Here is a 57671-nt window from a genome sequence, read left to right on the forward strand (position 1 = left end):
TCGCGCAGCTGGTTTTTATCGATATCACCGTATTCCGCCAGACGCGCGCGGAACTGGTCCAGCGTGTAGCCTTCTTCAGCACCCGGCAGCCCGGCAATGATGTTGCGGGTCAGCTTTTCAATATCCGCTTCACTTGCTGCGTGGAACCACGCGAGCGCCTGCTGCTGCTCTTCTGCGGTGTAATCCGCTTCAGCACCCGGACGCTTCAGAATGTGCAGTTCAAACGCCGCAAACGCGATCTGGTCGAAACGCAGCGCTTTTGAACCATCCGCCATCTGGTATTCAAGATCGGTACGCGTCCAGTCCAGGATAGGCATAAAGTTATAGCAGACCGTATCAATGCCGCAGGCCGCCAGATTACGGATACTCTGCTGATAGTTGGCAATCCAGGTCTGGTATTCACCCGAATGGGTTTTGATATCCTCGTGGACCGGAATACTTTCCACGACTGACCAGGTTAACCCCTTCTCCGCCAGCAACGCCTGACGCTTTTGAATTTCCTCAACCGGCCACACTTGCCCGTTAGGAATATGATGCAGTGCCGTGACAACGCCTGTCGCGCCGGCCTGACGCACATCATCAAGAGAAACCGGATCGTTCGGCCCGTACCAACGCCAGGTTTGTTCCATTGCCTCACCCTCTCAAGTTGTTATACCAATATGGTTTACTGCAATGACGACTACCATACATGTTTACCGCGAAGGGTCAACACAGCGCCACACATTGATTGATCAAACTCACAGAACAGGGATATTTACGGCTTACCAATTCAATTTGCTGTCATATAACTTTACACTGCCATTGTTAATTAATGGTTAATCAGGTGTGTATTTCATGAAGACAATTGCTTCCACCTCGCTTCCTGCCCGCGTGCAGCAGCCTCGCTACGATCGCCAGCAATTACGCTCGCGCATTGTCCATTTTGGCTTCGGCGCATTTCACCGCGCGCATCAGGCGTTGTTAACAAACCGGGTGCTGAATGAGAAAGGAGGCGACTGGGGCATTTGTGAAATTAGCCTCTTCAGCGGTGATGTGCTGATGAGCCAGCTGCGCGCGCAGGACCATCTCTTTACCGTTCTGGAAAAAGGTGCGGAGGGGAACCAGGCTATTGTTGTCGGCGCGGTACATGAATGTCTGAATGCCAAACTCGATTCGCTGGCGGCCATTATTGAGAAATTTTGCGAACCGCAGGTTGCGATTGTCTCCCTCACCATCACGGAAAAAGGCTATTGCATCGATCCGGCGACCGGCAAGCTGGATATGCACAATACCCGCATCCTGCACGATCTGGAAAACCCGACCGAGCCGCATTCCGCGCCGGGGATCCTGGTCGAAGCCCTTCACCGCCGTCGCGAACGCGGCCTGCCGCCGTTTACCGTTCTCTCCTGCGACAATATCCCGGACAACGGTCACGTCGTAAAAAACGCCGTGCTCGGGATGGCGCAAAAACGTTCCGCTGAGCTGGCCGGGTGGATTGATGCTCACGTGAGTTTCCCGGGCACGATGGTCGACAGAATTGTCCCCGCCGCAACGGAGACCTCGCTTGCGGAAATCACGCAGGAACTTGGCGTTGAAGATCCCTGCGCCATCAGCTGCGAGCCGTTTATTCAGTGGGTGGTCGAAGATAACTTTGTCGCCGGACGCCCTGAGTGGGAAGCTGCAGGCGTGCAGATGGTGAAGGATGTTCTACCGTGGGAACAAATGAAGTTGCGGATGCTCAACGGTAGCCACTCGTTTCTGGCTTATCTGGGATACCTCGCCGGATACGCGCATATCAATGAATGCATGGAGGACGCGAGCTTCCGCGAAGCCGCCCGCCGCGTAATGCTGAACGAGCAGGCTCCCACTTTGCGCATCACAGACGTGGATCTCACGGCCTATGCCGACAGCCTGATCGACCGTTTTGCGAATCCCGCATTGCAGCATCGAACCTGGCAAATCGCGATGGACGGCAGCCAGAAGCTGCCTCAGCGCATGCTGGATGGGATCCGTGTCCATCTCGAACGTAAAAGCGCGTGGCCGCTGCTGGCGCTGGGGGTTGCAGGCTGGATCCGCTACGTCAGCGGCACGGATGAGCGCGGAGACGCGATTGATGTTCGCGACCCGCTTAGTGATAAAATCCAGTCACTCGTCAAGGCCAGCAGTGAAGCGGAGCGCGTGAACGCCCTGCTGACGCTGAGCGAAGTCTTTGGACAGGATCTGCCTCATAACAGCGTCTTTGTAGATGCGGTAAACGAAGCCTATCAGCGCCTCACCCGCTACGGTGCGCGTCAGGCTGTTATTGAAACGTTAAAAATTTAACCATTCTTGCCCTTAAGGCGAACGGAAAACCTCTCCGTTCGCCCTTCCCCCTTCTCATGACGCTTTTTTTTCGCCAGGATGATGGCTAATTGTTATAGCATCACAGTAAGTCATGGGAGCGCATGTGACCAAAACCAACCTCATTACCGGTTTTCTCGGCAGCGGAAAAACCACCTCAATTTTGCACCTGCTCGCGAATAAAGATCCGGCAGAAAAGTGGGCCGTACTGGTCAACGAATTTGGCGAAGTGGGCATCGATGGCGCATTGCTGTCTGACAGCGGGGCAATGATCAAAGAGATCCCGGGCGGCTGTATGTGTTGCGTGAATGGTTTACCCATGCAGGTCGGGCTGAACACGCTGCTGCGCCAGGGTAAACCGGACCGTCTGCTGATAGAACCGACCGGGCTGGGCCACCCTAAGCAGATCCTCGATTTGCTGACCGCACCGGTTTACGAGCCGTGGATCGACCTGCGCGCCACGCTGTGTCTTCTGGATCCGCGCCTGCTTCTGGACGAGAAGGCCGTGGCCAATGAAAACTTCCGCGATCAGCTCGCCGCGGCAGATATCATCGTGGCGAATAAAGAGGATCGCGCAACGGCTGAAAGCCAGGCCGCGTTCGATATCTGGTGGCAACATTTCGGCGGCGATCGTCAACGGGTTCACACCACTCAGGGCAAAATTGACAAGGCCCTGCTCGATCTCCCCCGTCTGAACCTGGCGGAACTGCCCGTCAGCGCGGAACACGCGCATAGCCACGCGGTGAAGCAGGGTCTGGCTGCCCTGAGCCTGCCGGAACATCAGCGCTGGCGTCGTAATCTCAACAGCGGTCAGGGCTACCAGGCTTGCGGATGGATCTTCGATGCCGATACGGTTTTCGACACCATCGGGATTCTGGAATGGGCCAGACTTGCTCCGGTCGATCGCGTCAAAGGCATTATGCGAACCCCGGACGGGCTGGTACGCATCAATCGCCAGGGCGCAGATTTCTTTATCGAAACGCAAAATGTTGCCCCCCCGGACAGCCGGATAGAGTTAATTAGTGCGGTTAACGCCGACTGGAACGCGCTGCAGACCAACCTGTTGAAGCTTCGTTTAAGTTCCGACGGCTAACGTTGCCCCAGATTTCAAACGATGCTGAACGTTATGACGACTCGATTTCCCTTAATACTGCTGCTGAATGCTGCCGGTCTGGCACTCTTTTTATCCTGGTATCTGCCGGTGAACCATGGTTTCTGGTTCCCGCTGGATTCCGGTATTTTCCACTTCTTCAACCAGGCGCTGGTGAAGAGTGAAACCTTCCTGTGGCTGGTCGCGATTACCAACAATCGCGCCTTCGACGGCTGTTCACTGCTGGCCATGGGCTGCCTGATGCTCTCTTTCTGGCTGAAAGAAGATAAAACAGGACGTCGCCGCATTGTGATCACAGGCCTGGTCATGCTGCTGACTGCGGTAGTGATTAACCAGCTGGCGCAACATTTGATGCCGGTAAAACGCGCAAGTCCTTCGCTCTATTTCCCGGATATTCACCGCGTCAGCGAATTACTGCATATCCCGACTAAAGATGCGTCTAAGGACAGTTTCCCCGGCGATCACGGTATGATGTTGCTTATTTTTTCAGCATTCATGTTGCGCTATTTTGGTAAAAAAGCCTTTGCGACGGCGCTGGTAATTGTGGTGGTGTTTGCTTTCCCGCGCGTCATGATCGGCGCTCACTGGCTGACGGATATTGTTGTGGGTTCGCTCTCTGCGGTGCTGATTGGTTTGCCATGGGTGCTGATGACGCCGTTAAGCGATCGATTAATAGCCATTTTTAATCGTTACCTGCCCGGCGATAAGTAACAAGTTCCAAACAAACAACCCATCGTAATTAACACAAACTATCGGGGATCATTTCGTTCCCTGATAGTCCCCTCTCTTCAATTGCCCCGCGCCGTCATATTCTTGTCATCTCATTCATGTTGAAAATGAAGCAATTGCCTGAGTTGGAGCCGCTTCTGACGGCATTTTGGGGCATTTACGTTTTTTTACTCTCGGTATCACAATTTCTTATAAAAAATCGGACTTTTTTGCTCGCAATGCCCCTTGCAATCGGTTAATCTCGAACTCGTTTTGCCCCACTGGGATAATTATTATCATGGTGAATAAATTTGTGCACTGCGCCACAAATCTGACCAGAAAGAATTGTCTCAATGTGAACAGCTAATTAGTCTCGTCACGTTTGGCATTTTTATAACGATATTTATCGTTAAGGACTTCAAGGGAAAATAAACAAAATGGTCAAATCTCAACCGATTTTGAGATATTTCATGCGGGGGATCCCGGCGATAGCAGTAGCGGTTCTGCTTTCGGCATGTAGTACATCGAACACCGCTAAGAATATGCATCCTGAGACGCGTGTTGTGGGAACAGAAGATTCCTCGTCACTGCAAGCCTCTCAGGATGAATTTGAGAATATGGTGCGTAATCTGGACGTGAAGTCCCGTATTATGGACCAGTATGCTGACTGGAAAGGCGTGCGTTATCGTCTTGGCGGCAGCACGAAAAAAGGCATTGATTGTTCCAGTTTCGTACAACGAACCTTCCGCGAACAATTTGGGTTAGATCTTCCGCGTTCAACTTATGAACAGCAGGAGACGGGCAAGTCGATTTCACGTTCCAAACTGCGTACCGGTGATTTAGTGCTGTTCCGTGCGGGTTCTACGGGTCGACATGTTGGCATCTACATTGGCAACGATCAGTTCGTTCATGCATCCACCAGCAGCGGTGTGACCATTTCCAGCATGAATGAACCGTACTGGAAGAAGCGCTACAACGAAGCGCGCCGTGTATTGACCCGCAGTTAATATGATGATTGTATCGTTGGTTATCCCTTGGCTGGCGATATAATAAAAAAAAGCACTGCTTCGGCGGTGTTTTTTTTTGCCCGTTACACTGAATACATTCAGCGGCTACTCAGGAATCACGATCTCTATGTTCACCCGCTACTTTTCCAGCCATCGCAAGATACTGTTTCTCAGTATTGTCACAGGGCTGTTTGTCGCCCTGCTCCTGGGCTCATTGCAGTTTTTCTGGAGTTACCACAAGCGGGAAGTCAGATTCGATACCCTGATTGAAGATGTGAGCATCTACATGGAGAGCTACTTCGGAGAGCTAAAAGAGTCTGTCGATCTCCTCCAGCCGCTTACGCTGAACAATTGCCATGAGGTTAACGCTGAACTGACTTCACGCGCTGCCTTCAGTATTAATGTGCGCGCCTTCCTGCTGGTCAGAGACAAAATAGCGTTCTGCTCTTCCGCCACAGGGCCAATGAATTCCCCGATGGAAGCGCTTATACCCGAGCTGCACATCAACAAACCGATCGATATTGCCCTGTTGTCCGGCACGCCCATGCTGCCGAATAAACCGGCCATTGCCATCTGGTACCGTAATCCGTTGGTTAAGGACGGCGGCGTCTTTACCTCGGTGAATCTCAATCTGACACCGTACCTGCTCTATGCCGCGCGTCAGGACGAGTTCGCGGGTATTGCCATCATCATTGGCGACAACGCGTTGTCGACAATGTCCAGCACGCTGGTTAAGGCGGAAGATCTCCATGAACACGCCGCCCGCACCGCCACGCTGAAAGACATTCCTCTGACCATCAAGATCTATGCCGAAGCCTGGACCAGCGAGGAAATCCTCTTCGCCCTCTTCTTCGGACTGGTGTGCGGCATAGCCGCCGGAACGCTCAATTTTTATATCCTGACCATACGTCTGAATCCAGGTAAGGAAATTTTAAGCGCGATTAAGCACAATCAGTTCTATGTGGTGTATCAGCCCGTGGTCGATGCTAAAGAGCTGAAAATGCGCGGTGTGGAAGTGCTGATGCGCTGGAAGCACCCGACGATGGGCGAAATCCCACCGGATGCGTTTATTAACTTTGCTGAAGCGCAAAAGCTGATTGTTCCTCTGACGCTGCATCTTTTTGATCTCATTATTCGTGACGCACCGGTATTACAAAGCGTATTGCCTGCGGGAGCCAAGCTGGGGATAAACATTGCGCCAGGGCATTTGCATGCGGAGAGTTTTAAAGAAGATATGCAAAGCTTCAACGCCTCGCTGCCGCCCGATCATTTCCAGACGGTGCTGGAAATCACCGAGCGCGACATGATTAATCAGCGCGAGGCCAACCAGCTTTTTGAATGGCTGCACAATGAAGGCTTTGAAATCGCGATTGATGATTTCGGGACCGGCCACAGCGCCCTGATTTATCTCGAGCATTTCACAATGGACTACATCAAAATCGACCGGGGTTTTGTCAATGCCATTGGAACCGAAACCGTTACATCGCCCGTACTTGATGCCGTATTGACCCTCGCAAGGCGACTGAACATGTCCACCGTCGCCGAAGGGGTGGAAACGCCTGAGCAGGCAGCATGGCTGCGCGAGCATGGCGTTAACTTCCTGCAGGGATACTGGATCAGCCGCCCTATGCCGCTGGCGCAGTTTCGCACATGGCAACCCGATATGATGTCCGGTGAATAATTTCACATTGGCGGCGACGTCACTTATTATTCAGTTTTAATGTGAACGAAGGATCCGCCACGAGATGTTTATGCGCGTCGTAGTGATGTTAATGGCAGTGGTGAGCCTGTCCAGCCAGGCGCAAACCATCAAAGAGAGCACGGCATTCGCGGTGATTGGCGAACCTAAATACGCGGTTAATTTTACCCACTACGATTACGTCAACCCCGCCGCGCCTAAAGGCGGAAACGTGACGCTCTCGGCAACGGGCACCTTCGATAACTTTAACCGCTTTGCCCTGCGTGGCGTGGCGGCGGCGCGTACGGAGTCCCTCTATGACACCCTGTTTGTGACGTCAGACGATGAGCCGGGCAGCTACTACCCGCTGGTGGCGGAAAACGTACGTTATGCGGATAACTTCGCGTGGGCCGAAATTTCACTCAACCCGCAGGCGCGTTTTCATGACGGCACGCCGGTTAGCGCCCGCGACGTGGCCTTCACGTTTCACAAGTTTATGACCGAAGGGGTCCCGCAGTTCCGTCTGGTGTACAAAGGCACCACCGTGAAAGCTATCGCCCCGCTGACCGTGCGTATCGAACTAAGCGAACCAAACAAAGAGAATATGCTAAGCCTGTTCTCCTTGCCCGTCATGCCTGAGTCCTTCTGGAAAAACCACAAGCTGAGCGACCCGCTCTCCACGCCGCCGCTGGCGGGTGGCCCGTATCGCATTACCGACTGGCGAATGGGGCAGTATGTGGTCTATTCCCGGGTCAAAGATTACTGGGCTGCAAACCTTCCGGTAAACCGCGGCCGCTGGAATTTTGACACCCTTCGCTATGATTATTACCTTGACGATAACGTGGCGTTTGAGGCGTTCAAGGCGGGTGCGTTTGATTTGCGCGTGGAGAGCAGTGCCAAAAACTGGGCTACGCGCTATATCGGGAAAAACTTTGCCAACGGTTACATTGTTAAAGACGAGCATAAAAATGAATCAGCCCAGGATACCCGCTGGCTGGCGTTTAATATCCAGCGCCCGGTATTCAGCGACCGTCGGGTGCGCGAGGCGATTACCCTGGCGTTCGATTTCGAGTGGATGAACAAGGCGCTGTTTTACGGTGCCTACAGCCGCGCTAACAGCTATTTCCAGAACACTGAATATGCCGCTCGCGACTATCCTGATGCCGATGAGCTGGTCTTGCTGGCGCCGCTGAAGGCGGAACTCCCGCCAGAGGTCTTTACGAGCGTGTTTGAACCGCCTAAATCCGACGGTAAGGGCTTTGACCGTGACAACCTTCTGAAAGCCAGCGCGCTGCTGGATGAGGCGGGATGGCACCTGAAAAATCAAAAACGGGTGAACGTGCAAACGGGCAAACCGCTGAGTTTCGAGCTCCTGCTCGCTTCAGGGGCAAATGACCAGTGGGTACTGCCGTTTAAGCAGAATCTCGCCCGACTGGGGATTACTCTGAATATCCGCCAGGTGGATATCGCTCAGCTCACCAACCGCAAGCGCAGCCGGGATTACGATATGATGCAGAGCCTGTGGGCCGCGCAGCCGTGGCCCAGCGGCGATTTGCAAATTTCATGGGCCTCCAGCTATATCAACTCCTCCTACAATGCCCCCGGCGTTAAGAGTCCGGCTATCGATGCGCTGATTGAGAAAATCGTGGCCGCGCAGGGCGATAAAGAAAAATTGCTTCCGCTTGGCCGCGCGCTCGACAGGGTGTTAACCTGGAACTACTACATGCTGCCAATGTGGTACATGGGCGAAGATCGCCTTGCCCGTTGGGACAAATTCTCGCTGCCCTCTGTACGCCCTGTCTATACGCTGGGTTTCGATACCTGGTGGTATGACGTGAACAAAGCCGCCAAACTGCCCGCAGAGCGGCGTTAAGGAATAACAATGGGTGCTTATCTGATCCGCCGCTTGCTGCTGGTTATCCCGACGCTGTGGGCCATCATCACGATTAACTTTTTCATCGTCCAGATTGCCCCTGGCGGGCCGGTGGATCAGGCTATCGCCGCCGTGGAATTTGGCCACAGCGGGGGAATGCCCGGTGGCGGCGGTGAAGGGATGGGTGCGAGTCACGCAAGGACCGGCGTGGGCAATATCAGCGAAAGCCACTACCGCGGCGGGCGCGGGTTGGATCCAGAGGTGATCGCCGAGATCACCCATCGCTACGGCTTTGATAAACCGCTGCATGAGCGTTATTTCAAGATGCTCTGGGATTACGTGCGCTTTGATTTTGGCGATAGCCTGTTTCGCAGCGCATCCGTGCTGACGTTAATTAAGCAAAGCCTGCCGGTTTCCGTCACCCTTGGTCTGTGGGGAACATTGATTATCTATCTGGTCTCCATTCCGTTGGGCATTCGAAAAGCGGTCTACAATGGCAGCCGCTTTGATATCTGGAGCAGCACCTTCATCATCATCGGCTATGCGATTCCGGCGTTTCTGTTTGCGGTTCTGCTTATCGTCTTTTTCGCCGGGGGGAGTTATTTCGATATTTTCCCGCTCCGGGGATTGGTGTCAGCTGATTTCAGCACCCTGCCGTGGTATCAAAAAATCACCGATTATTTCTGGCACATCACACTGCCGGTCCTCGCGACGGTCATTGGCGGTTTTGCAGCGCTGACGATGCTGACCAAAAACGCCTTCCTTGATGAAATCCGTAAACAGTATGTTGTCACCGCGCGCGCAAAGGGCGTGGGTGAAAAACAGATCATGTGGAAGCATGTTTTCCGCAACGCGATGCTGCTGGTGATTGCCGGATTCCCGGCCACCTTCATCAGTATGTTTTTTACCGGCTCGCTGCTGATAGAGGTGATGTTCTCCCTGAACGGTCTGGGACTGCTGGGCTATGAGGCCACCGTCTCGCGCGATTACCCGGTCATGTTTGGCACACTCTATATTTTCACCCTGATTGGCCTGCTGCTGAATATCATCAGTGATATCAGCTATACGCTGGTCGATCCCCGAATCGATTTTGAGGGCCGCTGATGCCGCGTTTAAGCCCCGTCAACCAGGCCCGCTGGGCACGCTTTCGCCACAACCGCCGCGGCTACTGGTCGCTGTGGATCTTCGCCGTGCTGTTTATCTTAAGCATGTGCGCCGAGCTGATTGCGAACGATAAGCCGCTGCTGGTGCATTTTAACGACCGCTGGTATGTGCCAGTGTTGAACAACTACAGCGAGAGTGATTTTGGCGGCCCGTTTGCGACCCCGGCTGAATATCAGGATCCGTGGCTTCGCGATCAAATCGACAGGCACGGCTGGGCGCTCTGGGCCCCCATTCGCTTTGGCGCAAACAGCATAAACTTTGCTACCTCAACCCCCTTCCCTTCGCCTCCCTCCGCGCAGAACTGGCTGGGAACCGACGCGAACGGCGGTGACGTGCTGGCACGCATTCTCTACGGCACGCGGATCTCCCTGCTCTTCGGGCTGATGCTGACGCTCTTTTCCAGCGTCATGGGCGTCGTCGCGGGTGCCGTTCAGGGCTATTACGGCGGAAAGCTCGATCTCTGGGGGCAACGCATCATTGAAGTCTGGTCGGGAATGCCAACGCTGTTTCTGATCATCCTGCTGTCCAGCGTAGTGCAGCCTGGCTTCTGGTGGCTGCTGGGGATCACCGTTCTGTTTGGCTGGATGGCGCTGGTGGGCGTGGTGCGCGCGGAATTTCTGCGGACGCGGAATTTTGACTATATCCGTGCCGCACAGGCGCTGGGGGTCAGCGATCGGGCGATTATTTTCCGCCATATGCTCCCCAACGCCGTGGTCGCAACCCTGACCTTTCTGCCCTTTATTTTGTGCAGTTCCATCACCACCCTCACCTCGCTTGATTTCCTTGGTTTTGGGCTGCCGCTCGGCTCGCCATCGCTCGGCGAACTGTTGCTGCAAGGCAAGAACAATCTTCAGGCGCCGTGGCTTGGCATCACTGCATTTCTCTCAGTGGCCGTGCTGCTTTCGCTGCTGATCTTTATTGGCGAAGCCGTGCGCGATGCCTTTGATCCCGACAAGGCGGTATAGATGACGCAACCTCTTCTCAGCATTGAAAACCTGTCTATAGCCTTTTCGAAGCAGGGCGAGACCCGCACGGTGGTGAATGACCTGTCACTGCAGATCCAGCGCGGCGAAACGCTGGCGCTGGTGGGGGAATCGGGTTCCGGTAAGAGCGTCTCGGCCCTCTCCATCCTGCGTCTGCTCCCTTCCCCGCCGGTTAGCTATCCGCAGGGTGACATTCTGTTCCATGGCAGTTCGCTGCTGCATGCGGATGAGCAAACCCTGCGCGGGATCCGCGGCAATAAGATTGCCATGATATTTCAGGAGCCGATGGTCTCGCTCAACCCGCTGCATACGCTGGAAAAACAGCTCTACGAAGTGCTGTCACTCCACCGGGGCATGCGCAAAGAGGCGGCGCGGGGTGAAATTCTCGATTGCCTTGAGCGCACGGGCATTCGCAATGCCGCCAAACGGCTGACTGATTTTCCGCACCAGCTCTCCGGCGGAGAACGTCAGCGCGTGATGATCGCCATGGCGCTGCTGACGCGTCCTGAACTGCTGATCGCCGATGAACCGACGACGGCACTGGACGTGACGGTTCAGGCGCAGATATTGACGCTGCTGCGGGAACTGCGTGACGAGCTGAACATGAGCCTGCTGTTTATTACGCACAACCTGAGCATCGTAAGAAAGCTGGCTGACAGCGTAGCGGTGATGCAAAACGGACGATGTGTTGAGCAAAATACGGCAGCCTCGCTGCTGACGGCACCTCAACACCCCTATACGCAGCGCCTGCTCAACAGCGAACCCTCCGGCGATCCCGTTCCCCTGGATGCCGACAGCGAGCCGCTGCTGCGCGTTGAGGGACTGGGCGTTTCATTTCCCGTTCGTAAAGGCATTTTACGGCGCGTTGTCGATCGGAACCCGGTTCTGAAAGATATCCGCTTCTCTCTGCGCACCGGTGAATCGCTGGGGCTGGTTGGTGAGTCGGGTTCTGGCAAGAGCACCACCGGTCTGGCGCTGCTGCGCTTAATCGCCTCGCAGGGTGAGATCCTCTTTGACGGCATGCCACTGCACACCCGGAACCGTCGTCAGATGTTGCCCGTGCGTCCACGCATGCAGGTTGTTTTTCAGGATCCCAACTCCTCGCTTAACCCAAGACTGAGTATTTTGCAGATTGTTGAAGAGGGTTTACGCGTTCATCGTCCCACGCTGAGCGCTCAGCAACGTGAAGAAGAGGTCATGCTTGTTATGGCTGAAGTGGGATTAGACCCCGCCACGCGCCACCGCTATCCTGCGGAATTTTCCGGCGGTCAGCGCCAGCGCATCGCGATTGCCCGCGCGCTGATCCTGAAACCTGAGTTGATCATTCTTGATGAACCCACCTCTTCACTGGACAGAACCGTACAGGCGCAGATCCTGACGCTGTTAAAAGGGTTACAGGAGAAGCATCGGCTGGCCTATATCTTCATCAGCCACGATTTACAGGTGGTGCGGGCGTTGTGCCATCAGGTGATTGTGTTGCGGCAGGGAGAAGTCGTCGAACAGGGAGAGTGCCAGCGCGTATTCACTGCGCCAACGCAGAGCTACACGCGCCAGCTACTGTCAGCAGACTAGCGCTCAGAAAGGATATTGACCAGAGAAAGGCTCGGCAATCGCCACGCCGAAGTTTTTCAGACGGCAGGTGGCAGCGAATTCATCCTGGCTGTTCACAAACAGGCAAGGCTCGCCTTCGCATTCCAGCACGGAGCTATCCACTTCGATATCCGTCAGCGCCTGACTGAGGCGCTCCATGACCGGCCATGCATTTTCGTCGCTCGGACTCAGCAGTTTGAGCGCAACCAGACAATTCTCGCACCCTGCGCCGCTTTGCGGAATCGGTTCAACTTTCGAACCTGCAAAACCCGCCGACCAGCGATAGCTCTGGGGCAAGCGATGTACAATGGAGAGTTGTAATGTATTCACGTTCGTTCCCCGGAAGCAAAAATTACTTCACAATTTATTTACATTTATAGTATCACATGATTGCAAACCTGCACTATTTAGCGGTTTTTATAGGCATTGCAGGCTCGCGTGGGCGCTATATGTACCCGTTTCTGCGATCTAACTCAACCTTTTTAAATACAATGATGTGACTTTTTACATAAATAGATTTTACATAAAAGAAACAAACACAGGGTAAACGAACAGCGCTTTGGTTGATATGCATCAACAAAAAGGCCCGAATCGGGCCTTCAGTGTGCTTTAGTGAGCGGCTTTACGCGGCCGACTGGCATAAAGATAGAAGAGAATGGAGCTGGTTGCGCAGAAAGCGATTGCCCACAACATCGGCCATGCGGTGTTAAACGTGGCCATCGAGAGCAGCGCCCCAACGACAGCGCCAATCCCAAAGCGGAACGTCCCCGCCAGTGACGACGCCGTGCCTGCCATATGCGGGAATTCGTCAAGGATAACCGCCATCGCGTTGGAAGAGATCATCGACACGCAGCCGACAAACGCGGCCACGCCCACCACCAGCGCCCAGAAGCCAATCCCCAGGAACGCGCTCACCACCATCCAGATAGCCATAACGAACTGGATCCACAGCCCGGCGCGGAACATATTGATCGCCCCTACCCGCCGTACAAAGCGGCTGTTGATGATGGTCATAACAAACAGGAACACGATGTTCAGCGCAAAGTAGTAGCCAAAGTGCTGCGGCGAAACGTGGTTCAGTTCGATATAAACAAACGGCCCGGCGCTCAGGAAGGAGAACATCCCGGCAAAGCTGAAGCCGCTCGCCAGCATGTAGCTCAGCACGCGCTTATGGCGAAACAGCGAGGCGAAATTCCCCATTGTGGTACGAATGTGGAACTTCTGCCGACGCTCAACGGGCAGCGTTTCATCAATAAAGAAGAAAATCATCGCCGAGGCCAGCAGCGCGGCAAGCGCCAGGATCCAGAAGATGGCGTGCCAGCTGAACCATACCAGCACGGCACCACCGACCATCGGGGCCACCAGCGGCGCAATGGTGGTAACCAGCATGACGAACGACATCATGCGGGAGAACTCTTCTTTCGGGTAGACATCGCGCATCAGGGCGTTGATCACCACGCTCGCGGCGGCGGCGGCCAGACCGTGGAAAAAGCGCATGATAATCAGCTGATCGATACTCTGCGCCAGCGCACAGGCAACGGCTGCGCCCGCAAAGACCAGCGTTCCGCCCAGGATAACAGGCTTGCGCCCAAGGCTATCCGCCATCGGCCCATACAGAAGCTGACCGATAGCAAAACCGAGAATATAGGTACTGAGCGTCATCTGCGCGCTGCCCGCCGGTACGCCAAACTGCGCGGAAATCACCGGCAACGCGGGCAGATACATATCGATGGAGAGCGGCATCAGCATCGCCAGCAGGCCAAGGATGAAAACGATCTTGAAAGACGAGTGTGGCCTGGTGGTCACAGAGTTCTCCTGAAATTTAGCGTGAAGGCAGACCGACGCTGGCGATCTCTTCTTCCGTTAACGGGCGGTATTCGCCTGGCTCGAGTTCCGGGTCAAGCTCAATCGCACCAATACGTTCACGATGCAGACCCACAACGTGGTTGCCCACTGCGGCGAACATCCGTTTCACCTGGTGATAGCGACCTTCGCTGATGGTCAGACGCACTTCCGTCGGGGTGATGACTTCAAGCACCGCCGGTTTGGTCAGATCTTTTTCATTATGCAGCTGAACGCCTTTGGTGAATTGCTCTGCCGTGTCATCAGATACCGGCGACTCCAGCGTGACCAGATAGGTTTTCTCGCAGTGATGGCGCGGAGAGGTGATGCGGTGAGACCACTGACCGTCATCGGTCATCAGCACCAGACCGGTAGTATCGATATCCAGACGACCCGCGGCATGCAGCTTGTGCGCCACTGGCTCATCGAGGAAATAGAGCACCGTCGGGTGATCCGGATCGTCCGTTGAACAGACGTAGCCTTCCGGTTTGTTGAGCATGAAATAGCGCGGACCGTGCTGCTGGGTCAGCGGATTGCCGTCATACTCCACCTGATGTTCAGGCTGGAGTTTGAAAGCGGTGTCTTTCACAATGTCGCCATCCACGGTAACGCGGCTGGCGCGAATCTCGCGCCCGGCAATAGCGCGGCTTACGCCGAGTTGCTGAGCGATAAACTTATCAAGTCGCATGAAATCTTTTTAGCCTTAATGGTGCTGGAAGTCGGACAACGCGCCCGAAAAAGAAGCAGTCAAGAACGGTTCAGTATAATGGTCTGGTTGCGCCACTCAAGGGAAAAAGTTTCGTGGCATACTATCTATACCCTAAATAATTCGAGTTGCATGCAGGCGGCAAAGGAGTGAATCCCCGGGAGCTTACATAAGTAAGTGACCGGGGTGAACGAGTGCAGCCAACGCACAGGCAACTTGAAGTATGACGGGTATATGTGCGGAATAACGAAACCGAGACCCTATGACTTTTACACTTCGCCCCTATCAGCAAGAAGCCGTCGACGCCACCCTCGCCTGGTTCCGTAAACATCGGGAACCGGCAGCCATCGTGCTCCCGACAGGTGCAGGCAAAAGCCTTGTCATCGCCGAGCTGGCGCGTCTGGCACGCGGGCGCGTGCTGGTGCTGGCGCACGTTAAAGAGCTGGTGGCGCAAAACCATGCCAAGTATTGTGCGCTTGGACTTGAGGCCGATATTTTCGCCGCCGGGCTGAAGCGCAAAGAGAGTCACGGCAAAGTGGTGTTTGGCAGCGTGCAGTCGGTTGCCCGTAACCTGGATCTTTTTCGCAGCGAGTTTTCACTGCTGATTGTCGACGAGTGCCACCGCATCAGCGATGACGACGACAGCCAGTATCAGCAAATCCTGACTCATCTGAAGGAAGTGAACCCTCACATTCGCCTTCTCGGCCTGACGGCCACGCCGTTTCGTCTGGGGAAAGGCTGGATTTATCACTTCCATTATCACGGCATGGTGCGCGGGGATGCGAAAGCCCTGTTCAGCGACTGCATTTATGAGCTTCCGCTACGCTACATGATTAAACATGGCTATCTGACGCCGCCGGAGCGGCTGGATATGCCGGTGGTGCAGTACGACTTCAGCCGCCTGCAGGCGCAAAGCAACGGGTTGTTCAGCGAAGCGGATCTTAACCAGGAGCTGAAAAAACAAAAGCGCATTACCCCTCACATCATCAGCCAGATTGAAGAGTTTGCGCAGACGCGCAAAGGGGTAATGATCTTTGCGGCCACCGTTGAGCATGCCCGCGAAATTACCGGGTTACTGCCCGCTGACGACGCGGCGCTGATCACCGGCGAAACACCCGGTCCGGAGCGCGACAGCCTGATCGAGGCCTTCAAAGCGCAGCGGTTTCGCTATCTGGTCAACGTGTCGGTGTTAACCACCGGGTTTGATGCGCCGCACGTTGACCTGATTGCTATTTTACGCCCGACCGAATCGGTGAGTCTCTATCAGCAGATTGTGGGCCGCGGCCTGCGCCTCTCGCCGGGCAAAACAGACTGCCTGATTCTGGATTACGCCGGGAATCCGCACGATCTGTACTCCCCTGAGGTCGGCACACCGAAAGGCAAAAGTGACAACGTGCCGGTCCAGGTGTTTTGTCCCGCCTGCGGGTTTGCCAATACCTTTTGGGGAAAAACCACCGCTGACGGTACGCTGATCGAACACTTTGGCCGCCGCTGTCAGGGCTGGTTTGAAGACGATGAAGGCCATCGCGAGCAGTGCGATTTTCGTTTCCGCTTTAAAAACTGTCCGCAGTGCAATGCCGAAAACGATATTGCCGCCCGTCGCTGCCGGGAGTGTGACACGATCCTGGTCGACCCTGATGACATGCTTAAGGCTGCGCTGAAGCTGAAAGATGCCCTGGTGCTGCGTTGTTCCGGCATGGCGCTGCAGCCCGGTGCGGATGAAAAAGGCGAGTGGCTGAAAATCACCTACTACGATGAGGATGGCGCAGACGTCAGCGAGCGTTTCCGGGTGCATACACCGGCGCAGAGAACGGCTTTCGAGCAGCTCTTTATCCGCCCGCACACCCGCACGCCGGGGGTGCCCCTGCGCTGGATAACCGTTGCCGATATCGTTCATCAGCAGGCGCTGCTGCGCCACCCGGATTTTGTTGTCGCCCGCAGGAAAGGCCAGTTCTGGCAGGTGCGTGAGAAGGTCTTCGACTACGAAGGACGCTTCCGCCGGGCAAATGAATTGCGCGGTTAACGGGACTTTTCGTTGATGTGGGGGGCATTTGAGTATAAAATGCCGCCCGCTTCACATCCGTGAGGCAGAACACTCACCTGCTGCTGGGTCGCCTGTAGTAGGGTTTTAAATACAGAGAGAAATCAATGTTCACTATCGAAGCAGAAGTACGTAACGTGCAGGGTAAGGGTGCGAGCCGCCGCCTGCGTAACGCCAACAAGTTCCCAGCTATCGTTTACGGTGGCGAAGCTGCTCCAGTTGCAATCGAACTGGACCACGACAAAGTATGGAACCTGCAGACCAAAGCTGAATTCTACAGCGAAGTTCTGACCATCGTTGTTGGCGGTAAAGAAGAAAAAGTGAAGGTTCAGGCTGTACAGCGTCACCCGTTCAAGCCAAAACTGTCTCACATCGACTTCGTTCGCGCGTAATCGCAAACTCGTCGAATAAAAACCCCGCTTCTGCGGGGTTTTTTTATGGCTGCTATTTACCGCCAGAGGTGCGTCGCTGCAGCTGATCGCGCAGGTTCGGCGGCGTGCCTTTGATGGTCAGCGTGTCGGTGGCCGGATCCCAGAAGATGCGTTCCCCCAACAGCATGGCGTCAAAGTTGATGGTTAATCCACCGCCGCTACCGGCAAATTTGGTGAGCTGACGCAGCGTACTGCGGTCCGCCGGGAAGCTCTCTTCCAGTTCATAGCCTTTTTCAGCCGTAAATTCCTGGAAGCTGACTTCACTCACACCTGCCAGCTCTTTTGACAGGGATTCCAGCTCAATCTCTTCGCCTGCCTGCAGCTGCTCGTTGCAGTAGCTGTAAACCTGCTGACGCACGGTCTGACGCTCGGATTTATCGAGCTGCGCTTCCGCCGTAAAATCATCAACCGCCTGCAGCAGACCTTTGTTCTGCGCTTTGGCGTTCAGACCTTCGCTGGCGCCGAGGAAGTCCATAAAGAAATCGGCGACTTTGCGCCCCACGCGCCCTTTCAGGAAAGTCAGATAGCGGGTCGATTCCGGATTGGTTTCCCACTCGGTCAAATCGATACGCGCCACGATATCCGCATGGTTGATATCCAGATAGTGCGTCGAGCTAATGTCCAGCTGCTCATTCACGCGCATGCTGCTTAAGTTGTTCAGCACGGTCACCAGCAGGTATTCCACCGCCAGGTAACGGTAATGGCAGAACAGGACGATACCGCCATCGGCGAACGGATATTTTGCCAGCTCGTCACGCAGACGCCCGGTTGCGGCACGGCTGAATGCCAGGAAATCTTCTTCGCCCTGACGCTGAAGACGCAGGCTATCCGCCAGTTCGCTCTCTTCGCTGAACAGACCATAGGCTTTATTTTTAGCACTGTAGACGCGGTGCAACTCCGCCATCATTTCCACAACGGTCGCCGTGGGTTCAAGTAACGAATCGCGCAGCACCACTTCAAGGGTTTGCTCATCACGCTTGATAAGCTGGTGCAAGGCAATCTGGTTGATTTCCAGACTCATGATAAACTCTCCTTTTAGACCGGGCGGTATTCAACCACCACCAGCGCATGTGTGCAACAGAAGATAAAAAAGGGGAAAAAAAGCTGTTGCTACGGTAATATGTCGCCCTTCTCTCAACAAACTGATTTTGATTTATGCCACAACATTCCCGCTACAGTGACGAACACGTTGAACAACTGCTCAGTGAGCTGGTCAACGTACTGGAAAAACATAAAACGCCAACCGATCTCTCCCTGATGGTTTTGGGAAATATGGTTACCAACCTTATCAACACCAGCGTTGCTCCGGCTCAACGTCAGGCGATCGCCAAATCTTTCGCCCAGGCACTGCAGTCCTCGGTTAGCGACGACCAGGCACACTAAGGGAAACGAACAACAGTTTATGGTGACGAATCGTCAGCGCTACCGTGAAAAAGTCTCCCAGATGGTCAGCTGGGGGCACTGGTTTGCCCTGTTCAACATTTTGTTGGCGATGGTTCTCGGCTGCCGTTATCTGTTTGTGGCGGACTGGCCCACCACGCTTATCGGACGTGTTTACTCCTGGATAAGCCTGGTCGGTCACTTTAGCTTTCTGGTCTTCGCCACCTATCTGCTCATCCTGTTCCCTCTGACGTTTATCGTCATGTCGCAGCGTCTGATGCGGTTCTTGTCCGCCATCCTTGCGACCGCGGGCATGACGCTTTTGCTGATCGACAGCGAAGTCTTTACCCGTTTCCACCTGCATCTCAACCCTATTGTCTGGGAGCTGGTCATTAACCCCGATCAGAACGAGACCGCACGTGACTGGCAGCTGATGTTTATCAGCGTGCCCATTATTCTTCTGATTGAGATGCTGTTCGCCACCTGGAGCTGGCAGAAGCTGCGAAGCCTCACCCGGCGGCGCCATTACGCGAAGCCCGTTGCCGCGCTCTTTTTCATCTCATTCATCAGTTCGCACCTCATGTATATCTGGGCGGATGCGAACTTCTATCGTCCTATCACCATGCAGCGCGCAAACCTGCCGCTCTCGTATCCGATGACGGCACGTCGTTTCCTTGAGAAACACGGTCTGCTGGATGCGCAGGAGTATCAGCGTCGCCTGGTCGAGCAAGGTAATCCGGAAGCGGTCAGCGTGCAGTATCCGCTGAGCGATTTGCGCTATCGCGACATGGGCCGCGGGCAAAACGTTCTGCTGATCACCGTTGATGGTCTGAACTATTCGCGCTACGAGAAGCAGATGCCCGCACTGGCGGCGTTCGGGGATAAGAACATCACCTTTACGCAGCATATGAGCTCGGGCAACTCAACCGACGCGGGTATTTTTGGCCTGTTCTATGGAATATCGCCGAGCTACATGGATGGCGTACTGTCTTCACGCACGCCAGCAGCATTGATCACCGGGCTTAACCAGCAAGGTTATCAGCTGGGGCTGTTCGCGTCCGATGGCTTCAACAGTTCGCTGTACCGTCAGGCTCTGCTCTCTGATTTCTCTCTGCCTGCCGCGCAGAGCCAGTCTGACACCCAGACGGCAAACCAGTGGATTAACTGGCTGCAGCGCTACGCTCAGGAAGATAACCGCTGGTTCTCCTGGGTTGCGTTTAACGGCACTACGGATGACAGCAATCAGAAAGGCTTCACCCGTCGTTACACTCGTGCGGCAGGTGACGTTGATGCACAAATTGCGCGCGTGCTGACCGCCCTGAACGACTCGGGCAAGCTGGACAATACGGTAGTGATTATCACTGCGGGCCATGGCGTGCCACTGGGCGACGAGATGGAGAGCATGGCCTGGTCACGTCCGAACCTGCATGTGCCACTGATCGTTCACTGGCCGGGTACCCCTGCGCAGCGCATCAATTTGCTTACCGATCATAAAGATGTGATGACCACATTGATGCAGCGCCTGTTGCACATCAGCACGCCGGCTAACGAGTACTCTCAGGGGCAAGATCTCTTTAGCGCCACTCGTCGTCACAACTGGGTGACTGCCGCAGGTGGCAATACGCTGGCGGTCACGACGCCTGAGCTGACGCTGGTACTGAACAGTAACGGGAGTTATCAGACCTATAACCTGAAGGGCGAGAAGCTGAAGGACCAAAAACCACAGCTCAGCCTGCTGTTGCAGGTCCTGACGGACGAGAAACGGTTTATTGCTAACTGATTAATAATAAACCAGTTAGCGCGTTCTTCCCCTTGCATTCAAAAAGGAATCGAGTAGTATTCCTTTCATGCGTCGGCACGTAGCGCAGCCTGGTAGCGCACCGTCATGGGGTGTCGGGGGTCGGAGGTTCAAATCCTCTCGTGCCGACCAAAACACATTGAAAACCAGCCTTTTACGGCTGGTTTTTTTATTGCAGCGCGTCCGGCGTTTTACGCAAGTAAACCAGCGTAGCGAGACAAATCACCGCCCCGGCATAAAACGTATATTCTGCGCCTGCCGTTTCCCAGATCGCTCCCGCCCCCACGCTGGCAATAAGCAAGCCGACGCCACTGACCATGCTGAAAATGCCGTAGGCGGTGCCGCGTAAATCTGCTGGTGCGGTTTTCGCAATCATTGCCGCCAACAGTCCCTGCGTCATCCCCATGTGCAAGCCCCACAGCGCGACGCCTAAAAGAATCCCGCCCCAGTGAGAACTCAGCGCCAGCACAACGTCGGCACCTATCAATACCACCAACCCCCACTGCAGCAGCCGGGTGTGGCTCATTGAGTCTGAGAGCTTGCCAAAAGGATAGGCTGACAGGAAATAGAGCAGGTTCATGGCCACCATCACCAGTGGGATCAACGCCAGCGGGACGCCCGACTGCTGCGCGCGAAGCACCAGAAACGCTTCACTAAAGCGAGCCAGAGTGAAGACGCCCCCCAGTCCAATGACCCACCAGCAGCCTTTGCCCAGCCGCTTCAGGTTCTCTTTTTTAATCGGATTGGTTCGCTTATGTTCGACAGGGGTTTTCGGTTCACGAAGTCCGAAGAAAAGTAACGCTACCGCGAGCACGCCGGGGATCACTGCGATCCAGAATATGGTGCGAAAATCGTCGTTCCACAGCAGCATTAACCCAACGGCCAGCAAGGGGCCAAGAAATGCACCGATGGTATCCATAGACTGACGCAGACCGAACGCCGCACCGCGCAGTTCGGGCGGCGTCACGTCAGCGACCAGCGCGTCCCGCGGTGCGCCGCGGATCCCCTTCCCTACCCGGTCGATGAGTCGTGCCCCCAGAATCATGCCGGATGACGAGGCGATGGCGAACAGCGGTTTACTCAGCGCGCCCAGCCCATAGCCCAACACCGCCAGCCCTTTTCGCTTGCCGAGGTAGTCGCTGATTGCACCGGAAAAAACTTTAATAAAAAGCGCCGTGGCTTCCGCCAAACCTTCAATAAGACCGATGAAAATCACGCTGGCACCGAGCGTTGTGACCATAAACAACGGCAGCAGGCTGTGAATGATCTCCGAGGAGATATCCATCAACATACTGACTCCACCCACAACCCAGACTCCTTTCGGGATCCGGCTGAGCGTTGCAAACCGGGATAACATTGAGCATCTCCTGCTTTCTGTAGAACAATCTCGTTCGACACAGAATATCCTGGAAATGCGAATAAATATCATCAGACATAAAAAAAGCCAGCCCGAGAGGCTGGCTTGATTCTCGCCGATAAACGATCAGTGCTTATCGCGTCCGCCCAGGAAGAAAATGCCCAGCGGAATGGCAAGCAGAACGGTGAACACCAGGCTGTAAACAAAGATCATCGCCGATTGCAGAACGTACATGCTGGTCGTCCATGCAGAAAGGGGAATGTTGTACTGTTCAATGACGCCAACAATGGTTGCCCGTCCAACGCATGCAGCAGCAATCATAAACACAACCAGCAGCGCCAGCAGGAATTTACGGCCTTCAGGTGTTTTCAGTTTTGCGCGAACCATCTCTCTTCCCTTTACAGATGAATAACATTATCTGACGCTTAAAATAACACGATCTCCCCACCGACTCCACACCAGCATTAAAAACCATTTTTAATGCAAGAATGCAGTTTATTGCACTGCTCTCAATGAAAATATAAGTAAATCACTCCAGTCATTCATGGCAGTTATGTTAATCTCGGCAGGATCGTTTTGACTTAAAGGAATGACTGTGAAAAACGCACCTAAATTTGCTATCGCTCTTATCGCCGCCTGTGTCAGCACCGGGGCTTTCGCCAGTAACACGCAAAGTGAACAGCCGCTTGAAAAAGTCGCGCCGTATCCGCAAGCTGAAAAAGGGATGAAGCGTCAGGTAATTCAGTTACCGGCGCAGCAGGAAGAAGCGAACTTTAAAGTCGAGCTGTTAATCGGCAAGACGCTGGAAGTGGACTGCAACCAGCACCGTCTGGGCGGTCAGCTGGAAAGCAAAACCCTGGAAGGCTGGGGTTACGACTACTATGTCTTCGACAAAGTGACGTCTCCGGTTTCCACCATGATGGCGTGCCCGGACAGCAAAAAAGAGAAGAAATTTGTCACCGCGTATCTGGGTGATAACAGCCTGCTGCGCTATAACAGCAAGTTGCCGATTGTGGTCTATACGCCTGAAAACGTGGAAGTGAAGTATCGCGTGTGGAAGGCAGATGAAACTGTCGGACAAGCGGTAGTACGTTAAAAATAAGTCGGGTGGCGGCTTTGCCTTACCCGACCTACAAAACAACACCGACGTAGGCCGGGTAAGCGTCAGCGCCACCCGGCTTTTTTACGCTACAGCGCGATATCCGCAACCGGTTTGTTTTCCGCCTGAGGCTTCAGCTCCGCTTTTGGTGCAGCATCAGCAGCCTGCGGCTTAACATATTGCAGCTGCAGTACGCGGCTGGTGTATTCCAGCTCCTGCTCCGTCGCGTCCACGTTACCGTTCAGCTTCGTGCCGTAGGATGGAATAATGGTTTTCAGCTTCGCCTGCCATTCCGGGCTGGAAACTTTATCCTTAAACACTTTTTCCATCAGGTGCAGCATGATTGGCGCAGCGGTAGACGCACCCGGTGAAGCACCCAGCAGCGCGGCAATGGTGCCATCCTTGTCGCTCACCACTTCCGTACCCAGACGCAGCACGCCGCCCTCTTTCGGATCGCGTTTGATGATTTGTACGCGCTGACCCGCCTGCCACAAACGCCAGTCTTCTTTCTTCGCCTGCGGATAGTACTCTTTCAGCGCCTCGAAACGGTCGTCGTCAGAGAGCATCACCTGGCTAATCAGGTATTTCACCAGGTCGAAGTTATCCAGCCCTACGTCCATCATCGGCTTGACGTTAGAGGTGGTCGTGGCGCTCAGCAGATCCCACAGAGAACCGTTTTTCAGGAACTTGGTGGAGAAGGTCGCGAACGGTCCAAACAGCACCACGCGTTTGCCGTCAAGCATACGGGTATCGATATGCGGAACGGACATCGGCGGCGCACCTACAGAAGCCTGACCGTACACTTTTGCCAGATGACGATTAACCACCTCCGGGTTATCGGACACCAGGAACTGGCCGCCGACCGGGAAGCCCGCATAGTCGTCAGCTTCAGGAATACCGGACTCCTGCAGCAGCTTCAGCGCCGCACCACCGGCACCGATGAAGACAAATTTCGCCTTGATCACGTGTTCGGCTTCATTGTTTTTCAGATCGGCAACGGTCACGCTCCAGCTGTTGTCCGCGTTGCGCTTAAAGCCGCGCACTTCGGTGCTGAGCTGCAGATTGAAGTTCTCTTTTTTCTTCAGAGACGCGACCAACTGACGGGTAATTTCACCGTAGTTGACGTCAGTACCAATTTCGGTACGGGTCGCTGCTACTTTCTGATTCGGGTCACGACCTTCCATCACCAGCGGCGCCCACTCTTTGATCTGGGCATGATCTTCAGAGTATTTCATCCCGCGGAACAAGGTGCTCTGCTGCAGAGCGGCATAGCGCGCGCGCAGGAAGTTGACGTTCTGGTCGCCCCACACAAAGCTCATGTGCGGTACGGTGTTGATGAAGGAGTGCGGATCGTGCATCACGCCGCTGTTGACCTGGTGTGACCAGAACTGGCGTGAGATCTGGAACGCTTCGTTGATCTCTACCGCCTTCTCGATACTAATGGAACCGTCCTTTTTCTGCGGCGTATAGTTCAGTTCCATGAGTGCCGAGTGTCCGGTACCGGCGTTGTTCCAGCCGTTAGAGCTCTCCTGCGCCACGCCATCGAGGCGTTCAACCATGGTCATGGACCAGTCCGGCTGCAGTTCGTGCAGATAAGTTCCCAGCGTGGCGCTCATGATACCGCCACCAATTAATAGGACGTCCGTTTCCTGCTCTTTTGGTGCGTCTGCTTTCGCCGCCATTGAGACGGTGTTAAGCCCCACGGCCAGAGAAAAGAGCATGGCAGTCATTTTTTTCATAATTTATGCCTTAGTGTAAAAGTGCTTGATGCGTGGAAATTGCAGGTGAAAAAAGCTGCGGGGGCACGGTAACAACTTTTAAATATTGTTTAAAGGTTACGAAATTATTGTAATTGTGAAATTTAATGATGGATTGTTTGTAGGGGATTACGCTGGCAACTGGCAATCACTGAATTTTGTGGATACTATGCTGCACTTTGTGATCGCGCGCACGGAAGCCTGCCCTAACCAGCGAACTGTTATGTCCTTACCCCATTCAGCTGTATCCCCCGAAGACCGCGTAGCCAACGTGCTGCGTTCCCCTAAGCTGCTGACGCGTGAAATGCTGGCGGGGGTGATTACCGCTCTGGCGCTGATCCCCGAGGTCATCTCATTTTCCGTGGTGGCGGGCGTTGACCCGAAGGTCAGCCTGATCGCCTCCGTGGTCTTGTGTCTTGCCCTGTCTGTACTCGGTGGTCGTCCGGCGATGGTCACGGCCGCGGCCGGTTCCGTGGCGCTGGTCATTGGCCCAATGGTGCATCAGCATGGCGTACAGTACATTCTTCCCGCCGTGCTGATGGCTGGCGTGATTCAGATTCTGTTTGGCGTACTGGGCATGGCAAGACTAATGCGCTTTATTCCCCAGTCGGTCATGACCGGGTTTGTTAACGCCCTGGGCATTTTGATCTTCTTCGCGCAGGTGCCGCATTTCTGGAGCCGCAGCCCGCTGATTGTGGGCCTGTTCGTGCTGACGCTGCTGATCGTGCTGTGGGTGCCGCGCTATATCAAAAGCATCCCTTCCCCGCTGATTGCGATTGTGCTGTTAACCTTGTTCACCGTTTCAACCGGCCAAATCCTGCCGACCGTGGGCGATGAAGGCTCCATGAGCGGCGGCTTGCCGGGGCTTACCGAGCTGTTGGTTCCGCTCAATATGCAGACGCTGAGCATTATCTGGCCGTGCGCGCTGAGTATCGCGTTCGTCGGCCTGCTGGAATCCCTGCTGACGGCAAAGCTGGTGGATGAGCTGACCGCAACGCCGTCAAGTAAACGCCGCGAAAGCATTGGATTAGGCGTCGGCAATATTCTGTCGGGTTTTTATGGCGGCATTGCGGGCTGCGCGATGATCGGACAAACCATCGTCAACGTGGAGATGGGCAAGGGCCGAAGCCGTATTTCAACGCTTGCGGCGGGCATCGTGCTGCTGATCCTGGTGACGGCGCTCAGCGAAGTGATGGCCAAAATCCCGATGGCGGTGCTCGCGGGGATCATGGCGATTGTCGCCGTTAAAACCTTCAGCTGGCACAGCCTTCAGCCTGCAACAGTAAAAAATGCCCCGATAGCGGAAACGGTGGTCATGCTGGTCACCGTTGCCGCCACGGTATCAACCGGTAATCTGGCGATTGGCGTGCTGGGCGGGATTATCGTCATGGCACTGCTTCCCGCCCGCATTAAACGTCGGGCTACAGAAGAAAAATCGTCGCCAGCCCAAGAAAAATAAAGAAACCACCGGTATCGGTGATGGCGGTAATCATCACGCTCGACCCCACCGCGGGGTCGCGCCCCAGTTTGGTCATCGTCAGCGGGATAATCACGCCCATTATCGACGCCACCAGCAGGTTCAGCACCATCGCCAGCATCATCACGCCGCCCAGCGCCATATCGTCGTACAACCACCAGGTGATGCCGCCCATAATCCCGCCCCACACCAGGCCGTTAATAAGCGCGACGCCCATCTCTCTAAAAATGAGCCACGAAAAGTTACCCGGCTGAATATTTTCCAGCGCCAGGGCGCGAACGATCATGGTTATCGTCTGGTTTCCGGTGTTGCCACCAATCCCTGCGACGATCGGCATCAGCGAGGCGAGCGCCACCAGCTGTGAAATAGTGTGTTCAAAGCCGTCAATCACCCGCGAGGCAATAAACGCGGTACAGAGGTTAATGGCCAGCCACGCCCAGCGGGTTTTGACCGCTTTGCCCACAGATGCATGGACGTCATCTTCCGCGCTGATCCCACCGAGAGCACGTAAGTCGTTATCGGTCTCTTCATAAACCACGTCAATGATTTCATCGATGGTCAGACGCCCCATCAGCTTGCCGACGGAATCCACTACCGCCGCGCTCACAAGGTCGTCACGTTCGAAGGTTCGTGCCGCTTTTTCCGCATCGTCTTCCGGGGAGAAAACCATCGGCTCGGTTTCCATCACCTCGCTCACCCGCCGCTGGGTACTGTTCAGCAGGATGGTTTTCAGCTCCAGCTCGCCGAGCAGAGTTTTGTCCCGGGAGGTAACGAACAGTTTATCGGTGTTGTCCGGCATGCTGCCCAGACGTCGCAAATAGCGCTGCACCGTACCGAGCGTGACGTCAGGACGCACCATGATGACGCCGAACTCCATGATCGCGCCGACGCTGTTTTTCTCGTAGTGCATCACCTGACGCACGCGCGCCCGCTCCTCCGCAGGCAGTGACGCCAGCAGGCGACCGGTCAGGTTTCGCGGCAGGTGCTGAACGAGGTAAATCTGCTCGTCGATATCCAGCGTTTGCAGGGCATCCAGGATATCGCGGTCGCTCATCTCATCGATCAGGTCGTCCCAGACGTTTTCCGACGCCTCAAGCAGCACCTGTCCGCGCTCGTGATCCTGCACCAGCCGCCACAGGGCGTGGCGTTCTTCCGAGGGAAGCGCTTCGAGGGTATCCGCCAGATCCGGCGGGGGTAAATGAGCAACCAGCGCACCTACCTCAGCAATATCGTCGGCTAAGGTGCCGACATCATATTGCTCAGCCAGGGTCAGTTTGCCTAATAACGCAGAAGTAACCGCTTTATCGGTCGTGAGAAGCCAGATAAGTCGCGCACGCTCCTGGTCACGCTGTCTGGCGCTGTTTTTCTTTAATACCGACATCAATCATAAATCCATTAAATGAGTTGGCATTAAGCATAGCGCGGGGATATGTAAATAAGAATAAACAACGGGGCGGGATGGAGAAAAAAACGCCACTACGGCCACGATCTATCCCCTCTCCCTGTGGGAGAGGGTTAGGGTGAGGGCATCAGGCCGTGCGCGCCACCGCGTCACGCGATGCTGCATCGCGCTCTTCACCGGTCAGCTCGCTCAGCGTGCCGTCGCGCATCTCCAGCAGACGGTCGGCGTGAATGAAGTAATGATCGTCGTGGCTGATGGCGAAAATGGTTTTGCCCATCTCCTGCATCAGCGGCAGCAGCACCTGATAAAACTCGCGGCGGAAATGCGGGTCCTGATCTGCCGCCCATTCATCCAGCAGGATGATGTCACGCTCTTCCGCCAGGGCCAGCAGCAGCGCCACGCGCTTTTTCTGCCCTTTCGAGAGCTTAAGGTTCAGGATCTTGCCGTCCTGAAGCTCAAGCTTGTGCGACATCTGCAGATGCCCAAGCCACTTCTCCACCAGCGCCGGATTGGCCTGCTGGCCTTCCGGCCCCAGCAGCCGATCAAACAGCCAGACGTCGGTAAATACCGCCGAGAAAAGCTTGCGGTAATCCTCCGGTTTCTCTGCGCTCAGCGCCTTACCGTCCAGCAAAATCTCGCCCGACTGTGGTTGATAAAGCCCGGTCAGTAACATCGCCAGCGTGGATTTACCGCTGCCGTTGCCGCCAATCAGGAACAACAGCTCGCCACGGTGAATCGTCAGGTTAACCGGCCCTACAGAGAAGGCGTTGTCCTGATAGCGGAATGTGACGTTACGCAATTCCAGCGTTTGCCAGTTCGGGAAGGCCTGCGGACGCGGGAATTCAGCCTTAAACGGCGCGAGATCGAATTTTTTGAGCTTATTAAATGCCACCTGCGCACTCAGCAAGGTGGGCAACGCACCGACGGCCGAGAGCAGCGGCGTGCGCAAAAACAGCAGCGTCAGCGAGTAGGTTGCCGCCACGTTGGTGTCCGCCCAGCCCAGGCTGTTCGCCATCCAGAACACCAGGCCAATGGCACCCAGCATCATGATGTTCGACCAGTTCACCGCGCTCAGGTGGAAGGTATCGGCGCGAATGATGTGATGCCGGTATTCGCGCGCGTCCGGGATATAGAGATTATTGAAAATATGTTCAGCGCGCTCGCGGTTCAGGGTCAGCTCTTTGCGCCCTTCCAGCACCGTCTGGTAATCGTTGTAAAGTTTATCTTCGGTTTCGCGAAGTACCGCCATGTGTTTGTAGACGCGCGACACCAGCAGGAACCCGCCCCAGATGGTGATGACAATCCACAACGCGGTAACCGCCAGCATTTTAGTGGAGAGCCAGGCAAGGTAGGCCGCCGAACCGAAGGTCAAAATGATACCTTGCACCAGCTCCGGCAGACGCACAAAGGCGATGGTAATGGCGCGCACGTCGCTGGTCAGCCCTGCAAGCAGGGAGGCACTGCCGAGTTGCTCCACGCGCTCAACCTGCGTGTCGAGGATCCGCTTGATAAATTCGCTGCGCAGACGGAAAACGAAGTGGTGGCCGAGCGCGGTCAGGGCCAACTGTGAACCCAGCGTGACCGCCATCAGCAGCAGCAATAAACCCAGGAATTCCGGCAGAACGGCCAGCGAGGTGTCGACCATTTCAATCAAACGGACGTTGATAAAGGCGATCAGGCCGATACCCAGCGCGGCGCTGGCAAGGCTTAACGCCATCACCGCAATAAAAGGCCAGCGATACTGACGCCAGACAAGAAGAAGTAGTTGCATGCAGAGCAATCCGGACAAGAAAATCAGCCCGCAGTGTAAACTGCCTTGCGTTTACATCAAGAATAATTCTTATTTTTATTCGCCATAAGCCGCCTGACGGAACGTCAGGTTAAAGCGAAACGCCCCCGTTTGCGGGTGAACACCAGGTTTAAGCGGTTGAATGCCGTGATAAAAGAGCCTCGACTCGCCGCCCCAGACCACCACATCACCGTGCTCCAGCATCAGACGCTTAAGCGGATCGTTACGACGTAATCCACCAAACTGAAAAACAGCGGGCAGACCCAGAGAGACCGAAACGATTGGCGCGCGCAGATCCGGCTCATCCTTATCCTGATGCAGCGACAGTTTTGCCCCGACAGCATAGCGGTTGATCAGACAGGCATCCGGCTGAAAATCGGCATACCCGGCGGCAACCGCAGCCTCGTGGCAGAGTCGCTGAAATGCATCCGGCATCGGCGGCCAAGGCTTGCCGGTGGTGGGATCATTGGGCGCATACAGATAGCCGCGTTCGTTGGTCGCCCAGCCGAGTTGACCGCAGTTGGTCATCGCCACCGACATGGTATACCCGCCCGGCGTCACCATATGGCGAAATGGCGAGACGGCCGCCACCTCATCAATGCCTGTCAGTAACGCCGCTGCGCGGGAAAGCGCAAAGCGGCGCAGGATCACCGCCCCCGGCGCGAGCGGCTCCTGCCAGGGCTCCGCATCGGCAAAAAGATCGAGCATTATTCCTCCCGGCGATTCGCCTCACGTTTAAGCAATATCGCTTTTCGTGCCGTTCCCCAACGATAACCCGAAAGCGTCCCGTCGTTTCGCACTACGCGATGGCAGGGAATGACGATCGCCAGTTTGTTTGCAGCGCAGGCACCTGCCACGGCGCGTACGGCATTGGGTTTGCCCATCGCCTTTGCCACCTGTTGGTAGCTTGCCGTTTCACCACAGGGAATGTTGCGAAGGGCCTGCCAGACCTGCTGCTGAAAAGCCGTTCCGCGGATATCCAGCGGAAGCGTCAGCGGCACAGAGCGGCTGTCAATAGTGCTCATCACCTGCTGGATGCGCTGCGCGAACGGACCTTCAAGCACTTCTCGCTCCGCGCGGGGAAACAGCGTCAACAGCTCCCCTTCTAAAGTCGCATCGTCGTCACCCAGCAGGATTGCGCAGATCCCGCGCTCGCTTTCGCCAACCAGACAACGCCCCAGGGAACAGTCGCTGATGGCGTAACGAACCGCGACATCCCCGCTGCGGTACTGCTTCGCCGTCATCCCCAACGCCTCATCGGCTTTCCGGTAATAACTGCTGCTATCGGGAAACCCTGCCGCCAGTACAGCGTCGGTAATTTTATCCCCCTGCGCCAGCGCGCTGCGCAGACGGTGTTCCCGCGCGGCCTGCTGCCAGGCTTTAGGCGTCATGCCGGTCACGGATTTAAACAGACGGTGGAAATGGAAAGGACTGCTGCCGACCTTCTGCGCCAGCGCCTCCAGCGTTAACGCCGGATCCTGCTCCAGCAGGCGGCAGGCCTGTTCAACTTTCGCCAGCGTCTGCTGATGTGGGTTGAGCTTGTCCGGCATACAGCGTTTGCAGGGGCGAAAGCCGTCCTGAACAGCGTGCTGAGCATCAGGATAGAAGCGGACATTTTTACGCAGCGCGTGGCGGGCACGACAGGACGGACGGCAATAAATCCCCGTCGTCTGAACCGCAAAGACAAACTGATTATCGGCGCGAGGATCGCGGCCAAGCACGGCTTGCCAGCGATCTTCATCGGTAGTAAAGGTTACGTTTTTCATCATCAGCTCCTCTTACAAGCATAATCCTACCTTGCCCGAGTGCCACCGAACAAAAACCCGCAACCTTGCTTTTTAATTTTTTTCGCTCACCAGGAAGCCCGTAAACTGCGGCGAGCTCCAGGTTTTGAACCCGTCGCCCTCTTTGGTGATCATATAGACCGCGAGCTGTTCCTGCCGCGCCACCTCTTTGGCCTTTTCCGGGCCGAGAACCATCAGGCCGGTATCCCAGGCGTCCGCTTCCAGTGCCGTCGGCGCGATCACCGTAACGGAAACAAGATTATGGGTAATCGGACGGCCGGTCTGTGGATCGATGACATGCGAAATGCGTTTGCCGTCGAGCTCATAATAGTTTCGATAGCTTCCTGAGGTGCTGATCCCGTGGCCATTGATATCCACAATCGCCTGCACCGCGTTTTGCCGGTCTGTCGGTTTTTGAATGGCCACCCGCCACGGTTTGCCACTGGCGTTCATCCCCCGGCTGACGAGCGCACCGCCCACCGAGACCAGATAGCGGGAAATGCCTTCACGCTCCATCAGCGCCGCAAGATGATCTGCCGCATACCCCTCGCCTACCGTTGAGAGATCGACAAAGAGATCGGGAATGTCTTTTTGCAGATATTGTTGACCGTACTGGTTAATGACCGTCAGGTGTTGCAGCCCGGTGCGCGCGCGGGCGTCATCAATCGCCGCCTGGTCAGGCGTGGTCACCGGCTGCTTGTTGGGGCCAAAGCCCCACAGATTCACCAGCGGGCCGACGGTCACGTCCATCGCGCCGTTGGTTTTATACCCCACGCGCATTGACTCCGTCACAATATCGGCCATGGCTTCACTCACCGGCCACAGAGAGGTGCTGGTTGAGAGGTTAAAACGCATGAGCGCTGAGTCGTTTTTATAGGTTGAAAGCAGCTCGTCATCAGCGTCGAGCTGGGACTGAATTTTGCCGCGAAGTTCGTCAGCCCGCGCCGTGTCGAGATGCATGACGCTCACACGCCAGAAGGTGCCCATCGTTTTTCCTTCCAGCACCGTCGCCGCTGGCGCGTCAGTTTGTGCTGAGGGTGCAGGCGCGTCACACGCTGTCAGGAAAAAAAGCATAGCCAGAACGCTGGCGCGTAAAAAAGTCATATCCATTCATTATTATCCTCATGCCAGGGCGGCAAGAGTACACCAAAATGGTCCCGTTGTAAGACCCAAAAAAAGGGGCCAGAAGGCCCCTTAGTTACGCAATGAAGCGATTAGAACTGGTAAACCAGACCCAGCGCGACGACATCGTCAGTGCTGATGCCAGCGCTACGAGTGAAGTCGTTCTCGTCCAGCAGGTTGATTTTGTAATCAACATAGGTGGACATGTTTTTGTTGAAGTAGTAAGTCGCGCCCACGTCAACATATTTCAGGATATCCTGGTCGCCGTAGCCGTTTTCCAGATCCTTACCTTTAGACTGCAGGTAAGCCACGGATGGACGCAGACCGAAGTCGAACTGGTACTGTGCAACCACTTCGAAGTTCTGTGCTTTGTTAGCCCAGCCCAGATCGCCCGCGCGGGTCGCATTGTAGGTCTGGGTGTACTGTGCAGCGAGGTAGAGGTTGTTCGCGTCGTATTTCAGACCACCGGTGTAGGTGTCAGCACGATCGCCGGTACCGAAGCCCATGTCGTTCTGGGAGTTGGTACGTTTAGAGCTGGTGAGAGCAGTACCGATACCGAAGCCTTCGCCCAGATCGTAAGTGATAGAACCACCGTAGCCATCACCGTTCTGACGGAGTGCAGAACGACCGTTGTTGGTCTGGTCTTCACCGCTCACGCTACCGTTTTTACCCTGATACTGCAGCGCGAAGTTCAGGCCATCAACCAGACCGAAGAAGTCCTGGTTACGGTAGGTCGCGAAGCCATTACCACGCTGCTGCATGAAGTTGTCAGAACCGTAGGTGTCGCCGCCGAATTCTGGCAGTACGTCAGTCCAGGAGGTGACATCGTAAACAACACCGTAGTTACGACCGTAATCGAAAGAACCCGCGTCGGCAAATTTCAGACCCGCGAACGCCACACGCGTCCAGGAGTTGTTTTCGTTTTCGCCGGAGTTACCCTGAATCTGGTATTCCCACTGGCCGTAACCGGTCAGTTGGTCATTAACCTGCGTTTCGCCCTTGAAGCCAAGACGCATGTAGGTCTGGTCGCCGTCAACGCTGTCGTCATCAGAGAAATAGTGCAGACCATCAACTTTACCGTACAGATCTAATTTGTTGCCGTCTTTGTTATAAATTTCAGCCGCATTTGCTGCGCCTGCTACCAGCAGTGCTGGTACCAGGAGGGACAGTACTTTAACTTTCATTTTATTAACCCTCTGTTATATGCCTTATTATTACCACTGCTTACTGGTTAACCCTCTTAACCAGTCGGCAACTTCATTCTCCTCAAAAATACAGAATAATCCAACGAGAATATGATACGAAAACTTTTAAGATGTTTCATTTACCTATCAAGATGTTTCAATTTGTAAACATCAAGGAACTTTTACAAAGCACGCAGGGGTTAAAAATATAGCACCAATAATCAAAATGAAAAAAAATTAACTTAAAATCAGCCAATTAGATAAAAAATCATGACAGCACTGAATGATAAAACAAAACAAGCCAATATCACTAAAATAACTCTCGCTATCATCATTAACTTTATTTATTACCGTCATTCAGTTTTGAATGTCTGTTTATCCCTAATTGAACCGAATGCCGAGCGTTCGGTTTTTTTTTACCTTTCTTTACGCAACTATATTTTTCTTGTGCTACCGCTCCGAAATCGTAACGACTATTAACTAAATCGCCCCCTGACCCTTCGCAGACCCGCATCATTTCTACAAAACTCAATTTCTTGTTTATTCGTGCTATTCCCGAAAAGATGTCGATTTATATTTATACACCCCGCCGTCATTTGTACATATTTCACGCACCGAGCACTGCCGACATTCTTCGTGGAAAAAGTCCGTCATTCTCAGACCATGACGCTGGAAATTCAGGTTTTACCCTTTATACTGCCGTATCCCCTTAAAGCACGGCCATCACGGGTTAAAGATATCAATGAGTCAGACTGAAACTACCGCCCTGAGCAAATTCTCCCTCCTTCCTGGGAGCATCACCCGTTTCTTTCTTCTATTGATCGTTGTGCTGTTGGTCACGATGGGGGTCATGGTTCAAAGTGCGGTCAATGCCTGGCTGAAGGACAAGAGTTACCAGATCGTTGATATCACGCATGCGGTACACAAACGGATCGACACATGGCGCTATGCGACCTGGCAGATCTACGACAACATTGCCGCCGCGCCCGCAACCACCACCGGGGAAGGATTACAGGAGACACGCCTTAAGCAGGATGTGTATTACCTGGAAAAACCTCAGCGTAAGACAGAAGCCCTGATTTTCGGTTCGCATGACAGCGCGACGCTTGAGATGACGCAGCGCATTTCAACCTATCTTGATACTCTCTGGGGCGCAGAGACCGTGCCCTGGTCGATGTACTACCTGAACGGTCAGGACAACAGCATGATCCTGATCTCTACCCTGCCGCTCAAAGACCTCTCATCCGGATTTAAAGAGACGACGGTAGGGAGCATTGTGGATTCACGCCGCGCAGAAATGTTGCAGCAAGCCAACGCCCTGGATGAGCGCGAGAGTTTCTCCTCTTTGCGACGTCTGGCCTGGCAAAATGGGCATTACTTTACGCTGCGCACGACGTTTAACCAGCCGGGACACCTCGCAACCGTGGTGGCGTTCGATCTGCCGATCAATGACCTGATCCCCCCGGACATGCCGCTGGACAGCTTCCGCCTGGAGCCTGACAACAGCACGCAAAACCTGCGCAACCCGCCGGATAAAGAAGGGACTGAGAGTGTCTCTATTTCATTTAACGGCTCAAAAATCGAAATTGCGTCATCGTTAAATTCAACCGGCATGCGTCTGGTGTGGCAGGTGCCGTTTGGCACCTTGCTGCTTGATACATTGCAAAACATCCTGCTGCCGCTGCTGCTGAACATCGGTTTGCTGGCGCTGGCGCTGTTTGGCTACAGCACGTTCCGCTTCCAGCCGGGACGTCAGAGTGACGCCTCTGCTGTCTCTGCGGGCACCAGTAATGAACTTCGCGTATTGCGCGCCCTGAATGAAGAGATTATTTCGGTCCTGCCGCTCGGGGTGCTTGTTCACGATCAGGAAGCCAACCGCACCGTGATGAGCAACAAGATTGCCGATCACCTTCTTCCCCACCTGAACCTGCAGAACATCACGGCGATGGCGGACCAGCACCAGGGGGTAATTCAGGCGACCATTAATAACGAACTGTATGAGATCCGTCAGTTCAGCAGCCAGGTTGCATCCCGTACGCAAATCTTTGTTATTCGCGATCAGGACCGTGAAGTGCTGGTCAACAAAAAGCTCAAGCAGGCGCAGCGGCTTTACGAGAAAAACCAGCATGGCCGCACGGCGTTTATGCAAAATATCGGTGATGCGTTCAAACAACCGCTAAAAACGCTGGCTGCTCAGGCTGCGGGTCTGAATACGCCAGAAGGCCAGCAGTTGACGAGCCAAGCCGAGTCGCTGGTGCGTATGGTGGACGAAATTCAGCTCGCAAACATGCTGGAAAATGACATCTGGAAAGGCACACCAACGCTCTTTTCTATCCAGGATCTGATCGATGAAGTGGTTCCGGAGGTGCTCCCGGTCATTAAGCGCAAAGGGCTGCAGCTGCTGATAAACAACCACCTCCCGGCGAATGACGAGCGCCATGGCGATCGCGAAGCGCTGCGTCGGATCCTGCTGATGCTGATCCAGTATTCGGTCACCACCACTCAGATCGGTAAGATCACTCTCGAAGTCAGCACTGACGAATCGACGGAGGATCGCCTGACGTTCCGTATTCTGGACACGGGTGAAGGCGTCACCGTAAGTGAAATTGATAATCTGCACTTCCCGTTCCTGAACGATACCCAGAGTGACCACTACGGCAAAGCGAACGCCCTCACCTTCTGGCTGTGCGATCAGCTGGCACGTAAACTGGGCGGTCATCTGAATATTAAGGCGCGTGAATCCCTCGGCACACGCTACTCGCTGCATGTCAAAATGGCGGCGAATCCACAGGAAGAAGATGAAGAACGTCTGCTGGATGATGTGGTGGTGATGGTCGATGTGACCTCAAACGAGATCCGCAATATCGTGGTTCGCCAGTTAGAAAACTGGGGTGCGGCCTGCATCACGCCGGACGAAAGGCTTGCGAGTCAAGAATTTGATCTATTTTTAACTGATAATCCGTCTAATCTTACTGCCACAGGCTTGCTTTTAAGCGATGATGAGTCAGGCGTGCGAAAAATCGGCCCAGGCCAGCTGCGCGTCAACTTTAATATAAGCAATGCGATGCAGGAAGCTGTACTACAACTTATAGAAGAGCAACTGGCGCAGGAAGAGATAGCGGAATCACCGTTAGGCGGCAATGAAAATGCCGAGCTCCACGCCAGCGGATACTATTCACTCTTTGTTGATACAGTACCAGATGATGTTAAGCGGTTGTATACTGAGTCCGCTGCGAATGATTTTGCAGCGCTGGCACAGACAGCACACCGGCTTAAAGGGGTGTTTGCCATGCTTAATCTGGTTCCCGGCAAGCAGTTATGTGAAACGCTGGAACATCTAATTCGTGAGAAAGATGCCTCTGGCATTGAAAAATACATCAGCGACATTGACGCCTATGTCAAGAGCTTGCTGTAGCAAGGTAGCCTTATACATGAACAATATGAACGTAATTATTGCCGATGACCATCCGATTGTACTGTTCGGTATTCGCAAATCACTTGAACAGATCGAGTGGGTGAATGTAGTCGGTGAATTTGAAGACTCTACAGCACTGATCAATAACCTTCCTAAACTTGATGCACACGTGCTCATTACCGACCTGTCCATGCCTGGAGACAAATACGGTGATGGGATCACGCTCATCAAATACATTAAACGTCACTTCCCGGACATCTCGATCATCGTTCTGACCATGAACAACAACCCGGCGATTCTGAGCGCAGTGTTGGATCTGGATATCGAAGGGATTGTGCTGAAGCAAGGTGCACCAACCGACCTGCCAAAAGCGCTGGCAGCGCTGCAGAAAGGCAAGAAATTCACGCCTGAAAGCGTCTCCCGCCTGCTGGAGAAAATCAGCGCGGGCGGCTATGGCGACAAGCGCCTGTCTCCAAAAGAGAGCGAAGTTCTGCGTCTCTTCGCAGAAGGTTTCCTGGTAACCGAGATTGCCAAGAAGCTGAACCGCAGTATTAAAACCATCAGCAGCCAGAAGAAATCAGCAATGATGAAGCTGGGTGTGGACAATGATATTGCGCTGCTCAACTATCTCTCCTCCGTGACGCTGAGCGCAACGGATAAGGATTGATCCCCACTGTAAATGCCGGGTGGCGCTGGCGCTTACCCGGCCTACAAAACCCGTAGGCCCGCGCAAGCGCAGCGCCGCCGGGCAAATAAAAAGGCCCTCGCGGGCCTTTTTTATATTCTGGTTTTTCTCACGCGATCCGCATAAATCGACAATGTCTGTTTCAGCACGTCCAGCGTCACCGGCTTCGACAGGCAGCTGTCCATGCCAGACTCCAGGCAGCGCTGCTTCTCTTCCGCCAGGGCGTTAGCCGTCACGCCAACGACCGGCAGCGTCAGGCCAAGCTGGCGAATGCGCTGCGTCAGACGGTAGCCGTCCATGTTTGGCATATTCACGTCGCTCAGCACGATATCAATATGGTTTTTACTCAGCACGTTCAGCGCATCGACGCCGTCGTTGGCGGTTTTACACTGATATCCGAGCGAGCCAAGCTGGTCGGCCAGCAGGCGGCGGTTGATTGGATGGTCGTCCACCACCAGAATCATCATATCGTCATTCACTGACGCCAGCGCATCCGGTGACGGCAGTGCCGTTGCGCCATCGCTGTCTTCAAGCTGTACGCTGTAAATGCGCGCCAGTAGCCCTAACAGCTCATGCGGGGTCGCCACGCTGTGCACCCATTCCCCCGGCGCGCGCTCCAGCGGAATACCAATATGGCGACGGCAGAACATGATCACCCCTCTTCCCGGCCACGCCTGTTCCGGCATGTCGTCAGCGATCAGCATATCGTCCACGTCCGGGGTCTGCCCTTCATATCGGCATACCCGTACGCCACTGTGGTTAAGCAGCGCCGTCAGATAATCATTGAGCGAAGCGTTATGCACCGCCAGCCAGCAGCGCTTGTCGCTCAGCCCATCGACCGTCGTTTTAGCCGGATACTGCGCCGAGTAGAGCGGAATACGGATGGTGAACTGGCTTCCCATGCCCGGTTCGGTATCGACCGAGATATCACCGTCCATCATGCTGATGAGCTTTTCACAAATCGCCAGCCCCAGTCCGGTACCCTGGAAGTTGCGCTGCACGCCCGTCCCGACCTGGAAGAACGGGTCGAACAGACGGACCACCTCCTTCGCCGGGATGCCCACGCCCGTATCACGCACACGGATAGTCAGATAGTCCCCTACGCGGCACACGTGGAGCACAATACAGCCAATATCGGTGAATTTGATGGCGTTGCTCAGCAGGTTGGATATGACCTGCTGCAGGCGCATCGGATCGCCGTGCAGCGTCAGCGGCACGTCCGGTTCGATAAAGCAGTACAGTCCCAGCTGTTTACGCACCACCAGCGGCAGATAGTTGGCGCTAATATGGTTCATGACCTCGCGTGGGGAAAACTCGCGCGGCTCGATTTTCAGCTGCTCTGACTCAATTTTTGAAAAATCGAGAATATCGCTGATGATTTTCAACAACAGGCTTGAAGAGTTGTTCATCGCCGTGACCAGGCGATCAACCCCTTTCGGCAGCTCTTTCGTCTGCAGCAGATCGAGGTTACCGATGATCCCGTAAAGCGGCGTGCGCAGCTCGTGGCTGACGGTAGCAAGGAACATTGATTTCGACTGGCTGGCCTGCTCGGCCGCCTGCGCCATCTCCTGAAGCGACTCTTCCATTTTCACGCGCGCGGAGACATCCACCAGCACGCAAATGGCTACGTTTTCATTACGATAGCGCGAATGCACGAAGCTGATTTGCAGGTTGGTGTGGGTGCTGGTCAGCACGTCCACAAAGTTAACCTGCTGCCCGCAGATAATCTGCGTCAGCCGCTGCCTGTCCTCATGCGTCAGCATGTTCAGGTAGTTATGCGCCAGCTCGTTACTGAGGATATTGGTTCCGTCCTGGGTGCGCAGGATACAGATCCCCACCGGCGCAGAGGCGACAATCTTACGGTTAAACTGCTCATGCTCTTCGAGACGCTGGGCGTCTGCCTCTGCCGGAATAAATATCCGGCGCTCATACATGCGCGCCAGCATAAACAGCGCCACGCCCACCGCGATATTCAGCAAAATGGCGTTGAGGATCAGGATGCGAATGCGTTCAAGCACCATATCCACCGGCACCGAATAGACAATGCTGAGCGACGAAGGAGGCAGACTTTTCTTCAACACCAGTTCGCGGAAACCGGAGGTGTAGCCAAACCATGACCGCTCCTGCATCCAGTGCGGATCAACGTTCAAACGGTTATCCGGCCCGGCGAGCGAGATCAGGGAATGACCGTTTTCATCGAGAATGGTCACCCCCATCGGCAGGCTGCCCGGCGTGAAGAAGTTTTCCATGCGGATGGTTTGTTCAATGCCGAGCAGCGCCTGCAGGCGGTTGCCCAGATACACCGGCGTCAGGGCATAGAAATAGCCCACGCCCGTGCGCGGGCCCTGGCTAATCCAGAAGATGTTATTCCCGCGCTCGTCCTGCGGCGCATTGCGGTATTTCACAATACGCTCATGCAGGCTTTTCAGCGCGTCATCGCGCTCTACGGGCATGTCGCGCAGGCCAAAATCGGCCATGCAGAGATTTTCGCTGCCAATAAGATAGACGCGGTTCAGGTCATAGGCCGCGGAGAAGTTGTCACGCCAGTAGCGCATAAACCACGCCAGCGATTCCAGCGAGCCGCGCCAGGTGCTGCCCATTGCGGAGCAGTCAGAGTCAGGGAACAGGGGCTCAAAGTCGGGCACTTCGGTTTTATCATTGCGCCCACGAATGGCAAGAATACCGTTTTCCGCCGTCAGGCGATTCTCGGCAATGTACTTCAGCTCCTTCATGACGTCAGAGGTGCGCTGAATGTAGCGCTGGGCCTGATCGGAGCTGAGATTAAACTCCTGGCGGATCTCCGCTTCTTTCTGGTGTAGCGCATTAACGATGAAAAACACCGAGAACAGAGCCACCAGCAACCAAAGCAGTAGCGCCAGCGCCCGGAACAGATAGCGAGAGACTTTCAGCGTGGTACGAAAGGAGACGAGGTATTTCAAAGGGGCGAGGCTCCGCCATCGGGGTCAAAAAGAATGTGGTTAAGGTAGCGGTAAACGCGGCTTGTCGCAACGTTCACTTGTCTGCTTGTGCAAAAGAAAAGGGCCGGAAACCGGCCCTTTTTGCGTCAGGAGACATTACTCGTCAGCGTCATCCGCTGCATCTTCGTCGGTGTCCGCTTCCGGCGCGATTTCATCATCGCCTTCCGCTACCGTACCATCGATGGAGTCGAGTTCTTCGTCATCCACAGGCTCAGCAACGCGCTGCAGACCCACCACGTTTTCATCTTCCGCTGTACGGATGAGGATCACGCCCTGGGTGTTACGACCCACCACGCTGATCTCAGATACGCGAGTACGCACCAGCGTACCGGCATCGGTGATCATCATGATCTGGTCGGCGTCGTCCACCTGCACCGCGCCGACAACGGAACCGTTGCGCTCGGTCACTTTGATAGAGATAACACCCTGCGTACCACGGGACTTCGTCGGATATTCGCTTTCCGCCGTACGTTTACCGTAGCCATTCTGCGTGACGGTCAGGATAGCCCCTTCGCCGCGTGGAACGATCAGGGAAACAACGGAGTCTTCACCCGCCAGTTTGATCCCACGAACGCCTGTTGCCGTACGGCCCATTGCGCGGACCGCGTTCTCTTTGAAACGCACCACTTTACCGGCGGCGGAGAACAGCATCACTTCATCGGAACCGGAGGTCAGATCCACACCGATCAGTTCGTCGCCTTCGTTCAGGTTCACGGCGATAATACCGGCCGAACGCGGACGGCTGAATTCGGTCAGCGCGGTTTTCTTCACGGTACCGCTCGCGGTCGCCATAAAGACGTTCACGCCCTCTTCGTACTCGCGTACCGGCAGGATAGCGGTGATACGTTCATTCGCTTCCAGCGGCAGCAGGTTGACGATTGGACGGCCACGCGCGCCACGGCTTGCTTCCGGCAGCTGATAGACTTTCATCCAGTAGAGACGACCACGGCTTGAGAAGCAGAGGATCGTGTCATGGGTGTTCGCCACCAGCAGACGGTCAATAAAGTCTTCTTCTTTAATACGTGCCGCAGATTTCCCTTTACCGCCACGACGCTGTGCTTCGTAGTCGGTCAGCGGCTGATACTTCACATAGCCCTGGTGAGACAGGGTAACCACCACGTCTTCGCGGTTGATCAGATCTTCAATGTTGATATCAGAGCTGTTTGCGGTGATTTCGGTGCGACGCGCATCACCGAACTGATCGCGGACCAGCTCCAGCTCTTCGCGGATCACTTCCATCAGGCGGTCTGCGCTACCCAGAATATGCAGCAGCTCAGCAATCTGTTCCAGCAGCTCTTTGTATTCGTCGAGCAGTTTTTCATGCTCAAGGCCGGTCAGTTTCTGCAAGCGCAGATCCAGAATCGCCTGTGCCTGCTGCTCGGTCAGATAGTACTGACCGTCGCGCACGCCGAATTCAGGCTCGAGCCACTCAGGACGTGCCGCGTCGTCGCCAGCGCGTTCGAGCATCGCAGAAACGTTACCCAGCGCCCAAGGACGGGCCACTAATGCCGCTTTCGCTTCCGCCGGCGTCGGCGCACGGCGAATCAGCTCAATGATCGGGTCAATGTTTGCCAGTGCGACGGCCAGCGCTTCAAGGATGTGTGCACGGTCGCGCGCTTTACGCAGCTCGAAGATAGTACGACGGGTCACCACTTCACGGCGGTGACGCACGAACGCGCTCAGGATCTCTTTCAGGTTCATGATCTTCGGCTGACCATGGTGCAGTGCAACCATGTTAATACCGAAGGAAACCTGGAGCTGAGTCTGGGAGTACAGGTTGTTCAGCACAACCTCACCCACCGCGTCACGTTTGATCTCAATCACGATGCGCATACCGTCTTTGTCAGACTCGTCACGCAGCGCGCTGATACCTTCAACACGTTTTTCTTTTACCAGCTCGGCGATTTTTTCAATCAGACGCGCTTTGTTCACCTGATACGGGATCTCGTGAACGATAATGGTTTCACGACCCGTTTTGGCGTCCGCTTCCACTTCGGCGCGGGCACGGATATAAATCTTGCCGCGACCGGTACGGTAGGCTTCTTCAATACCACGACGACCGTTGATGATCGCCGCCGTCGGGAAGTCCGGGCCCGGGATGTGTTCCATCAGCCCTTCAATGCTGATCTCTTCATCGTCGATATAGGCCAGGCAGCCGTTGATCACTTCGGTGATGTTGTGTGGCGGAATGTTGGTTGCCATACCGACCGCGATACCGGACGAACCGTTCACTAACAGGTTCGGGATCTTGGTTGGCATAACATCAGGAATGCGCTCGGTGCCGTCGTAGTTATCGACGAAATCAACGGTCTCTTTTTCCAGGTCGGCCATCAGCTCGTGGGCGATTTTCGACATACGGATTTCCGTATAACGCATCGCCGCTGCGGAGTCGCCGTCAACAGAACCAAAGTTACCCTGACCATCTACCAGCATGTAGCGCAAGGAGAATGGCTGCGCCATACGGACGATGGTGTCATAAACGGCGGTATCACCATGCGGGTGATATTTACCGATGACGTCACCCACGACGCGGGCAGATTTTTTATAGGCTTTATTCCAGTCATTGCCCAATACGTTCATGGCGTATAGTACGCGACGGTGTACCGGCTTAAGGCCATCGCGGACGTCCGGCAGCGCACGGCCAACAATGACCGACATCGCATAGTCCAGATAGGAGCTCTTCAGCTCTTCCTCGATGTTAACCGGTGTAATTTCTCTCGCAAGGTCGCTCATCTAACCGCTATCCCTCTACTGTATCCCGGATTCAAAGGTCGCAAATTATAACACAGCCGCGGTGATTGAGGTAAACCAATAAGCTTTATTCACCCGCGCGGGCTGATATACTCCTTTGTCTTGCTAAATAAGGAGTAAAAGCGCCCATGAATGCCGAAAAATCCCCGATGGCTCACAACGTTGACCACGAAGAGATTGCCAAATTTGAAGCGGTGGCGTCCCGCTGGTGGGATCTCGAAGGTGAGTTCAAACCTCTGCATCGCATTAACCCGCTGCGTCTGGGCTATATCGCGGAGCGTTCCGGCGGTCTGTTCGGTAAGAAAGTGCTCGACGTCGGCTGCGGCGGCGGCATCCTGGCTGAAAGCATGGCGCGCGAAGGGGCCACCGTTACCGGCCTGGATATGGGCTTTGAACCGCTGCAGGTCGCCCGCCTTCACGCGCTGGAATCCGGCATCCAGGTGGAATACGTGCAGGAAACCGTGGAAGAGCACGCGGCAAAACATGCCCACCAGTATGATGTGGTGACCTGCATGGAGATGCTGGAGCACGTTCCCGACCCGCAGTCCGTGGTGCATGCCTGTGCAAAACTGGTGAAACCGGGCGGTCAGGTCTTCTTCTCGACCATCAACCGCAACGGCAAAGCCTGGCTGATGGCCGTTGTTGGCGCAGAATATGTGCTGCGCATGGTGCCGAAGGGCACGCACGACGTGAAGAAATTCATCAAGCCTGCGGAGTTGTTAAGCTGGGTTGACCAGACGTGGCTCAAGGAGCAGCACATCACCGGTCTGCATTACAATCCATTAACGGATAAATTCAAGCTCGCACCGGGCGTAGATGTTAATTATATGTTGCATACAACCACCAAAAACACCTAACGTCATTCGTTATTCTTATAAAGATTGCGCGACATCATGTTGCGCAATTCTGACCTCTCGTTGAAGAAATCAGCACTCGATCAAATTTTGAATTTTTTTTCTTAATTATTGACATCTCGTCCAGGCCTTACGGCACGAGGACTTACGCTTTTTTACCCATTCACAACCTCAATTTAACGTCAAAATCAACCCTTGTGCTGAAATGATTCGATACTAGAATACTCACCATATAGCGTTTTTCTTATCGCAAACCCCCTATATGTAGTATTTATCCACAGAGTTAGTCACAAGACGGATCTGTGGATAAGCGGGGGATATTTTTTTATTTCACGGACAGGTAAAACCCACATGAATCAGAGTCTGCTGGTGACAAAGCGCGACGGTACTACCGAGCGTATCAATCTGGACAAAATCCATCGAGTTCTCGACTGGGCAGCAGAAGGACTGAACAACGTATCTATTTCCCAGGTTGAACTGCGATCCCACATCCAGTTCTACGACGGCATCAAAACGTCTGATATCCACGAAACCATTATCAAAGCAGCGGCGGATCTGATCTCCCGCGACGCACCGGATTATCAGTACCTCGCTGCACGTCTGGCCATCTTCCACCTGCGTAAAAAAGCCTACGGCCAGTTTGAGCCGCCGAAGCTGTACGATCACGTGGTGAAAATGGTCGAGCTGGGCAAATACGACACGCATCTGCTGGAAGACTATACGGAAGAAGAGTTCGAGCAGATGAACGAGTTTATCGATCACTGGCGCGACATGAACTTCTCCTATGCGGCGGTGAAGCAGCTCGAAGGTAAATACCTGGTTCAGAACCGTGTGACGGGCGAAATCTACGAGAGCGCCCAGTTCCTCTATATTCTGGTGGCCGCTTGCCTGTTCTCTAACTACCCGCGTGAGACCCGCCTCTCCTACGTGAAGCGTTTCTACGATGCGGTCTCTACATTCAAGATTTCTCTGCCGACGCCAATTATGTCTGGCGTGCGTACCCCAACCCGTCAGTTCAGCTCCTGCGTATTGATCGAGTGTGGTGACAGCCTGGATTCCATCAACGCCACCTCCAGCGCCATCGTGAAATACGTTTCCCAGCGCGCCGGTATCGGCATCAATGCCGGTCGCATCCGTGCACTGGGTAGCCCGATTCGCGGCGGTGAAGCGTTCCACACCGGCTGTATTCCGTTCTATAAGCACTTCCAGACGGCAGTAAAATCCTGCTCTCAGGGCGGCGTGCGCGGCGGTGCTGCGACCCTGTTCTACCCAATGTGGCACCTGGAAGTGGAAAGCCTGCTGGTTCTGAAGAACAACCGCGGCGTGGAAGGCAACCGCGTGCGTCACATGGACTACGGCGTGCAGATCAACAAGCTGATGTACACCCGTCTGCTGAAGGGTGAAGACATCACCCTGTTTAGCCCGTCCGATGTGCCGGGCCTGTACGACGCGTTCTTCGCCGATCAGGACGAGTTCGAGCGTCTGTACACCAAATACGAAAAAGACGACAGCATCCGCAAGCAGCGCGTGAAGGCGGTAGACCTGTTCTCCCTGATGATGCAGGAACGTGCTTCTACCGGCCGTATCTACATCCAGAACGTGGACCACTGCAACACCCACAGCCCGTTTGACCCGGTCGTCGCACCAGTGCGCCAGTCTAACCTGTGCCTGGAGATCGCTCTGCCGACCAAACCGCTGGAAGACGTGAACGATGAAAACGGCGAAATCGCGCTGTGTACGCTGTCCGCGTTCAACCTGGGTGCAATTAAAACCCTGGACGAGCTGGAAGAGCTGGCCGTGCTGGCGGTTCGCGCGCTCGACGCCCTGCTGGACTACCAAGATTACCCAATCCCGGCCGCTAAACGCGGTGCAATGGGCCGTCGTACTCTGGGTATCGGCGTGATCAACTTCGCCTACTGGCTGGCGAAAAACGGCAAGCGTTACTCCGACGGCAGCGCCAACAACCTGACGCACCAGACGTTCGAAGCTATTCAGTACTACCTGATGAAAGCCTCTAACGAGCTGGCGAAAGAGCAAGGCGCGTGCCCGTGGTTCAACGAAACCACCTACGCGAAAGGCATTCTGCCAATCGACACCTACAAGAAAGACCTGGATGCGATTGTCAACGAGCCTCTGCACCTCGACTGGGAAGGCCTGCGCGAGTCCATCAAGACCCACGGCCTGCGTAACTCCACGCTCTCTGCCCTGATGCCGTCCGAGACCTCTTCGCAGATCTCCAACGCCACCAACGGCATTGAGCCGCCGCGCGGCCACGTCAGCATTAAAGCGTCGAAAGACGGCGTGCTGCGTCAGGTGGTACCGGATTACGAGACGCTGGGTAATAACTACGAACTGCTGTGGGAAATGCCAAACAACGACGGCTACCTGCAGCTGGTGGGTATCATGCAGAAGTTTATCGACCAGTCGATCTCTGCCAATACCAACTATGACCCGACGCGCTTCCCATCCGGCAAGGTTCCGATGCAGCAGCTGCTGAAAGACCTGCTTACCGCGTATAAGTTTGGCGTGAAAACCCTGTACTATCACAACACCCGTGACGGTGCGGAAGACGCGCAGGACGACATGGTGCCGTCAATTCAGGACGATGGCTGCGAAAGCGGCGCATGTAAGATCTAAGCACTTCGCCGGGTGGCGCTACGCTTACCCGGCCTACGGTTTTGTAGGCCCGGCAAACGCAGTGCCGCCGGGCAATAAAATCTCAACAGGACTCACCTCAATGGCATACACCACCTTTTCACAGACGAAAAACGACCAGCTCAAAGAGCCGATGTTCTTCGGCCAGCCGGTCAACGTGGCACGCTACGATCAGCAAAAATATGACATCTTCGAAAAGCTGATTGAAAAGCAACTCTCCTTCTTCTGGCGCCCGGAAGAAGTGGACGTTTCCCGCGACCGTATCGATTTCCAGGCATTGCCGGATCACGAAAAACATATCTTCCTCAGCAACCTGAAGTACCAGACGCTGCTGGACTCCATTCAGGGTCGTAGCCCGAACGTGGCGCTGCTGCCGCTGATCTCGATTCCTGAGCTGGAAACCTGGGTAGAAACCTGGGCGTTCTCCGAGACGATCCACTCCCGCTCTTACACCCACATCATCCGCAACATCGTGAACGATCCGGCAGTGGTGTTTGACGATATCGTCACCAACGAGCAGATCCAGAAGCGCGCGGAAGGCATTGCGCACTACTACGACGAGCTGATCGAGATGACCAGCTACTGGCATCTGCTGGGCGAAGGCACGCATAACGTGAACGGCAAAACCATTACCGTGAACCTTCGCGCGCTGAAAAAGCAGCTGTACCTGTGCCTGATGAGCGTTAACGCGCTGGAGGCGATCCGCTTCTACGTGAGCTTCGCCTGCTCCTTCGCCTTTGCCGAGCGCAAGCTGATGGAAGGCAACGCCAAAATCATCCGCCTGATCGCCCGTGACGAAGCCCTGCACCTGACCGGGACTCAGCACATGCTGAACCTGCTGCGCAGCGGCGCGGACGACCCGGAAATGGCTGCGATTGCCGAAGAGTGCAAGCAGGAATGCTACGATCTGTTCGTGCTGGCGGCCCAGCAGGAGAAAGAGTGGGCAGACTACCTGTTCCGCGACGGCTCCATGATTGGCCTGAACAAAGACATCCTGTGCCAGTATGTTGAGTACATCACCAACATCCGCATGCAGGCGGTCGGTCTCGACCTGCCATTCCAGACGCGCTCTAACCCAATCCCGTGGATCAACACCTGGCTGGTGTCCGATAACGTGCAGGTGGCGCCACAGGAAGTGGAAGTGAGTTCTTACCTGGTCGGTCAGATTGATTCTGAAGTCAACACCGACGACCTGAGCGACTTCCAGCTCTGATGACACGCGTAACGCTGAGCCTTTCGGGTACAGAAGTGCTGTGCCGGGAAGAGCACCCTTCTCTGCTGGTGGCGCTAGAAGCCCATCAGGTTGAAGTAGAGTACCAGTGTCGTGAAGGCTATTGCGGCTCCTGCCGCTGCCGTCTGGTCGCAGGCCAGGTGGACTGGCTGACCGAACCGCTGGCCTTTATCAACGAAGGGGAAATTTTGCCCTGCTGCTGCCGGGCAAAAGGCGATATTGAGATCGAGATGTGATGTTGTCCTTATCCCCTCTCCCGGTGGGAGAGGGTTAGGGTGAGGGCATCAGGCCGCAGAGCCTGATTGTCGGGTGGCGGCTTCGCCTTACCCGACCTACAAAACCTACTTCCGGTGAATGAATTCGACCGCTTTATCCGGGAAATCCGTAAACAGTCCGTCCACGCCCGCCTGGTTATACAACACCTCATAAAGCTGATTCACGTCCGTGGCATACTCCGGCAGCTGGTCTGCACGCACGGTATACGGATGGACCTGCATCTTGCTGGCATGCGCCTCTTTCACCATCGCCGTCAGCTTCACGTGGCCCGGCGTAGAGCCTTCCGCCACCAGCATATGGTAATCCGGCCCGATACCATCGGCGTACTGCGCAATCTGCTTCATCGCGCCCGGCTTAAACATCCAGTCGTAGTTGTAGTTCACCCACTTCCCGTCCGGCTGCTTCTCCTGGGTTTCATTCCAGTCGGTATAGGCAATCAGCTGTACCAGATTGAGATCCATCCCCATCTTCGGCTCCAGCTCGGTTTTGATGCGCTTCAGCTCGGCGGCGTCAAAACACTGCAGGTAAACTTTGTCCTTCTTGCTGGTGTAGCCGTACTGTTTCAGCACCTCCAGCGTCTTCGCGGCAATGTCTTTCCCTTCCTGATGGTGGAACCACGGCGCTTTAATCTCCGGGTAGATACCGATGTTTTTACCGGTGGAGTGGTTCAGCCCCTGAACAAACTCAATCTCCTCCTGGAAGGTATGAATGCGGAAGTCGGACTTGCCCATCGGGAAACGTCCCGGATAGACCTGCACCTTCTTGCCGTTTTCAATCTCGAAGCCTTCGGTAAACTTCAGCGAGCGGATCTCAGCCAGCGTGAAGTCGATGGCGTAGTAGCGCCCATCTTTTCGCGCGCGGTCCGGGAAGCGCTCCGCCACGTCCGTCACGCGGTCAAGATAATGGTCATGCAGGACGACCAGCTGGTCGTCCTTAGTCATCACCAGATCCTGCTCCAGATAATCCGCGCCCTGGGCATAGGCCATCGCTTTCGCCGGGAGTGTATGCTCCGGCAGATAGCCGCTGGCACCGCGGTGGGCAATAACGATTTTATCGGCCGCCAGCGCGGAGCCTGTCATCAGGCCCGCCAGCAGCAGGCCGGTTGCAAGTTGGGTTAATTTCATCGCAATGCTCCTTATTGACGACGCGCCAGTACTTCCGCGTGGTGACGTTTTTCACCAATCATCACCACAATCAGCAGCAGTACAGCCAACACGCTACCGCCAATCATCACCATAAAACCGCCGTCCCAGCCGAAGAAGTCAACGGTGTAGCCCACGATGGCGCTCGCCGCGACCGAACCGCCGAGATAGCCGAACAGACCGGTAAAGCCCGCCGCCGTGCCTGCCGCTTTTTTCGGGGCCAGCTCCAGGGCATGCAGGCCAATCAGCATCACCGGACCGTAAATCAGGAAACCGATAACGATCATGCAGGCCATATCTACTGACGGGTTGCCCGGCGGGTTGAGCCAGTAAACGACGGTGGCAATGGTCACCAGGGTCATAAAGAACACGCCCGTCGCACCGCGGTTGCCCTTGAACACTTTGTCTGACATCCAGCCGCAAAGCAGCGTGCCCGGGATCCCGGCATATTCATACAGGAAATAGGCCCAGGAGGATTTATCCAGCGCGAAGTGCTTCACCTCTTTCAGGTAGGTTGGCGACCAGTCGAGGATGCCGTAGCGCAGCAGGTAAACGAACACGTTGGCGACCGCGATGTACCACAGCAGCTTGTTGGGCAGCACGTACTTCATGAAGATCTGTTTTGCGGTCAGCTCTTCTTCATGCTCCTTGCTGTAATCATCCGGATAGTCGTTTTTGTACTCTTCAATCGGCGGCAAGCCACAGGACTGCGGCGTATCGCGCATCAGCGCAAAGGCAATAATCGCCACGACGATGGCGCCAAAGGCGGGCATATACAGCGCGGCTTTCCAGTCGTTGAACCAGGCCATACCGAGCAGGAACAGCAGAGGCGGAAGCCCGCCGCCGACGTTATGGGCACAGTTCCACACCGACACGATGCCGCCGCGCTCTTTCTGCGACCACCAGTGCACCATGGTACGTCCGCACGGCGGCCACCCCATTCCCTGGAACCAGCCGCAGAGGAACAGCAGCACGAACATAATCGCAATACTGGACGTCGCCCACGGCACGAAGCCCATGAACAACATCACCGCAGCGGCCAGAATCAGGCCGGCAGGCAGGAACACGCGCGGATTCGAGCGATCCGACACCGAGCCCATGATGAATTTAGAAAAACCGTAGGCGATGGAGATCCCCGACAGCGCGAACCCCAGATCGCCGCGGGAGAAGCCCTGCTCTACCAGATACGGCATGGCGAGCGCAAAGTTTTTACGCACAAGGTAGTACGCCGCGTACCCGAAGAAGATCCCCAGGAAGATTTGCCAACGCAGACGGCGGTAAAGCGGATCAATTTCTGCCTCTGGCAGACGCGCACGATGCGGCGCGGGTTTGAAGATACTGAGCATGACAGCCTCCGTGGCCTTGAATTAAATGGGCAGGTGGCTCGCACCTGAATTCCAGTGGCGGGGATGTTAAGAAATCACGGTGATTGTTACTGTGAATCAACGCACAGATTGTTACAGAAATATGACAGAATGCGCAAAAAAGCGCATGAAATCACGTTTCACTTTCGAATTTCGCGCGTTTATGTTCGAAATCAAACAAACCACACGATTGATATGGCTAAATGATAAAAAAACGAACATAGAGGGTAAACAATGACCATTCACGATCCTCGTTATAGCGATGTGATAATCATTGGTGGTGGTGCAACCGGCGCCGGGATCGCACGCGACTGCGCCCTGCGCGGCCTCAGCGTAACGCTTCTGGAGCGTCATGATATTGCCACAGGCGCAACCGGGCGTAACCACGGCCTGCTGCACAGCGGCGCGCGGTATGCGGTGACCGACGGTGAATCCGCGCGCGAATGTATTGCTGAAAACCAGATCCTCAAGCGTATCGCCCGCCACTGCATTGAGCCGACTGACGGCCTCTTTATTACCCTGCCCGAAGATGACCTCGCCTTTCAGAAGACCTTTATTACCGCCTGCACCGCGGCGGGCATTCAGGCGGAGGCCATGGACCCGGCGCAGGCGAGGCGGCTGGAACCGTCGGTTAACCCGGCGCTTATCGGCGCGGTGAAGGTGCCTGACGGCACCGTCGACCCCTTCCGCCTGACGGCCGCCAATATGCTGGACGCCCGCGAGCATGGCGCGCGAATTCTGACCGGGCACGAAGTGACCGGGCTTATCCGCGAAGGTCATCGCATCTGCGGCGTGCGGCTCCTTGATACGCAGTACAACGAACACAGCGAACTGTATGCCGCCGTAGTGGTCAACGCAGCGGGGATCTGGGGGCAGCGCATTGCGGAATACGCCGACCTGTCGGTGCGCATGTTCCCGGCGAAAGGATCGCTGCTGATCCTCGACCACCGCATCAATAACCACGTGATCAACCGCTGCCGCAAGCCGTCCGACGCCGATATCCTCGTCCCGGGCGACACCATTTCGTTAATCGGTACCACCTCAACCCACGTCGACTACAGCGAAATTGACTACAACCGCGTGACCGCTGAAGAGGTCGACATCCTGCTGCGGGAAGGGGAAAAACTGGCCCCGGTAATGGCGCAGACGCGTATTCTGCGCGCCTACGCGGGCGTGCGTCCGCTGGTCGCCAGCGACAACGACCCGAGCGGACGCAACGTCAGCCGGGGCATCGTGCTGCTCGATCACGCCGGGCGCGACGGCATGGACGGATTTATCACCATCACAGGCGGCAAGCTGATGACCTACCGCCTGATGGCCGAGTGGGCGACCGATGCCGTCTGCCGCAAGCTGGGGAATACCGAAGCCTGCGTGACGGCAGACCAGCCGCTGCCCGGCTCGCGGCAGTCCACCGAAAAAACCCTGCAAAAAATCATCTCCCTGCCCGCGCCGCTGCGCGGATCCGCGATTTACCGCCACGGCGACAGAACGCCACAGTGGCTCGGTGAAGGACGGCTGAGCCGCAGCCTGGTGTGCGAGTGCGAAGCCGTCACCGCCGGTGAGGTGCAGTACGCGGTGGAGAGCCTGACGGTCAATAGCCTGCTCGACCTCCGCCGCCGCACCCGCGTGGGCATGGGCACCTGCCAGGGCGAGCTGTGCGCCTGTCGTGCCGCCGGCCTGCTGCAGCGTTTTCACACCACCACCGCTACCCAGTCGCTCGATCAGCTCAGCGCGTTTTTAAACGAGCGCTGGAAAGGCATTCAACCTGTCGCCTGGGGGGACGCCCTGCGCGAAAGCGAATTTACCCGCTGGGTCTACCAGGGACTTTGCGGTCTTGAGAAGGAGCAACACGATGAAATTTGATACCGTGATTGTCGGCGGCGGGCTGGCAGGCTTGCTCTGCGGCATCAAACTCACGAAGCGGGGGCTGCGCTGCGCCATTATCACCCGCGGCCAGAGCGCCCTGCACTTCTCGTCGGGATCGCTGGATCTGGTGGATGAAGCGTACCGCGATACGCTGCCGCCGGAGCACCCGTATCACCTGATTGGCGCGCACAACGTTGACCGTTTTGCCCTGGAAACCGAAGCGCTGCTGGCGGACTGCGGCGCGCGTCTGAAGGGAAGCGCCAGGCAAAATCACCAGCGCGTCACGCCGCTCGGCACCCTGCGCTCCGCGTGGCTCAGCCCGGAAGAGGTGCCCGTCGCCTCCATTCACGCCGCGCGCGTGCGGGTGGTGGGCATTAGCGGCTTTCTGGATTTTCAGCCCCATCTCGCGGCGGCGTCACTTTGTCGCCAGGGCGTTAACGCCGAGACGGCAGAGATAGAACTGCCTGAACTGGATGTCCTGCGCGATAGCCCGAGCGAGTTTCGCGCGGTAAATATCGCCCGGTTTCTGGATAACGAGGACAAATGGCCGCTGCTGTATGCCGCGCTCAGGCCGCTCGGCGAAACCTGCGATGCCCTGTTGATGCCCGCCTGCTTTGGTTTAAACGACAACCGGCTCTGGCGCTGGCTGTCCGATCGTCTGCCCTGCTCGCTCGGCCTGCTGCCTACGCTTCCCCCTTCCGTGCCGGGCATTCGTCTGCACGCCCAGCTTCAGCGCCAGTTTGTTGCGCAGGGCGGCGTGTGGATGGCGGGTGATGAGGTGAAAAAAATTACCCTGACCGACGGCGCGGTGAGCGAAATCTGGACGCGAAACCATGATGATATTCCGCTCCGCGCGCGCTACGCGGTACTGGCAAGTGGGAGTTTCTTCAGCAACGGGCTGCTGAGCACACGCGACGGCATTCGGGAAGCCATTATGGGGCTGGATGTCCGGCAGAGCGCTTCCCGCGCGGACTGGTATCAGAGTGATTTCTTCACGCCGCAGCCCTGGCAGCAGTTCGGCGTCATCGCCGATACGCATCTGCACCCGCAGCTTTCCGGTAAATCGATCGGCAATCTCTTCGCCATCGGCTCCGTACTGGGAGGATACGATCCCATCGCACAGGGCTGCGGCGGCGGGGTTTGCGCCGTCACGGCGCTCCACGTTGCAGAGCAGATTATTCAGCGCACGGAGGCTGCACAATGAACGACACCCGTTTCGAAAGCTGCATCAAATGCACGGTCTGCACCACCGTCTGCCCGGTCAGCGGCGTGAACCCGCGCTACCCCGGTCCGAAGCAGGCCGGGCCGGACGGCGAGCGTCTTCGTCTGAAGGACGGCAAGCTGTACGACGAGGCGCTGAAATACTGCATCAACTGCAAACGCTGCGAAGTCGCCTGCCCGTCGGATGTTAAAATCGGCGATATCATCCAGCGCGCCCGCGCGCGCTACAGCACGCAGAAACCCACACTGCGCGATGCGATCCTGAGCCATACCGATCTGATGGGCAGCGTCTCGACACCCTTTGCCCCGCTGGTGAATGCCGCGACCTCACTCAAGCCGGTGCGTCAGCTGCTGGATGCCACGCTTAAAATCGACCATCACCGCAGCCTGCCGAAATATTCTCACGGCACCTTCCGCCGCTGGTACAAGTCCGTCGCGGCGGAACAGGCCCAGTACGCCGACCAGGTGGCCTTTTTCCACGGCTGCTATGTGAATTACAACCACCCGCAGCTGGGTAAAGATCTGCTGAAAGTGCTGAACACCATGGGAACCGGCGTACAGCTCCTTAGCAAGGAGAAGTGCTGCGGCGTCCCGCTGATTGCCAACGGATTTACCGATAAAGCGCGTAAGCAGGCGAAAAGTAACGTCTCGTCGCTGCGCGAGGCCATCGTCGACAAGGGGATCCCGGTACTGGCCACCTCGTCCACCTGTACCTTTACGCTGCGCGATGAGTATCCGCACCTGCTGGATGTCGATAATACCGGACTGCGCGAGCATATTGAGCTGGCGACGCGCTTCCTGTGGCGCAAGCTGGACGGCGGACAGACGCTGCCGCTGAAGGCATTACCGCTGAAGGTGGTCTATCACACGCCGTGTCACATGGAAAAAATGGGCTGGTCGCTCTATACGCTGGAGCTATTGCGGCTTATACCGGGGCTGGAGCTGACGGTGCTGGACTCACGCTGCTGCGGGATTGCGGGCACCTACGGCTTTAAGCGTGAAAACTACGAAACGTCACAGGCGATTGGCGCTCCGCTGTTCCGCCAGATTGAAGAGAGCGGTGCGGATATCGTGGTAACGGACTGCGAAACCTGCAAGTGGCAGATTGAGATGTCCACCAGCAAACGCTGCGAACATCCCATTACCCTGCTGGCGAAAGCGCTGGGGTAAGCATTGCCGGGGCGAGAGACCCCGGCAAACGCATCATTCGATAAACAGCGACTCCACGACGTTAATCCAGCCGTGCTCGCTGGCGACTTCTTTACCGTTCAGCCAGCGGCGTAGCATGTTCAGCGCCATCATCGCGCAGACCTCCTGACGTACCGCCAGGCTGTGGCGCGTGATGCTCATTTTCACCCGCAGCGCATGCGTGCCTTCCGGCGTTGCCAGCGCAAAATTGAGATGTTCCTCATCCAGCCCGCCCACAAACATCGCCAGACCGGCAAAGTGTTTCACCCTGCGCTCTGACGCCCAGCGCGCGGTCTGCGCCAGCGTCTCCTGCTGGAACGGCACCACTTCACTGGCGAGCAGCGGCGCATTCACGCGGGAAAGCTGCAGCGCCAGCAGGCCGCCGGTGAACTGTTCGCTGAGGGTGACGCTCAGCTGACGGGACTGAAGGCTCTGGGCAATCTGTGCGGGCAGCCCCTCCGTGCCTTCAAAGATCAGGCTTTCGCCCGCGACGCGCTGCACTTCAGGCCACAGCGCCAGCATGGCGGCTTTTTCCGTCGCCGGGCCGGTCAGCTTGAGTTCGATAATGGGCATTGACGAGCGATAGCCCATCGAGACGCCCGGCGGCAGCTGGAGATGATCCAGGCTCTGGGCCAGATCGCTTTCCGAGCGGCCAAAGGTGGTCAGACGCAGACACAGCGGCGGCTCTGGCAGCGTAAAGCGCGCACGCAGGCGCGGCAGGATTTGCTGCTCGACCATCACTTTAAATTCAGAAGGCACGCCGGGGGTGAAGAACATCAGGCAGCGGTTTAGCTGTAAGGCAAACCCGCAGGCGGTACCGACCGGGTTATCAACCAGTTCCGCACTGGCCGGGATTTCAGCCTGCTTGCGGTTGCTGGGTGCCATCACGCGACCACGATCGGAGAAGAAGCGTTCCATCTGCGCCAGCCACGCCTCGTGCAATACCAGCCCCTCGCCTTTCGCGGTGGCGGCAGCCAGCGCGCTGAGATCGTCGCTGGTGGGGCCGAGTCCACCGTTCACAATCAACACGTCGCAGTGCTCGCTGCGCTCGCGAAGAACGTTCACCAGTGACTCAAGATTGTCGCCCACGGTGTTGCGGCGCGTTAACGGTAATCCTTGCTCAAAGAATAAATCGGCAAGCCAGGCGGCATTGGTGTCAATAATTTGCCCATGCAGCACTTCGTCGCCGGTGGATAACATCTCCACGTTAATCATTGTGTTCTCCCGCTTATATGGTCGAAACACTATAGCGCAATTGAATGGGGGGAGCAGAGAGAAACTGGCGCGACAGAACGCCGCGCCGAAGAGATTAGAAGCCTGCGCTCACGCCCACGTAAGGGCCATCAGCCAGCGCGTTGTCGCGGTTGCCGTCTTTACCCGCCAGGTTCAGATAGCGATAACCCGCTTCGATAGTGATCGGACGCATGATAGTCCAGCGCGCACCGGCATTGGCTTCTTCGTAGCTTTCGATACCGCTGGAGAGCGAATCCGGAGAGTAGTAGTACTCGCCGAACAGACCGAAGCTGTCGCCAATTTTCCACTGCAGGCCGCCGCCGACCGCCGCCGCGTAGCCTTCGTCGCCGTCGTTCGGGTTGGTGTAGATCCCTTTGCCGCCGACGGTCGCCAGGAATGGACCAAGAGGAACGTTGAAGCCGAGCCCAAGGCTTGCCGCATCGCCGTCGTCATCGTTATGCGTCCAGCCGCCGGTCATTGCCAGACCGGCGCTATCCGTGCCAAGACCAAAGCCCAGATGGGTGTAATCCTCACCCGCCGAGCCGTTGAAGCTAATGGCGTTAGCCGCCGAAGAGATAACCATCAGGCCTAAGCCCATTAATGCCACTTTTTTCATTGTCGTGATCCCGCACAATTTATAGATAATAAGTCCCAAAACCGCGAGATTTTAACCTGCCTCACTGCGGGATCAAGCACTCTGCGTGCGTCAGACAATTAGTTTGTAACGATTTGATAATATCTGCCTTTATCCCATCAGCAGAAAACGCATTTTCACACTCAGCCCGCCTAAGTGTTCACTGCGGGAAAGTTGAAGATGGCTGCGGTGCAGCCGGGCAATATCGCTCGCCAGCGCCAGCCCGATGCCGGACCCTGCTGCGTCACCGACGTTATCCAGACGGCGAAACGGCAGCATCGCCTGCGGGATCAGATTTTCCGCAATCCCCGGCCCGCTGTCTTCCACGCTCAGGTCAACCGCGCCGTTATCCACGCGCAGGTAAACCGTTACGATCCCGTGCTCCGGCGTGTATTTGATGGCGTTCTCCAGCAGGTTTGCGCACAGCTCGCCCAGCAAAACCTCATCGCCTTCGATGATCGTCGGCTGCAGCTCACCGTCGTACCCCAGGTCAATCGCTTTGCTGCGCGCCTGCGCCAGCCGTGAAAAGCAACAATTCTGCACGACCTGCACCAGATCCACCGGGATAAACTGCCG

Annotated in this window: 45 protein-coding genes and 1 tRNA gene (2 of these 46 cut by a window edge); 25 read left to right on the plus strand and 21 right to left on the minus strand. The window is 55.7% G+C overall.

Annotated features, from left to right (window positions below; genetic code table 11):
- A protein-coding gene (gene uxuA / locus ACTJJA_RS13520) for a mannonate dehydratase (RefSeq protein ID WP_042715826.1) crosses the window boundary here: on the minus strand, window positions 1–629 show its 5' portion. Its footprint begins 562 nt before the window's first position; only the first 629 of its 1191 coding nucleotides appear in the window; it begins with the start codon at window positions 627–629; its stop codon lies off the left edge, out of view.
- Window positions 630–834: 205 nt separating this feature from the next.
- Here uxuA and ACTJJA_RS13525 point away from each other — a divergent pair, with 205 nt between their 5' ends.
- From ACTJJA_RS13525 to yejF, 9 genes are all read left to right on the plus strand, one after another.
- Window positions 835–2301 carry a mannitol dehydrogenase family protein gene (locus tag ACTJJA_RS13525; RefSeq protein ID WP_440668448.1) on the plus strand — a complete coding sequence of 489 codons (1467 nt, stop codon included), beginning with the start codon at window positions 835–837 and terminating at the stop codon, window positions 2299–2301.
- A gap of 124 nt (window positions 2302–2425) precedes the next feature.
- Complete coding sequence (locus ACTJJA_RS13530; protein ID WP_440668449.1) at window positions 2426–3412, plus strand: CobW family GTP-binding protein; 987 nt, start codon at window positions 2426–2428, stop codon at window positions 3410–3412.
- Window positions 3413–3445: 33 nt separating this feature from the next.
- Entirely contained in the window at window positions 3446–4141 is a 696-nt protein-coding gene (locus ACTJJA_RS13535) for a phosphatase PAP2 family protein (RefSeq protein WP_089597986.1), read from the plus strand.
- 434 nt (window positions 4142–4575) lie between these two features.
- Window positions 4576–5145, plus strand: coding sequence for a bifunctional murein DD-endopeptidase/murein LD-carboxypeptidase (mepS, locus tag ACTJJA_RS13540; protein ID WP_010433488.1), 570 nt, complete (start codon window positions 4576–4578; stop codon window positions 5143–5145).
- 127 nt (window positions 5146–5272) lie between these two features.
- A complete protein-coding gene (locus ACTJJA_RS13545) occupies window positions 5273–6826 on the plus strand; it encodes a cyclic di-GMP phosphodiesterase (protein WP_440668450.1) in 1554 nt (517 codons plus the stop codon).
- 64 nt (window positions 6827–6890) lie between these two features.
- Window positions 6891–8696, plus strand: coding sequence for an extracellular solute-binding protein (locus ACTJJA_RS13550; protein ID WP_174339862.1), 1806 nt, complete (start codon window positions 6891–6893; stop codon window positions 8694–8696).
- Window positions 8697–8705: 9 nt separating this feature from the next.
- Complete coding sequence (locus ACTJJA_RS13555; protein ID WP_042714263.1) at window positions 8706–9800, plus strand: microcin C ABC transporter permease YejB; 1095 nt, start codon at window positions 8706–8708, stop codon at window positions 9798–9800.
- On the plus strand, window positions 9800–10825 hold the full coding sequence (locus tag ACTJJA_RS13560; protein WP_010433477.1) for an ABC transporter permease: 1026 nt from the start codon (window positions 9800–9802) through the stop codon (window positions 10823–10825). The genes ACTJJA_RS13555 and ACTJJA_RS13560 overlap by 1 nt, the downstream gene beginning before the upstream one ends.
- Window positions 10826–12415 (plus strand): microcin C ABC transporter ATP-binding protein YejF, encoded by a 1590-nt coding sequence (yejF, locus tag ACTJJA_RS13565; protein WP_440668451.1) that lies wholly within the window; start codon window positions 10826–10828, stop codon window positions 12413–12415.
- Window positions 12416–12418: 3 nt separating this feature from the next.
- Here the strand turns inward: yejF and ACTJJA_RS13570 are convergent, their stop codons facing one another.
- The 3 genes from ACTJJA_RS13570 to rsuA form a co-directional block, all read right to left on the minus strand.
- Entirely contained in the window at window positions 12419–12763 is a 345-nt protein-coding gene (locus ACTJJA_RS13570; RefSeq protein ID WP_010433471.1) for a YejG family protein, read from the minus strand.
- Window positions 12764–13042: 279 nt separating this feature from the next.
- On the minus strand, window positions 13043–14239 hold the full coding sequence (locus ACTJJA_RS13575) for a Bcr/CflA family multidrug efflux MFS transporter (RefSeq protein WP_421510772.1): 1197 nt from the start codon (window positions 14237–14239) through the stop codon (window positions 13043–13045).
- 16 nt (window positions 14240–14255) lie between these two features.
- Window positions 14256–14963: a 16S rRNA pseudouridine(516) synthase RsuA gene (rsuA, locus tag ACTJJA_RS13580; RefSeq protein WP_108416614.1), complete on the minus strand. Its 708-nt coding sequence runs from the start codon at window positions 14961–14963 to the stop codon at window positions 14256–14258.
- Between the two features lie 280 nt (window positions 14964–15243).
- Between rsuA and ACTJJA_RS13585 the strand changes: the two genes are divergently transcribed.
- Complete coding sequence (locus ACTJJA_RS13585; protein WP_100165857.1) at window positions 15244–17004, plus strand: DEAD/DEAH box helicase; 1761 nt, start codon at window positions 15244–15246, stop codon at window positions 17002–17004.
- Window positions 17005–17129: 125 nt separating this feature from the next.
- A complete protein-coding gene (rplY, locus tag ACTJJA_RS13590; protein WP_010433464.1) occupies window positions 17130–17414 on the plus strand; it encodes a 50S ribosomal protein L25 in 285 nt (94 codons plus the stop codon).
- Between the two features lie 52 nt (window positions 17415–17466).
- Here the strand turns inward: rplY and yejK are convergent, their stop codons facing one another.
- A complete protein-coding gene (yejK, locus tag ACTJJA_RS13595; protein WP_008500957.1) occupies window positions 17467–18474 on the minus strand; it encodes a nucleoid-associated protein YejK in 1008 nt (335 codons plus the stop codon).
- A 134-nt stretch (window positions 18475–18608) separates the two neighbouring features.
- On the opposite strand from yejK, the gene ACTJJA_RS13600 reads away from it, so the two are divergent.
- From ACTJJA_RS13600 to ACTJJA_RS13610, 3 genes are all read left to right on the plus strand, one after another.
- Window positions 18609–18836 (plus strand): YejL family protein, encoded by a 228-nt coding sequence (locus ACTJJA_RS13600; protein WP_001135586.1) that lies wholly within the window; start codon window positions 18609–18611, stop codon window positions 18834–18836.
- A gap of 19 nt (window positions 18837–18855) precedes the next feature.
- The gene (gene yejM, locus ACTJJA_RS13605) at window positions 18856–20613 is read left to right on the plus strand and encodes an LPS biosynthesis-modulating metalloenzyme YejM (RefSeq protein WP_440668452.1); all 1758 of its coding nucleotides are present in this window, start codon (window positions 18856–18858) and stop codon (window positions 20611–20613) included.
- Between the two features lie 73 nt (window positions 20614–20686).
- A tRNA-Pro gene (locus ACTJJA_RS13610) sits at window positions 20687–20763 on the plus strand.
- A 37-nt stretch (window positions 20764–20800) separates the two neighbouring features.
- Here the strand turns inward: ACTJJA_RS13610 and ACTJJA_RS13615 are convergent.
- Both ACTJJA_RS13615 and ACTJJA_RS13620 read right to left on the minus strand, forming a co-directional pair.
- Window positions 20801–21988: an MFS transporter gene (locus ACTJJA_RS13615; protein WP_440668453.1), complete on the minus strand. Its 1188-nt coding sequence runs from the start codon at window positions 21986–21988 to the stop codon at window positions 20801–20803.
- Between the two features lie 126 nt (window positions 21989–22114).
- Window positions 22115–22375 carry a DUF2534 family protein gene (locus tag ACTJJA_RS13620; RefSeq protein WP_010433451.1) on the minus strand — a complete coding sequence of 87 codons (261 nt, stop codon included), beginning with the start codon at window positions 22373–22375 and terminating at the stop codon, window positions 22115–22117.
- 202 nt (window positions 22376–22577) lie between these two features.
- Between ACTJJA_RS13620 and eco the strand changes: the two genes are divergently transcribed.
- The gene (eco, locus tag ACTJJA_RS13625) at window positions 22578–23084 is read left to right on the plus strand and encodes a serine protease inhibitor ecotin (RefSeq protein WP_440668454.1); all 507 of its coding nucleotides are present in this window, start codon (window positions 22578–22580) and stop codon (window positions 23082–23084) included.
- Between the two features lie 92 nt (window positions 23085–23176).
- Here eco and mqo read toward each other — a convergent pair whose 3' ends face one another.
- Window positions 23177–24826, minus strand: a complete 1650-nt coding sequence (gene mqo / locus ACTJJA_RS13630; RefSeq protein WP_440668455.1) for a malate dehydrogenase (quinone) — start codon at window positions 24824–24826, stop codon at window positions 23177–23179.
- Between the two features lie 187 nt (window positions 24827–25013).
- Here mqo and ACTJJA_RS13635 point away from each other — a divergent pair, with 187 nt between their 5' ends.
- Window positions 25014–26303: a SulP family inorganic anion transporter gene (locus tag ACTJJA_RS13635; RefSeq protein ID WP_440668567.1), complete on the plus strand. Its 1290-nt coding sequence runs from the start codon at window positions 25014–25016 to the stop codon at window positions 26301–26303.
- Here the strand turns inward: ACTJJA_RS13635 and mgtE are convergent.
- The 6 genes from mgtE to ACTJJA_RS13665 form a co-directional block, all read right to left on the minus strand.
- Complete coding sequence (gene mgtE / locus ACTJJA_RS13640) at window positions 26266–27702, minus strand: magnesium transporter (protein WP_042716638.1); 1437 nt, start codon at window positions 27700–27702, stop codon at window positions 26266–26268. The genes ACTJJA_RS13635 and mgtE overlap by 38 nt on opposite strands.
- A gap of 148 nt (window positions 27703–27850) precedes the next feature.
- Entirely contained in the window at window positions 27851–29494 is a 1644-nt protein-coding gene (locus tag ACTJJA_RS13645) for a multidrug ABC transporter permease/ATP-binding protein (protein ID WP_108416618.1), read from the minus strand.
- A 75-nt stretch (window positions 29495–29569) separates the two neighbouring features.
- Entirely contained in the window at window positions 29570–30220 is a 651-nt protein-coding gene (gene alkB / locus ACTJJA_RS13650) for a DNA oxidative demethylase AlkB (RefSeq protein ID WP_411777390.1), read from the minus strand.
- Complete coding sequence (gene ada / locus ACTJJA_RS13655; RefSeq protein ID WP_440668568.1) at window positions 30220–31278, minus strand: bifunctional DNA-binding transcriptional regulator/O6-methylguanine-DNA methyltransferase Ada; 1059 nt, start codon at window positions 31276–31278, stop codon at window positions 30220–30222. The genes alkB and ada overlap by 1 nt, the downstream gene beginning before the upstream one ends.
- A 72-nt stretch (window positions 31279–31350) precedes the next feature.
- Window positions 31351–32406 (minus strand): FAD:protein FMN transferase ApbE, encoded by a 1056-nt coding sequence (apbE, locus tag ACTJJA_RS13660; protein ID WP_440668456.1) that lies wholly within the window; start codon window positions 32404–32406, stop codon window positions 31351–31353.
- A 104-nt stretch (window positions 32407–32510) separates the two neighbouring features.
- Complete coding sequence (locus ACTJJA_RS13665; RefSeq protein WP_126816609.1) at window positions 32511–33602, minus strand: porin OmpC; 1092 nt, start codon at window positions 33600–33602, stop codon at window positions 32511–32513.
- A 742-nt stretch (window positions 33603–34344) separates the two neighbouring features.
- On the opposite strand from ACTJJA_RS13665, the gene rcsD reads away from it, so the two are divergent.
- Both rcsD and rcsB read left to right on the plus strand, forming a co-directional pair.
- Window positions 34345–37017: a phosphotransferase RcsD gene (rcsD, locus tag ACTJJA_RS13670; RefSeq protein ID WP_440668457.1), complete on the plus strand. Its 2673-nt coding sequence runs from the start codon at window positions 34345–34347 to the stop codon at window positions 37015–37017.
- Between the two features lie 16 nt (window positions 37018–37033).
- Window positions 37034–37684, plus strand: a complete 651-nt coding sequence (gene rcsB, locus ACTJJA_RS13675) for a response regulator transcription factor RcsB (RefSeq protein WP_003859405.1) — start codon at window positions 37034–37036, stop codon at window positions 37682–37684.
- Window positions 37685–37794: 110 nt separating this feature from the next.
- On the opposite strand, the gene rcsC is transcribed toward rcsB, so the two are convergent.
- Window positions 37795–40641: a two-component system sensor histidine kinase RcsC gene (rcsC, locus tag ACTJJA_RS13680; RefSeq protein WP_089597935.1), complete on the minus strand. Its 2847-nt coding sequence runs from the start codon at window positions 40639–40641 to the stop codon at window positions 37795–37797.
- A gap of 135 nt (window positions 40642–40776) precedes the next feature.
- Complete coding sequence (gyrA, locus tag ACTJJA_RS13685; protein ID WP_089597934.1) at window positions 40777–43413, minus strand: DNA topoisomerase (ATP-hydrolyzing) subunit A; 2637 nt, start codon at window positions 43411–43413, stop codon at window positions 40777–40779.
- A 146-nt stretch (window positions 43414–43559) separates the two neighbouring features.
- Here gyrA and ubiG point away from each other — a divergent pair, with 146 nt between their 5' ends.
- The 4 genes from ubiG to yfaE all read left to right on the plus strand — a co-directional run bounded on the left by ubiG (window position 43560) and on the right by yfaE (window position 48407).
- Window positions 43560–44288 (plus strand): bifunctional 2-polyprenyl-6-hydroxyphenol methylase/3-demethylubiquinol 3-O-methyltransferase UbiG, encoded by a 729-nt coding sequence (ubiG, locus tag ACTJJA_RS13690; RefSeq protein ID WP_440668458.1) that lies wholly within the window; start codon window positions 43560–43562, stop codon window positions 44286–44288.
- A gap of 348 nt (window positions 44289–44636) precedes the next feature.
- The gene (nrdA, locus tag ACTJJA_RS13695) at window positions 44637–46922 is read left to right on the plus strand and encodes a class 1a ribonucleoside-diphosphate reductase subunit alpha (RefSeq protein WP_440668459.1); all 2286 of its coding nucleotides are present in this window, start codon (window positions 44637–44639) and stop codon (window positions 46920–46922) included.
- A 100-nt stretch (window positions 46923–47022) separates the two neighbouring features.
- Complete coding sequence (gene nrdB / locus ACTJJA_RS13700) at window positions 47023–48153, plus strand: class Ia ribonucleoside-diphosphate reductase subunit beta (protein ID WP_010433416.1); 1131 nt, start codon at window positions 47023–47025, stop codon at window positions 48151–48153.
- On the plus strand, window positions 48153–48407 hold the full coding sequence (gene yfaE, locus ACTJJA_RS13705; RefSeq protein ID WP_440668460.1) for a class I ribonucleotide reductase maintenance protein YfaE: 255 nt from the start codon (window positions 48153–48155) through the stop codon (window positions 48405–48407). The genes nrdB and yfaE overlap by 1 nt, the downstream gene beginning before the upstream one ends.
- A 105-nt stretch (window positions 48408–48512) precedes the next feature.
- On the opposite strand, the gene glpQ is transcribed toward yfaE, so the two are convergent.
- Window positions 48513–49571: a glycerophosphodiester phosphodiesterase gene (gene glpQ, locus ACTJJA_RS13710; protein ID WP_440668461.1), complete on the minus strand. Its 1059-nt coding sequence runs from the start codon at window positions 49569–49571 to the stop codon at window positions 48513–48515.
- Between the two features lie 11 nt (window positions 49572–49582).
- Entirely contained in the window at window positions 49583–50935 is a 1353-nt protein-coding gene (gene glpT / locus ACTJJA_RS13715) for a glycerol-3-phosphate transporter (RefSeq protein ID WP_089597932.1), read from the minus strand.
- Between the two features lie 252 nt (window positions 50936–51187).
- Here glpT and glpA point away from each other — a divergent pair, with 252 nt between their 5' ends.
- Genes glpA through glpC form a run of 3 tightly spaced genes read left to right on the plus strand, consistent with a single transcriptional unit; the run spans window position 51188 to window position 55210 of the window.
- Complete coding sequence (glpA, locus tag ACTJJA_RS13720) at window positions 51188–52816, plus strand: anaerobic glycerol-3-phosphate dehydrogenase subunit A (RefSeq protein WP_440668462.1); 1629 nt, start codon at window positions 51188–51190, stop codon at window positions 52814–52816.
- A complete protein-coding gene (gene glpB / locus ACTJJA_RS13725) occupies window positions 52806–54023 on the plus strand; it encodes a glycerol-3-phosphate dehydrogenase subunit GlpB (protein ID WP_440668463.1) in 1218 nt (405 codons plus the stop codon). Before glpA ends, glpB begins: the two co-directional genes overlap by 11 nt.
- Window positions 54020–55210, plus strand: a complete 1191-nt coding sequence (glpC, locus tag ACTJJA_RS13730) for an anaerobic glycerol-3-phosphate dehydrogenase subunit GlpC (protein WP_440668464.1) — start codon at window positions 54020–54022, stop codon at window positions 55208–55210. The genes glpB and glpC overlap by 4 nt, the downstream gene beginning before the upstream one ends.
- A 33-nt stretch (window positions 55211–55243) precedes the next feature.
- Here glpC and ACTJJA_RS13735 read toward each other — a convergent pair whose 3' ends face one another.
- The 3 genes from ACTJJA_RS13735 to ACTJJA_RS13745 form a co-directional block, all read right to left on the minus strand.
- A complete protein-coding gene (locus ACTJJA_RS13735) occupies window positions 55244–56443 on the minus strand; it encodes a nicotinamide mononucleotide deamidase-related protein YfaY (RefSeq protein ID WP_126816620.1) in 1200 nt (399 codons plus the stop codon).
- A 94-nt stretch (window positions 56444–56537) separates the two neighbouring features.
- The gene (locus tag ACTJJA_RS13740) at window positions 56538–57077 is read right to left on the minus strand and encodes a YfaZ family outer membrane protein (RefSeq protein ID WP_010433398.1); all 540 of its coding nucleotides are present in this window, start codon (window positions 57075–57077) and stop codon (window positions 56538–56540) included.
- Window positions 57078–57206: 129 nt separating this feature from the next.
- Window positions 57207–57671 carry the 3' end of a sensor histidine kinase gene (locus ACTJJA_RS13745; RefSeq protein WP_440668465.1) on the minus strand. It continues 945 nt past the right edge of the window, so only the last 465 of its 1410 coding nucleotides appear in the window; its start codon lies beyond the right edge, outside the window — the gene reads right to left on this strand; it ends in the stop codon at window positions 57207–57209.

It is taken from the genome of Enterobacter sp. 22452 (genome assembly GCF_052045065.1).
Taxonomy (GTDB): Bacteria; Pseudomonadota; Gammaproteobacteria; order Enterobacterales; family Enterobacteriaceae; genus Enterobacter; species Enterobacter mori.

Excerpts from the sequence above, each read along its gene's own strand:
- rcsB (WP_003859405.1), top strand. The coding sequence starts at position 37,034 with ATGAACAATATGAACGTAATTATTGCCGATGACCATCCGATTGTACTG.
- ACTJJA_RS13635 (WP_440668567.1), top strand. The coding sequence starts at position 25,014 with ATGCTGCACTTTGTGATCGCGCGCACGGAAGCCTGCCCTAACCAGCGA.
- ACTJJA_RS13545 (WP_440668450.1), top strand. The coding sequence starts at position 5,273 with ATGTTCACCCGCTACTTTTCCAGCCATCGCAAGATACTGTTTCTCAGT.
- gyrA (WP_089597934.1), bottom strand. The coding sequence starts at position 43,413 with ATGAGCGACCTTGCGAGAGAAATTACACCGGTTAACATCGAGGAAGAG.
- eco (WP_440668454.1), top strand. The coding sequence starts at position 22,578 with ATGACTGTGAAAAACGCACCTAAATTTGCTATCGCTCTTATCGCCGCC.
- glpQ (WP_440668461.1), bottom strand. The coding sequence starts at position 49,571 with ATGAAATTAACCCAACTTGCAACCGGCCTGCTGCTGGCGGGCCTGATG.
- ubiG (WP_440668458.1), top strand. The coding sequence starts at position 43,560 with ATGAATGCCGAAAAATCCCCGATGGCTCACAACGTTGACCACGAAGAG.
- ACTJJA_RS13615 (WP_440668453.1), bottom strand. The coding sequence starts at position 21,988 with ATGTTATCCCGGTTTGCAACGCTCAGCCGGATCCCGAAAGGAGTCTGG.
- glpB (WP_440668463.1), top strand. The coding sequence starts at position 52,806 with ATGAAATTTGATACCGTGATTGTCGGCGGCGGGCTGGCAGGCTTGCTC.
- ACTJJA_RS13585 (WP_100165857.1), top strand. The coding sequence starts at position 15,244 with ATGACTTTTACACTTCGCCCCTATCAGCAAGAAGCCGTCGACGCCACC.
- yejM (WP_440668452.1), top strand. The coding sequence starts at position 18,856 with ATGGTGACGAATCGTCAGCGCTACCGTGAAAAAGTCTCCCAGATGGTC.
- mgtE (WP_042716638.1), bottom strand. The coding sequence starts at position 27,702 with ATGTCGGTATTAAAGAAAAACAGCGCCAGACAGCGTGACCAGGAGCGT.
- alkB (WP_411777390.1), bottom strand. The coding sequence starts at position 30,220 with ATGCTCGATCTTTTTGCCGATGCGGAGCCCTGGCAGGAGCCGCTCGCG.
- glpC (WP_440668464.1), top strand. The coding sequence starts at position 54,020 with ATGAACGACACCCGTTTCGAAAGCTGCATCAAATGCACGGTCTGCACC.
- rsuA (WP_108416614.1), bottom strand. The coding sequence starts at position 14,963 with ATGCGACTTGATAAGTTTATCGCTCAGCAACTCGGCGTAAGCCGCGCT.
- ACTJJA_RS13555 (WP_042714263.1), top strand. The coding sequence starts at position 8,706 with ATGGGTGCTTATCTGATCCGCCGCTTGCTGCTGGTTATCCCGACGCTG.
- ada (WP_440668568.1), bottom strand. The coding sequence starts at position 31,278 with ATGAAAAACGTAACCTTTACTACCGATGAAGATCGCTGGCAAGCCGTG.
- ACTJJA_RS13535 (WP_089597986.1), top strand. The coding sequence starts at position 3,446 with ATGACGACTCGATTTCCCTTAATACTGCTGCTGAATGCTGCCGGTCTG.
- apbE (WP_440668456.1), bottom strand. The coding sequence starts at position 32,406 with ATGGATATGACTTTTTTACGCGCCAGCGTTCTGGCTATGCTTTTTTTC.
- glpT (WP_089597932.1), bottom strand. The coding sequence starts at position 50,935 with ATGCTCAGTATCTTCAAACCCGCGCCGCATCGTGCGCGTCTGCCAGAG.
- ACTJJA_RS13600 (WP_001135586.1), top strand. The coding sequence starts at position 18,609 with ATGCCACAACATTCCCGCTACAGTGACGAACACGTTGAACAACTGCTC.
- ACTJJA_RS13665 (WP_126816609.1), bottom strand. The coding sequence starts at position 33,602 with ATGAAAGTTAAAGTACTGTCCCTCCTGGTACCAGCACTGCTGGTAGCA.
- mqo (WP_440668455.1), bottom strand. The coding sequence starts at position 24,826 with ATGAAAAAAATGACTGCCATGCTCTTTTCTCTGGCCGTGGGGCTTAAC.
- yfaE (WP_440668460.1), top strand. The coding sequence starts at position 48,153 with ATGACACGCGTAACGCTGAGCCTTTCGGGTACAGAAGTGCTGTGCCGG.
- rplY (WP_010433464.1), top strand. The coding sequence starts at position 17,130 with ATGTTCACTATCGAAGCAGAAGTACGTAACGTGCAGGGTAAGGGTGCG.
- ACTJJA_RS13560 (WP_010433477.1), top strand. The coding sequence starts at position 9,800 with ATGCCGCGTTTAAGCCCCGTCAACCAGGCCCGCTGGGCACGCTTTCGC.
- yejF (WP_440668451.1), top strand. The coding sequence starts at position 10,826 with ATGACGCAACCTCTTCTCAGCATTGAAAACCTGTCTATAGCCTTTTCG.
- nrdA (WP_440668459.1), top strand. The coding sequence starts at position 44,637 with ATGAATCAGAGTCTGCTGGTGACAAAGCGCGACGGTACTACCGAGCGT.
- ACTJJA_RS13550 (WP_174339862.1), top strand. The coding sequence starts at position 6,891 with ATGTTTATGCGCGTCGTAGTGATGTTAATGGCAGTGGTGAGCCTGTCC.
- ACTJJA_RS13740 (WP_010433398.1), bottom strand. The coding sequence starts at position 57,077 with ATGAAAAAAGTGGCATTAATGGGCTTAGGCCTGATGGTTATCTCTTCG.
- ACTJJA_RS13645 (WP_108416618.1), bottom strand. The coding sequence starts at position 29,494 with ATGCAACTACTTCTTCTTGTCTGGCGTCAGTATCGCTGGCCTTTTATT.
- mepS (WP_010433488.1), top strand. The coding sequence starts at position 4,576 with ATGGTCAAATCTCAACCGATTTTGAGATATTTCATGCGGGGGATCCCG.
- nrdB (WP_010433416.1), top strand. The coding sequence starts at position 47,023 with ATGGCATACACCACCTTTTCACAGACGAAAAACGACCAGCTCAAAGAG.
- glpA (WP_440668462.1), top strand. The coding sequence starts at position 51,188 with ATGACCATTCACGATCCTCGTTATAGCGATGTGATAATCATTGGTGGT.
- ACTJJA_RS13735 (WP_126816620.1), bottom strand. The coding sequence starts at position 56,443 with ATGATTAACGTGGAGATGTTATCCACCGGCGACGAAGTGCTGCATGGG.
- yejK (WP_008500957.1), bottom strand. The coding sequence starts at position 18,474 with ATGAGTCTGGAAATCAACCAGATTGCCTTGCACCAGCTTATCAAGCGT.
- ACTJJA_RS13620 (WP_010433451.1), bottom strand. The coding sequence starts at position 22,375 with ATGGTTCGCGCAAAACTGAAAACACCTGAAGGCCGTAAATTCCTGCTG.
- ACTJJA_RS13525 (WP_440668448.1), top strand. The coding sequence starts at position 835 with ATGAAGACAATTGCTTCCACCTCGCTTCCTGCCCGCGTGCAGCAGCCT.
- rcsD (WP_440668457.1), top strand. The coding sequence starts at position 34,345 with ATGAGTCAGACTGAAACTACCGCCCTGAGCAAATTCTCCCTCCTTCCT.